The following is a 55,252-nucleotide window of genomic DNA, read 5'->3' as shown; positions in this document are numbered from 1 at the left end:
TCATGTCGCGTGTGCGGACGATGGGTATCGGCGATGGGCATCAGATCGTTGTCTATGACGGGATGGGCCTGTTTTCCGCGGCGCGCGTGTGGTGGATGTTCCGACTGATGGGTCACAAGGACATCGCGGTGCTGGATGGCGGTTTTCCGAAATGGCAGGCCGAAGGGCACCCTGTCGAAGACCTGCCCCCGGTTGTGCGTGACCGGCATATGACCGTCGCAAGGCAGGCGCATATGGTCAAGGATGTCACGCAGGTCGCGGCGGCATCGAAGCTGGGCGATCACCAGATCATCGACGCCCGATCGGCTGAGCGGTTTCGCGGTGAAGCCCCCGAACCGCGCGAAGGTCTGCGTGCAGGGCACATCCCCAATTCGAAGAACGTGCCCTTTGCCACCCTGCTGAACGATGACGGTACGATGAAATCGACGGACGAGTTGCGCACCATCTTTGAAAGCAGCAGGGTGGACCTTCGCAAACCCGCGATCCTGACCTGCGGATCAGGCGTCACCGCCGCGATCCTGGCCTTGGCGCTTGAACGGCTTGGCCATGATCGCCACGCCGTCTATGACGGAAGCTGGGCCGAGTGGGGCATGTATAACGACCTGAAAGTCGAAACCGGAGAATAACGATGTTCACGAACCTCAAAGAACAGCCCAAAGACAAGATCATGGCGCTGATGAGCCAGTATCGCGAAGACCCGCGCGAGGGGAAGATCGACCTGGGTGTTGGTGTTTACAAGAACCCGCAAGGCGTGACCCCTGTGATGCGCGCCGTGAAAGCGGCGGAAAAGGTGCTGTGGGATCTTGAAAGCACAAAGTCCTATACCGGGCTGGCGGGCGATCCGGCCTTCGGGCGCGCCCTGTCCGACCTTGTTCTGGCTGACAGCGTTCCGGCTGACCGCCTGTCGATGGCGGCCCAACCGGGTGGCACCGGCGCGATCCACCAGGCGGTCGAGTTGATCAAGATGGCCTCGCCCGACGCCACGATCTGGCTGTCGGCACCGACATGGCCCAACCACCCCTCGATCATCAAGCATCTTGGCATGAAAATGGCCGAGTACCGCTATTTCGACAATGAAAGCCGCGCGGTTGATTTCGACGGGATGATGGAAGACCTGAAAGGCATCAAGGCGGGCGATGCGGTGCTCTTGCACGGCTGCTGCCACAACCCGACTGGCGCGAACCTGACCCTGCCCCAGTGGAAAGAGGTTGCGGACCTGATCGTCGAGAAGGGTGCAACACCCCTGATCGACATCGCCTATCAGGGCTTTGGCGACGGTCTGGAGGAAGACGCCGCCGGCGTGCGCCTGATCGCGCAAACCGTGCCGGAAGCGTTGATCGCAGCAAGCTGTTCGAAAAACTTCGGCATCTACCGTGAGCGCACCGGGCTTCTGGTGGGCATCTCGGACAACGCCCAGCAGGCCGGGATCACCCAGCAGAACCTGACCCATTTGAACCGCCAGAACTTCAGCTTCCCCCCCGATCACGGCGCCCGTCTGGTGACCATGATCCTTGAAGATGAGGGGTTGAAGGCGGACTGGATGGCCGAGTTGGAAGAAGTCCGCACAGGTATGCTGGCCCTGCGCGAGCAACTGGCAGGCGAACTGCGCGCCCGGACCGGGTCAGACCGCTTCGGCTTCATCGCCGACCACCGCGGCATGTTCTCGCGCCTCGGCGCCACGCCCGAACAGGTCGAGGCGCTGCGCGTGGATCACGGGATCTATATGGTGGGCGACTCTCGGATGAATATCGCGGGGCTGAATGAGGAAACCGTGCCGATCTTGGCAGAAGCGATTGTTAAGGTTGGGGTTTAGGCCCCAGCCTTATCCCTCTGTGTGCCTGTAAGTCTGCTATGCGGACTTTTCTGCCTTTCAACTGTTCACCTCTAAGGTCTGCTTGATCAAACAACAACACTAGCCCACGAAAGCAGGTTCGTACCAGCCGTTGACTATCAAAGGAGCTTTAGAGCTATGGTGGCGACTAGCGCATTTGTTCAGGTTGAAAAGTGCAAATCAATGGAATCGTCGAGGAGGTGTTGCAGCCAGTGGTGATCGAGTTTTTAAGTTGGGCAAGCGCACTCATTGTTAACCATTTCTAAAACACTGAACGGCACAATCATGCGCTGAACAAAAAAGCCTGGTGTGCGATATGACGCTGATTGATCCTCAAGAATATCGAGAAGCCTTCGTGCAATATCTGCGCAAGGGCACGCCAATCCGTGTTGAGACGAAGTACACCAAGCCTACCACCCATTACATCTGGCGGACGCGGCGCGACGGCAAGGTTCGATCATCACATGCCGAACGCGAAGGCCAAGTTTTTTCATGGGACGATCCACCAGAAGGTGGCCACCCCGGGGAAGACTATGGGTGCCGCTGCACGGCAGAACCATACCTCCCACAGACCTCGGAATTCATGGAAATCTCCTTGCAGGGTGTCTCAGGCGGCGGTGCCGCTTGGAGTAGCAGGGATTTTCTGAACCACTACTACCGTGGAAACGGTAGAGGCGTCACCGTACGCGAGACCGGCCATCTTTCCGCAATCGTTGAGGAGTACATGGCTCAGGTGGAGAGCAAGCTGAAGGACCAAGTTGCCAGAGAAGCTCGAAAGAAACGAGATGGCAGTTTCACTGACACGTTTTACAACACCTATGGCATGACCGGTGTCGTTTTCAGTATCAGTGATACGGTGATCGGCGGCGAATTTTCAGGGAACGTAGAAGAACAGCATGGTGTCCTGAGCGTGGAAGGCTCGTTTGATTTCTATTTGAGGGACGAATTTGCCGACCCTGCCGACATAGGCATTGAGATCATTGATCCGGGCGAGAAAATCTTTGAGAACATCCACAGACCCATCGATAATTATCTCAGGGGCCGTACCGGCCTGCCACCGCGTGGCCCCCAACGGCTTGGGGTTCAAACCGGTGAACCGTATTCGATAACTGACGATTGGTCAGGGACGCTGAGCGGCCAAATCTACTTGGACCCTGCGCGCAGTACATATGGATAGACTCGGCTCCCTTTTGGTAATCGGAGCGCTCTCTGCGGTTCTTACATTGGTATTCTTATGGGGAGTTCCGACGCACTGCGTGCAACTTCCCAATGGTTTGAACATCGGCAAACAAGCTCTGATTGATCTGAACCGACCATATTTCAGACCAGATATCGTTCCCAAGTTTGACAACGGTCAATCGCTGCTACCCGGAGACGCATGGCCGTTCTACGCCACAGAAACAACAGTTCACGGGCTCGCGCTAGAAGCCGATCCTGAAGATGATTTCTGGTTCGCATGGCGCGAAGACACAGGTTTGGTTCTCAAAGCTGAAGATCCTGCACTTTACGAGAAACTCGTTTCAGAAGCTGGTGCACCGATGGGAAACAAAGGCATCAATGTCGTAGGCTCTCATGTCGTCATGATGGAGCTGCAAAGACGACCTGAATATGCCAATCAAACCTGTCGGACGCGGTGGATCGTAATTGGCACCGGTGGTCTTTAGTTTCCGGGAAGTCCAACTCAGTCGTTTGCTGTTAGAATTTACCGCACGGTAGTCGCCTGCCATTTACCTCCGAGCAGTTTTGAAGCCCTGTACATTCAATTTTTGCTGCGATTTGGCGAAAAGACGCGACAAAGCCGACCATCGAGCGTCACTCAGCATCCGTCACTCTGGGCTCAGAGCGGTCATCGAAACCTCGAAGGAACCACAAAAAAGAAAAGGGGACCTTCCAGCCCCCTTCCCACCCTGTTGGCCTTGGCATTTGCGCGGCCAGCGTGTGCCGGGGGTTTGTCCCCCGGCGTTTATGTCTTACCCGTTGGTGAATTCCGGGTAGGCTTCCATGCCCAGTTCGGCCATGTCCAGCCCGTTGACTTCTTCCTCTTCGCTGACCCGCAGGCCCATGGTGGCCTTGATGACCCCGAAGAAGACGTAGCTGACAACGAAGACGAAGATGCCGATGGCTCCGAACCCCATGATCTGGGTGCCAAAGCTGGCGTCCGTGTTGGTCCAGGCCACGATGAACGTCCCCCAGAAGCCTGCCACCAGGTGAACCGGGATGGCACCAACCACGTCGTCAATCTGCAAGCGATCCAAGAGCGGGACCACGAAGATCACGATCGCGCCACCCACGCCGCCGATGATCAGGGACTGGAACAGCGTGGGCGCCAGCGGCTCGGCGGTGATCGAGACAAGACCAGCCAGTGCGCCGTTCAGGGTCATCGTCAGGTCGACCTTCCTGAACATCACCTGTGTCAGGACCATGGCGACAATGGCACCTGACGCCGCCGCCATGTTGGTGTTTGCGAAGATACGTGCCACGTCCGACACGTCGCTGATCGTGCCCATGGCCAGTTGCGACCCACCATTGAAGCCGAACCAACCAAGCCACAGGATAAACGTGCCCAATGTGGCCAGCGTCAGGTTGGACCCCGGCATCGGCACGGTGCGGCCGTCTTTGTATTTACCAATACGCGGGCCGAGGATCAGGGCACCAGCCAGCGCGGCGAACCCACCGGCGGCATGCACCAGGGTCGAGCCTGCGAAATCCGAGAAGCCAGCTTCCGACAACCAGCCGCCGCCCCACTGCCAGCTTGCCTCAATGGGATAGATGAAGCCGGTCAACACGACGACGAAGGCCAGAAAGGGCCACAGCTTGACGCGTTCCGCCAGCGTGCCCGACACGATCGACGCCGTGGTGGCGCAGAACATCAGCTGAAAGAAGAAGTCCGATGCACCCGAGGCATAGCCGACGTCCACGGCCTCGGCCGCGACGCCCACCGGGTCCAGCGAAGTCACGGCAAAGAACGGGCCCAACCAGCCTTCGATCATCCAGTCGCCCGGATACATGATGCCGTAGCCCGACAGCCAGTACATGATCGCCGCGATGGAAAAGAGCGCGATGTTCTTGGTCAGCTGCATGGTGACGTTCTTGGACCGGACCAGACCGGCCTCGAGCATGGCGAAACCTGCCGCCATCCAGAACACCAGGACGCCACCCAGAAGAAACAGAACCGAGGTCAGGATGAATTGCGTGTGCACCGCAGCCTCACCGTTGGCAGCGTCTTGCGCGATGGCCAATCCCGGCAGGACCGTCAATAAGGCCGATGAGATTATTAGTTTACGTGTCATTATCTTTCCTTTCGCGCGTTCAAATCGCATCCAAGCCGGTCTCGCCGGTGCGCACGCGCATCGCGTCGCTCACATCAAGGGTGAAAATCTTGCCGTCGCCGATCTTGCCGGTATGGGCGGATGTCGCGATGGTCTCGACGACATCTGACGCCAGATCATCATCCACGACGATTTCGAGTTTCACTTTCGGCAGAAAATTCACGGCGTATTCCGCGCCGCGATAGATCTCGGTATGACCCGACTGTGCGCCGAACCCCTTGATTTCCGTTACCATCATGCCCGACACCCCGGCCGAGGTCAGCGCCTCGCGCACCTCTTCCAGTTTGAACGGCTTGATCGCTGCTATGATCAGTTTCACGTTCGTTTCCTTTCGTTCCCACATCCCCATTCAATGGGACTGAACGGGCCGAAGGACAGCATTGGCGTGGCTCCGCCGACCCGCAAAACGGCTGTTGCGCAAAATTTGCTGCGCATGCACAATGATGTGCTTAATTTTTGGACAATGCGAAAAGTCGCAGGGGCCGGATGAACCGGCTACACTCTTCGAAACCGATTCGTTACTTTGGATCGACCGAGCAGACGCGGAACCAGTATCATGAGCCCAACCGGACCAAAGCGCCCCAAACTGGTGGCAGACAAGCGGTATTCCAAAACAAAGCCCGCGGCGAAAAAGCCTGCGCGGCGCAAATCCCGCAAACCCACCACCAAACACACGACGCGCCGCACGAGCCCCAATCGACCCAAGGGCATCCTGGGCTGGCCGATCTTCCTGATCGGCTGGGTGTTTCGCCTGATCTGGCGACTGACCTGGAAAAGCGCGGTGGTGGTCACGCTGCTTGTGGCGGGTGCGGTGTTCTATTTCGCATCGACAATCCCGGATCTGAATGCGCTGCTGGACGGGCGGGCCAAGGGGTCTGTCACGATTCTGGACCGTTACGGCGCGGTCTATGCCTGGCGCGGGGATCAGCGCGGGCGCACGATCACCACCGAAACCGCCAGCCCCCACTTGGCCAATGCCATCATTGCCAGTGAGGACAAGCGGTTCTATGGGCATCTGGGACTAAGCCCGCGCGGCATTGCAAGCGCCATCCGCATCAACCTGAGCGAAGGGCGCGGACCTTTGTCCGGCCACGGCGGGTCGACCCTGACCCAACAGGTGGCAAAGCTCTTGTGCCTTGGTGTGCCGTTCGACCCGAACGAGTGGAAGAACGAAGCGGCTTACGAGGCTGATTGCCGCCAAGGCTCGCTGCGGCGCAAGATCAAGGAAGCGGTCTATGCTCTGGCGCTGGAAACCAAGTTCTCGAAAGATGAAATTCTGACCATCTATCTGAACCGTGCCTATCTTGGCGCCGGGTCGCACGGGTTTGACGCCGCAGCGCAGCGATATTTCTCGATCCCGGCGTCCGAGCTGAACCCGGCACAGGCGGCGATGCTGGCGGGCATGTTGCCCAAGCCGTCGGTCTATGCCCCCACCGCCAACCTGAAACGGTCTCAGGACCGGGCGGCAACGGTTTTGCGCCTGATGAATGAACAGGGCTATCTGAGTGACGAGGAAACCGCGCAGTTCCAGGCCAATCCCGCGACATTGTCCACCGCCGCCAAGGCGCAGGCCGGTGGATATTTCGCCGACTGGATCATGGGCGACCTGCCCGCGTTCCTGACGCGCAAGACCACCGAGGACGTGATCATCAAGACCACGCTGGACCCGCGCATTCAAACCGCGGCAGAAGACGCGATGACCAAGATTTTCGAAACCAAGGTCTCACCAGGGTCCGAAGCCGAAGCCGCGATCGTGGTGATGAGCTCGGACGGCGCCGTGCGCGGCATGGTCGGCGGGCGCGAAACCAAGGTGACGGGCGCCTTCAACCGGGCCACGCAGGCGAAACGCCAGACCGGGTCGGCGTTCAAGCCATTCGTCTATGCGGCAGCGCTGGACATGGGATATCGCTGGGATGATTTCATTCTGGATGAACCCTATTGCGTGAATGTCCCCGGATCGGGTGAATGGTGCCCCAAAAACTATACCCGCAAACATTACGGCAATGTCAGCCTGACCGAAGCACTGGCCCGGTCGCTGAACATCCCCGCCGTCAAGGTGGCCGAGGATGTCGGGCTTGAGGCCGTGCGCAGCGTTGCCTCGATGTTCGGGATCGAAAGCGATCTGGCCGCTGGTCCTGCGCTGGCACTGGGCGCATCGGAAAGCACCTTGCTGGAAACCACCGGTGCCTTTGCGGGCATCCTGAACGGCGGTTCGGCAGTGATCCCCTATGGCCTGACGGAACTGAGCCTCGTCGGTGAAAGCGATCCTCTGATGACGCAAACAGGCGGGATCGGCGAGCGTGTGATCTCGCAACAGGCCGCGCAGCAACTGGTCTATATGATGAGCCGCGTGGTCGAAGCCGGTACGGGCAGCCGGGCCAAGATCGACGGCTTGGAAATTGCGGGCAAAACCGGCACCACCAACTCATCCCGCGACGCCTGGTTCATCGGGTTCACTGCGGAATATGTCATGGGTGTCTGGATGGGGTATGACGACAATACACCCCTTAAAGGCGTCACCGGTGGCGGTCTGCCTGCCGAGATGTGGCGTGAAGCCATGGTGCGCATCCAGTCAGAGCTGGTCCCCACGCCACTTCCGATGATCCGGCCGGGCAGTGCACCGCAGTTTGATGGGCGGCTCATCACCTCGGACGGACGAGTCATTCAGGGTCAGGGTCAAGGCCGTCGCCCGCAAGGGGGGCAGAATGTCGGCCAGGCTGTCGAGGACGCGTTGATCGGTGTGCTCCGGTCGATATTCGGCAAGAACTGACACGGCATCACGCCACGACAGCGGGTCAATCCGTCAGGGACAATACCCGCTGCAGCATGTTGATCAGCGCCGTGCGCTCGTCACCAGACAGCACGTTCAGAAAGCTGTCATTCAACCCGTGAATCAGCGGCGGCAGCTTTTGCGCCACGGCGCGCCCCTTGTCGGTCAGAAACACCCGAGTGGTGCGACGGCTGGACGGGTCCGCGCGGCGTTCGATCAAGCCATCCCGGGCCATCGCATCCAGATTTCGGCTGACCTGATACTCTGGCAAGGTTAACTTGGCCCCCAATTCTCGCTGGCTTTGGCCGTCTTGCGCCAGCAGCTGCATCAGGGTCATGAAGAACCGAAAATCCAGATCCAGATCGGCCAGACGCTGCTTCATCGCTTCGTCCATCCGACGCGCCAACACCTGTGACAGGAAGCCAAAACTTTCCTTGTGTGTCCCTTCGGGCCAATTCGCGCTTGTCATAGCCTGCTTTCCTTTGTCGACCCTTTCTGGATACTTGCGGATGCAACCTTTCGCAACCCGAAGGGCAGTGACCTGACCATCAAAAAACGCCCCTGCGCGGGAGCAAGGGCGTTTGAAATCATGGCGGGTGGCAGGGTTCAGACGGGTCAACCGGCTTTCAGGTCGGCGATCAACTTGTTCAGGTCACCGCCACGACGGTCCAGCATGGCGCCGATTTCCTTGCGTTCGGATTTCACGATGGAAATGCCTTCAACAACCATGTCGATGAACTTGCCGTCACGCTTGGCCACGATGAAAATGACATCAAAGGGCGATTTGCCCTTCAGGGTGGTCTGGGTCAGAACCTCATAGACGTTCTTGCCTTCCGACGTGCCGACCACATCAATGCGCCCCCCCTGAAACTCGCGAAAGCGGCTTCCGTAGCGTTGCGCGATATAGCCCTGAAAGGCCTTGGTGAATTCACGCTTCTGCGCGGCGCTGGCCGACCGGCCATCGACCCCCAGTGCACTTTGCGCGATATAGCTAACCGCAGCATATTTGGCGAACACGCCTTCGAAACGCTTGATCATCGCGGACTCTGAGGCACCGGAATTGATGATCCCGTTGATGTCGCTGACCACCTGCCCGATCAGGCTTTCCGCCTTCGACGCAGAAATGGCCGCCCACGCCCGACCCGGCAGCAACGCCACAAGGCCCAGCCCGGCCAGACCGCCCAAGACTGCGCGGCGTGTCAGTGTGGTATCGTTACCCATCATACGCATCATATATATCCTCAAGTTCGTTGTCCTCGACTTCGATGCCAAGCTCGTATCGCCGCGAATCAAGATAATAGAGCCGCATCAGCTCGTACCCGTCTTCACTAGTATAGAACTCTTCAATCGTATCGCCGAATGTGTAGCGATCACCGAATTTTGACAGAACCCATGTGGCTTTGGGAAGGTGTTTTACCTCGGTCGGCAAAGCCAAGCTTAGTGGGTTCAGAACAAAGTCGACCAGAATGCCGAACCCGTCCCGCTCGGTCGATGGGCCAAAGAAGGGCAGCACCACGTAATCGCCTTCTGGGGCGCCCCAGACATGCAGCGTTTCGCCAAAATCGCTGTCGCGCTCTTCCAGCCCGATATCCGTTGCCACATCAAACAGGCCCAGCAATCCGAAGGTCGAGTTGAACAGGAACCGTACCGTATTGTGCACCGCGTCTTCGACATTGCCCTGCAGGATGTTGTTCGCCACGACGCCCGGCAGCCCGGCATTGTCCGAGAACACCGAGATCGTGTCGCGCACCTCGCGCGGCAAAACCTCGCCATACGCGGTGGATGCGGGCGAGACCAACGCGCGGTCCAGGTCGATATTCGCCCCGTGCGTGCGACGGTTCTGGACCTCGTGCGGGTCGTCATAGCCCGTCGGGGCCGGCGCCTGCGCACAGGCGCCCAGCGCAACTAACACAAGCCCAGCCAGTGCCGGAGAAATCTTCGAAATCGGTTTGGTCACATTGATATCTTTGTCTTGGCAGCAATCATACATGTCGGGGCCACACATAATGTGCGGTGTTTCATTGCAAAGCCGTTAAGGGATTTGCAGCTTTTTATGTGTCTATTTGGCGACAGTTTACAAGCCGAATCCCGCTGATGCCAGTGCGCCAAGCCTGTGCCGTATCCTGTTGGGTTTCGTCAGTTCAGGTCAGGTCGGTTCGGATCACATGGGACAGCACGAAAACAGCTTTGGCCGGGAACATCTGCGCCATGTCCGTCACCGGATGCGGGGGCTGCTGGTCAATGCGGCCATATTCTCGGTGTTCGTGAACCTGCTGCTGCTCACCGCTCCGATCTATATGCTTCAGATATATGATCGCGTGCTCAGCAGCGGGTCCGTGGCAACGCTCGTCACCCTGTCACTGCTGATGGCGTTTCTGTTTCTCATGATGGGGTGCCTGGACTATGCCCGTGGGCGGCTTCTGGCACGCGCAGGTGCCCGGTTTCAAGCTGAACTGGACGAACGCGCTTTCCAACTCGATCTGGCCGTGGACCCACCGCAACCGCAGCAACAACCGTCCGCACCCAAAGGCACGATCCAGAACATTGACTCGATCCGGCGACTACTGGCCAGCCCGGTCATGAGCGCCATGTTCGACCTGCCCTGGACTCCGGTATTCCTGCTGGCCATCACGCTGTTTCATCCGTGGCTGGGGGCGCTGGCCCTATCCGGCGGAGCAGTTCTGATTGGCGCCGCACTGCTGAATCAATGGCTGACCCGAGGTCCGGTGGCAGTGTCACTGGCCCATTCCCGCAAGGCCGATCTGTTGGCGGGTCGCTTGCAGACCGAAGGGCAAATGATCCGCGCGCTCGGGTTTTCGGCGGGCACGGGGTGGCACTGGCAAAAACTGCGACAGGTGGCACTTGGCGCCGCGCTGTGCGTGTCCGATCAACAAAGCCTGTTCGCCGTGATGACCAAGACATTCCGGCAGTTTCTGCAGTCGGCCATGTTGGGGCTTGGGGCCTATCTGGCACTGCAGGGTGAGATGTCGCCAGGGGCAATGATTGCCGGGTCGATCCTGTTGTCCCGCGCGCTTGGCCCCGTTGACGTGATCGTCGGACAGTGGCCCATTGCCCAGCGCGCGCAGGCCGCATGGCGCGCCTTGGCCGCCGATCTGTCAAACACACAGCCAACGGCTGCAAAAACGACCCTGCCCCGTCCCGCTGCCAATGTGCAGCTTGCGCATGTCACCGTGATCCCGGCGGGGCAGAGTTTCGCCGTCCTGCAGAATATCTCGTTCTCACTTCATCCCGGCACGGCACTGGGGGTGATCGGTCCCTCAGGTGCGGGCAAATCGACGCTGGCGCGGGTGCTGACGGGCGCGCTGCACCCCACCGCCGGATCGGTGCGGCTGGATGGCGCGGCACTTCACCAATACGACCCGGCACAACTTGGCCATGCGATCGGTTACTTGCCGCAACGAGTAGTGTTCTTTGACGGGACCGTCGCCGAGAACATCGCCGGGTTTCGTCCGGAAACTGACGATGCCGATATCGTGGCCGCCGCGCGTGCCGCTGGCGCACATGAAGTCATCCTGTCCCTGCCCGACGGCTATGACACCATGGTCACACCGGGAATGGCGCCGATCTCGGGCGGCCAGTTGCAGCGCATCAGCCTGGCGCGCGCGCTGTTTAGCGACCCGCCCCTGGTGGTTTTGGACGAGCCGAACTCCAACCTCGACCATGATGGTTCACATGCCCTGAGCCTCGCAATCCAGGCCGTCAAAAACCGTGGCGGCGCGGTGGTGATCATGGCGCACCGTCCCTCGGTCATACAGCATTGCGACCAGCTGATGGTGCTGGAGCGAGGCCGGATCACCGACTTCGGGCCGCGCGAGGAGATCTTGCGCAAAACGGTACGCAGCGCCCCGCAGCGCCACGCCCTGCACAGTATCGAACACGGTGGGGATGGCCATGCCTGATCTGTCCGCCCGCAGCTTCACGATTTTCGGCTTCCTGGTGTTGACCGTCCTGCTTGCCGGCCTTGGCCTTTGGGCCGTCACCGCGCAGATCGCCGGGGCCGTGGTGGCCCAAGGTATGCTTCGGCCCGCGCATGCGCTGCATGTGCTGCGTCATCCGGACGGGGGCGTCGTCGAATGGATTGGGGTCGAAGAGGGTGACAAGGTACAAGCAGGTGACAGGCTTCTGACGCTGGACGCAACGCGACATCTTTCAAGGCGGGCGGTTCTGGAAACCCAACTGGCCGAAGTGCTGGCCCGCATTGCCCGTCTGAAAGCGGAACGCGATGGGGCCGCCGACATCACCTTTCCCGTCCGATTACACGAAACCGTGCGGGCGCACCCGAACCTTGCCGATGTCATGCAAGGGCAAATCCGCCTGTTTCAGTCGCGCCGCGAGCTGACAACCACCCGAGCCGCACAACTGGACAAGCGTGCATCGCAGATCGGCCAGCGGAGGAGTGGGCTGACCGCACAAACCACAGCCCTTGCGCGGCAATTGGACCTGCTGCGCGAGGATCTGAACCGGCAACGCGACCTGTTGATGCAAGGGCTGGCCCAATATCCGCGGATCGCGACCCTGGAACGCGAGGAAGCCGTTCTGACGGGCCGTCTGGCCGAACTCTCTGCTTCCATGGCCGAGGCAGAGTTGCGGCTGACCGAGACGCAGTTGCAGCAATCGTCACTTGAGGCCGAACAGCGTGAACAGGTGATCGCAGAGCTGCGTGACCTACAGTCGAAATCGGCCGAGCTGTCTGAAACGCTGCAAGGAATTGACTATGACATCCGACAGTTAACCCTGCGCGCGCCGGTTTCGGGCCGGGTGCACCAACTGACGATCCACACGCCGCAATCCGTGCTGAAACCCGGTCAACCTGTGCTGAACATCGTCCCACAGGACGGACCTCTGCGTGTCGCGGCGCGCATCCAGCCTCGTGATATTGATCAGCTTTTCATCGGTCAGCCTGTCACACTGACGTTTCCATCGGTCGCACAACGGCAAGGGGCAGATGTGATCGCCCAGATCGGCAAGATTTCGGCCGATGCCGTGACAAGCGAACAAACCGGGCAAAGCTATTTTGAGGTCGAAATCACCATCGACCCCAAAGAGCACACGCGACTGCCGCCGGAAGTCGTTCTGGTTCCCGGCATGCCGGTCACGGCGTTCATCAAGACAGGGTATCGCAGCCCGATGTCGTATCTGTTGCACCCGCTGTCCGGCTTTTTTCGCACCGCGATGCGCGAAAAGTAACGCACATCGTTTATTGCGCAGGTCGCTCAGCGCGCTTTCACCCTTTTCACCATACAGATAGCAAGTTAGCGTCCCCGCACTTGCCCGCGCCGGATCAGTTGAAAAGGATGTAAGATGAGCAAATTTGAAACCCGACTTGCCGAACTGGGCGTCACCTTGCCCGATGCACCGGCACCCGCCGCGAATTATGTGCCCTATGTCAAGATTGGCGATCTGGTGCATGTGTCGGGGCAGATCTCGATGAAGAACGGGGCATTTCTGACTGGGAAGCTCGGTCAGACGATGACCGCCGAAGAGGGGGCCGAAGCCGCGCGCAGTTGCGCCATCAGCCTGCTGGCGCAGGTCAAAGCGGCCTGTCAGGGGGATCTGGACCGCCTTCAGCGGGTGGTCAAGCTGGTCGGATTCGTCAATTCGACCGCAGACTTTGGCGATCAGCCCAAGGTGATCAACGGGGCGTCGGACTTCATGGTCGAAGCTCTGGGCGATGCCGGGCGGCATGCGCGTTCCGCCGTGTCCGCCGCCAGCCTGCCCTTTGGCGTTGCGGTTGAAATCGAAGGCGTTTTCCAGGTCAAATGACCCGCCCGCCCGTCCCGCTGCCAACAGGGTTTCTGACCCGCCCGATCGCCCATCGCGCGCTGCATGACATAACGGCAGGACGCCCCGAAAACTCGCGCGCGGCGATCCGGGCGGCCATCGCGGCGGGCTACGGGATCGAGATTGACCTGCAATTGTCGAAAGATGCGCAGGCCATGGTTTTTCACGACTATGACCTCAACCGGTTGACGGGCCAAAAGGGGCCGATCCAGCAACGCAATTGCGATGAACTGCGCGACATCCCTCTGCTGCATGGCAACGAGGGCATCCCGACCCTGGATGAGGTGCTTGATCTGGTGGCGGGACAGGTGCCTTTGCTGATCGAGATGAAGGACCAGGATGGCGCCATGGGGCCGCGCACCGGGCCGCTGGAACAGGCGGTTGCCAAGACGCTGTCCGGATACCAGGGCGACGTGGCGGTGATGTCGTTCAACCCGCATTCGGTCGCCACACTGGGTGCCCTTGAACCCGGCTGCGCCCTTGGCCTGACCACCGAAGCCTTCCTGCAAAAAGACAACCCGCTGCTTCCCGCAGCCACCCGCCAATACCTGCGTGACATCCCCGATTTCGACCGCGTGAACGCCAGCTTCATCAGCCACGACATTCACGACCTGAACAACCCCGCCGTTGCCAGGCTGAAAGCCAGGGGCGTGCCTGTTCTGTGCTGGACGGTCAAATTGAAAACTGCCGAGGCCGAGGCACGCAAGATCGCCGACAACATCACCTTTGAAGGCTATGCGGCTTGACCACGGGGATGCGGTTTGGCCCAATGTTGCCGTGACAGATACTCAGATCGAAATCCGAACACACCAAAGCCTTGCCAGCATCGCGGCAAAGGACTGGGATGCTTGCGCCTGTCCCGAGGTGACTGATGGCGGCCGACCTGTCGATCCGTTCACGACCCATCGTTTTCTGTCGGCACTGGAAATGTCACGCAGCGTGGGCGACGGCACCGGCTGGCAGCCGCATTACCTGAGCGTCAGGACTGGCGGGCAGATCATCGCCGTCGCCCCCGCCTATGCCAAGACCCACAGCCAGGGCGAATATGTGTTCGACCACAGTTGGGCTGACGCCTACGCGCGTGCAGGCGGGCGGTATTATCCTAAGCTGCAAGTCGCGGTGCCCTTCACCCCGGTGACGGGCCGACGTCTGTTGACCCGCCCCGGATACGAAACCATCGGGCGGGCGGGATTGGTGCAGGGGCTTGTGCAGATCGCGGCGGATAATGGCCTCAGTTCGGCGCATGTCACTTTCTGCACGGGCGACGAAGCGCAGGCAGGCGCGCAGATGGGCCTTCTGCACCGGATCGGGCAACAATTTCATTGGGAAAACGACGGTTATCCGACCTTCGATGCGTTTCTGGGCAGTCTGAGTTCGCGCAAGCGCAAGCAGATCAGGAAGGAACGGCGCCAGGCGCAGGGGTTTGGCGGCATGATCGTCGCGCGGACAGGCGATGCGATCCAGCCACAGCATTGGGATACATTCTGGCAGTTCTATCAGGACACCGGCGCGCGAAAATGGGGTCGCCCCTATCTGACCCGCGCCTTCTTTGACGAGATCCACCAGACGATGCGCGATGATCTGCTTCTCGTGATGGCCGAGGTGGACAACCGCGCAGTGGCCGGCGCGCTGAACGTGATCGGGCGCGACACGCTGTTTGGGCGCTATTGGGGCGCGCTGGAACACCACCCCTGCCTGCATTTCGAGCTGTGTTATTATCAGGCGATTGACTACGCGATTACCCACGGACTGCTTCGGGTCGAGGCCGGGGCGCAAGGCGAACACAAACTGGCGCGCGGGTATCTGCCCGTGGCGACCCATTCACTGCACTGGATCGCCGAACCGGGCTTTCGTGACGCCGTTCAACAGTTCCTGACCGCCGAGAAGGAAGCCGTGGAGGAAGATATCGAGATCCTGACCTCCTACGGCCCCTTTCGGAAATCGGCCAAGGGCGAAGGCGGCTAGGCCGGCAGATCGGCCAGCAACGCCTCGCCGCCCGAGGATTCGCAGACGCCGGGGTTTTCTTCAGCATTCAAGACCTTGACCACGCCGTCTTCAGCATAAAGCGCATAACGACGCGAGCGGTTGATCAACCCGGCAGGCGGGGCATCAAACGTCATGCCAACGGCGCGCGTAAACGCACCCTCGGCATCGCCCAGCATGGTGATCCCGGCCTTTGTGGCGCCCGTGCTTTTGCCCCAAGCGTCCAGTACGAAGGGGTCGTTTACAGCAATACAGATTACCGCATCCACGCCTTTCTTGTCGAAATCGGGTTTCGTCCGCATGAAACTGGGGACATGCGCTGTTGTGCAGGTGCCGGTATATGCCCCCGGCAGCGCGAAGATCACGACCTTCTTTCCCTTCGTGAAAGACGAAAGCTCGACCGGTTCCGGCCCGTCAGCGCCCAACCGCAACAAGGTCGCATCGGGCAGTTTGTCACCTACTGAAAGAGTCATTTTCTACATCCCTGATTGTGTTTCCGACCCCTCTAGTCATAGTCTGCAATCCGCGTCAGGTCAGTAGGAATGGAAAGCCCGCATGTCTCACATTGTTGTCATTGGCGCCGGTCAGGCCGGTGCGTCCTTGGTTGCAAAGCTGCGAAACACCGGGTTTGACGGAGACATCACGCTGATCGGGGCGGAACCGCAGCCGCCTTACCAACGCCCGCCACTGTCCAAGGCCTATCTGCTGGGCGAGATGGAGGAAGAGCGCCTGTATCTGCGTCCCGAGCATTTCTATGCCGACAACGACATCACCTTGCGACTGAACACCCATGTGGATGCGATTGATGCCAAAACGCGCGAGGTGGTGATCGGGGACGAGCGACTGCCCTATGACCAACTGGCCCTGACCACCGGATCGGTGCCGCGCCGTTTGCCCGCCGCAATCGGTGGCGCGCTGGATGGCGTTCACGTGGTGCGCAGCCTTGCCGATGTGGACGGCATGGCCGCCGAGTTTGCCGCAGACCGCCGCGTTCTGATCATCGGGGGCGGGTATATCGGGCTCGAGGCCGCCGCCGTGGCCTCCAAGAAGGGTTTGCGAGTCACTTTGGTGGAAATGGCCGACCGCATCCTGCAACGGGTCGCCGCGCCTGAGACCTCGGATTACTTCCGCGCGCTGCACCACGCCCATCGGGTCGACATTCGTGAAGGCGTCGGGCTGGAACGCCTGACGGGCGACACCCGCATCACCAGCGCCGTCTTGTCGGACGGCACCACGCTTGAGGTGGATTTTGCCGTGGTCGGCGTGGGGATCGCCCCCGACACTGCGCTGGCCGAAACCGCCGGGCTTGAAATCGACAACGGCATCAAGACAGACGCCCTTGGCCGCACCTCGGACCCGGCGATCTGGGCGGCGGGCGATTGCACGTCCTTCCCGTATCGCGGCACCCGAATCCGCTTGGAAAGCGTGCCGAACGCGATTGATCAGGCCGAAATCGTCGCGCGCAACATGATGGGTGAAAAGGTCGAGTACATCGCAAAACCGTGGTTCTGGTCGGATCAATATGACGTAAAACTGCAAATCGCAGGCCTGAACGCAGGCTATGACAACGTTGTGGCACGGACGGGCGAGCATGAAGGCAGCATGAGCTTCTGGTACTATCAGGGCGACACGCTTCTGGCGGTGGATGCAATGAACGACCCCCGCGCCTATATGATCGGAAAGCGCCTGATCGAGGCAGGCAAGACCGCTGACAAGGCGATCATTGCCGACCCGTCGGCGGATCTGAAGCCGTTGTTGAAATGAGGATCATCGCCGGTCGGTATCGCGGGTTGGGTCTGGCAAATGTCGGCAAGGGCGACGCGGGCGCGCATCTGCGTCCCACCACGGACCGGGTGCGGGAAAGCCTGTTTTCGATGCTGACCGGAGGCCGATTTGGCGATCCGATCTCCGACGCGCGGGTGCTTGACCTGTTTGCGGGCACCGGGGCATTGGGGTTGGAGGCGCTGTCACGCGGGGCAGCGCATGTCACATTCGTCGATGACGGTCGCAAGGCCCTGTCCCTGATCCGCGAAAACATCGCCAAATGCCGCTGCTCTGATGAAACCTCTGTCATCAAGCGCGACGCCACGCGACTGGGGGACGGCCAGCCACATGATCTTGTCTTTCTTGATCCCCCTTACGGCAAAGGGCTAGGCGAAAAAGCCCTGACCACCGCCATCACCGGCGGCTGGCTCGCGCCAGACGCGCTGATTGTGTGGGAGGAGGATACGGCAATCACCCCGCCCAACGGCATCACCGTGTTGGAAACGCGGCGGTATGGCGACACCACGATCTCAATTTGCGCGTTTCAGCCGGATCATTACCAGGTCGGGTGAAACTTGCCTGCCGGTGACAGTGTGAAAATCTCGCACCCGTCCGCCGTCACCCCGACCGAATGCTCAAACTGCGCCGACAGCGACTTGTCGCGGGTGATTGCGGTCCAGTCATCGGACAGGATCTTGGTCTCGGGCCGGCCCAGATTGACCATCGGTTCGATGGTAAAAAACATGCCTTCTTCCAGAACCGGGCCGGATCCGGGGCGGCCGTAATGCAGCACATTGGGCGGCGCATGAAACACCTGTCCCAATCCGTGCCCGCAGAAATCGCGCACCACCGACATGCGGTGGCTTTCGACATGGGACTGGATCGCGTGACCGATGTCACCGAAGGTGTTGCCGGGGCGCACGGCCTCGATCCCTTTCATCAGCGCATCATGCGTCACCTGGATCAAGCGGTCGGCAAAGGGCTTGATTGTCCCGGCCTTGTACATGCGGCTAGTGTCGCCATACCAGCCGTCCACAATCACCGTGACATCGACATTCAGAATGTCGCCGTCGATCAGTTCGTCATGTTTGCGCGCCGATTTCTCGTTCTTGCCTTTGGGGGTCTTGGACCCCGGAATGCCATGACAGACAACATGATTCAGCGAAATGCAGGACGCGTGTTTGTATCCCTTGTAGCCGATCGTCGCGGACACTGCGCCAGCCTCGTCCACCATCGCTTCGATTGCGGCATCGATTTCGGCGGTGGTGACGCCCGGCTTCACCATCGGCGCGATCCGGTCCAGAATGTCGGCGGCCAGACGGCCCGCCGCATGCATCCCGGCAAAATCGGAGGGGTCATACAGGCGGATGCCTTCTTTTGTCACGCGCATGGTGTCGTCCATGGTTTAGTCCTTTTGCTTCGCCCCTAAATAGGGTGTTTAGGCCAAAGACGCCAGAGGGGCCGCGATTTCAATGCCCTCGGGACTGATCCGGGTGCCAAGCACGATGGTGTCCACCCCGGCGGCGCGGGCCGCATCGAAGGCCGCGCCATAGGCCGGGTCGATATCGCGCGCCAGGTCGAAGCGGTCACAATCGGTGCGCTGCACAAGGTAAAGCATCACCGCACGATGACCCTGCGCCACCATGTCCGCCAACTCTCGCAGATGCTTGGTGCCGCGGGCGGTCACGCTGTCCGGAAACTCGGCCAACCCGGGCTGACGACTCAGCGTCACGGATTTCACCTCGAGATAGGTTTGCCCCGCGCCCTCCAGCAAGAAGTCGATGCGGCTGCCTTTCCCATATTTCACTTCGCGCCGGACGGTGTGGTAGCCTTGCAGGTCCGGGATCTGACGCGCCTCAAGCGCCGCCCAAAGCGCCCGGTTCGGCACCGAGGTGTCGACGCCCGTAAAATGCCCGTTCTCGTGATCGACAAGCCGCCAGCCGAAGTTCAGCTTTTTGAGGGGGTCGTCATTCGGCTCCAGCCAGATCTTCATGCCCGGTTCCGCCAGCCCCATCATCGAGCCGGGATTGGCGCAATGGGCCACCACCTCGCGCCCGTCCTCCAACAGGCAATCGGCCAGGAACCGTTTGTAGCGTCGAATGAGTCTGGCGGGCACAAGAGGGCTGGGAAATTGCATGGACCGGGCCTATACCGGAAGAAGGAAAGGAGCAAGCAATGCCAAACCCAACCGCCGCCATGCTGGTCATCGGAGACGAGATTCTGTCAGGCCGGACAAAAGATGCGAACATGCATCATCTTGCGGGGAAACTGACCGAACACGGCATTGACCTGAAAGAGGTGCGCGTCGTATCCGATGATGCCCCCGCGATCGAGGCTGCGGTAAAGTCCCTTTCCGACACCTATGACCATGTGTTCACATCAGGTGGGATCGGCCCCACCCATGACGACATCACCGCCGACTGCATTGCGCGCGCCTTTGGCGACCGTATCGACATCCGTGACGACGCGCGCGACCTCTTGGCCGCCCATTACGCGCGGCAGGGACAGGATTTCAACGCCGCACGCCAGCGCATGGCGCGCATCCCGGACCGGGCCACACTGATCGACAATCCGATTTCCGTCGCACCGGGCTTCACGTTGGAAAACGTGCATGTGATGGCTGGCGTTCCGTCCGTCTTCAAAGCCATGGTCGACAGCGTGTTGCCCCGCCTGACCGGCGGCGCTCCACTGCATTCACGCTCTATCCGGATCGAGCGCGGCGAGGGTGAAATCGCCGGTCCGCTGGGGCAATTGGCAAGTCAGAATGCAGACCTGAGTTTCGGATCCTATCCATTCATTCAAAACGGAATTTTCGGCGCCAACATCGTGATTCGCGGCACAGATCCCGCCCGGATTGATGCGGCAGCCAAATCCCTGTCCCAGTTGTTTTCGGAGGGCACATGAAACATACGCTTCCCAGTGTTGATCAGATAATCGAGGCCTGCGAGGTCACATGGCCCCCGGCCAAAACCGAGCGCATCGGTGCCTGGGTCATTCGTGATGGTGCAGGCGGGGGCAAGCGTGTTTCGGCGGCAACGGAAAGCTGGCCCACCACCGAAGCCGATTTGCCGGTGGCGGAAAAGGCGATGCGCGCGCTTGGAATGGACCCGCTGTTTCAGATCCGCCATGGCGACGAGCATCTGGACGATATGCTGGAAAAGCACGGGTATCACATTGTTGATCCAGTCAATTTCTGGGTGATCGAGGTCGAGGAGCTGACCCGCACCGCACCGCCTCCGGTCTCGGCCTTCTCGATCTGGCCCCGCCTCAAAATCATGAACGAATTGTGGGAAGCCGGCGGCATCGGAGAAGAACGGCGCGCGGTGATGGACCGGGCAGATTGCCCCAAGACAGGCTTGTTGGCGCGCACCGACGATGCACCGGCGGGGGTCGGTTTTGTCGGCCTGCATGGCGACATCGCGATGGTGCATGCCTTGCATGTCGACAAGAACATGCGCCGCATGGGCACCGGGTTGAATCTGCTGAAACAGGCGGCGGTTTGGGCCAAATCGAAGGGGGCCAAATATGTTGCGCTGATCGTGACGCAGGGCAACCACGCCGCCAATCCGCTTTATGCCAATATCGGGATGCATCTGATTGGGCATTACCATTACCGCACCAAGTCGCAGTAAGGGGACGAGTGATGGCGCATAAAAACAACGGTGTGACGGCGCTTGACCTGCCGATGGTCGATCCGCTGCCCGAAGATATTCAGAAGTATTTCGACATCTGTGACGAGAAGCTGGGAATGGTTCCGAATGTGCTGAAGGCCTATGCCTTCGACATGGAAAAGCTGCGCGCGTTCTCGGCGATGTATAACGAGCTGATGCTGGGTGAGAGCGGCTTGTCAAAGCTGGAACGCGAGATGATCGCGGTGGTCGTCAGTTCGATCAATCGCTGCTGGTATTGCCAGGTCGCCCATGGTGCCGCTGTGCGCACTCTGTCAGGCAACCCGCAACTGGGCGAAGCGATGGTGATGAACTGGCGGATGGCCGATCTGAATGACCGCCAGCACGCGATGCTGCAGTTTGTCGAACAGGTCACCAAGTCCTCTGCGGAGACCACCGAAGCGGACCGGGACGCGCTGCGCGCGGTCGGATTTTCTGATCGGGACATCTGGGATATTGCGGCGACGGTCGGGTTCTTTTCGATGTCGAACCGCATGGCCTCGGCGGTCGGAATGCAGCCAAATGACGACTATCACGCCCAGGGCCGATGACATTTCGATTCTGGCATCTGCTGTCGGGCACGGGAATGGTGCTTCTGACCGGCCTCGCCCTGCCCGCACGCGCCATTGATCTGCCCGCCGGGGCGAAGTTGCGCGCAGAAGAACGTGAAGTCGCCGCCCGCGCGACCCTTGCGACAGGGCGGTATGACGGACAACAGGTGCCGGTGATCGCCGCCGAAGGCCAGGTCATACGGCAGGCGTGGCGGGTGGACGGCACCAGCCAGACCAGTTTCCAGATCCTGACCGGGTTGCGTGATCAATTGGATCAAGACGGGTTCGACATTCTGTTTCAATGCCAATCCGTTTCCTGTGGCGGTTATGATTTCCGGTTTGGCATCGGCCATTTCAAGGCGCCGGATATGTTCGTTGATCTGGGTGGTTACCATTATCTAAGCGCCCGCAAGGGTGATCATCTTACCAGCGTTCTGGTCAGTCGCTCGAAGGAAGCAGCGTTCATCGAACTGCTTCAGGTGACGCCGCCCGGCAGCACCGGGACGGAGATATCAGCACCTGACGCGCCTGCCACACCCATACGACCCGCACCGTCGGATCGGCCGCTGGAGACGCAGTTGGAAACGCTGGGTCGCGCCGTTCTTCACGGGTTGAGCTTTGCGACGGGATCCTCTGAACTCGATGATGGGAATGTGCCGGTCCTGACCGAACTTGCGCAGTATCTGAATCAGAACCCCGGACGGCAGATTGTGCTGGTGGGCCATACGGATGCTGAAGGCGGCCTTTCCGGAAACGTCGCGTTGTCACGCAAACGGGCTGCGGCCGTGATGGAAAACCTGATCCGGCTTCACGACGTGAACCCCGCGCAGGTGTCTGCCGAGGGGGTTGGTTATCTGATGCCGCTGGCACCAAACCTGACGCCTGAGGGGCGCGAGGCGAACCGGCGTGTGGAAGCGGTGCTGATCAGTACCGATTAAGCCACCTGGGCCTTACCAGTTGTCCGGCCCCTTTTCGGCAAAGGCATGGACAAGGAAATCAATGAAGGCGCGCACTTTCGGCTGGGTAAAACGCCCCGGCGGATAGACCGCATAGATGCCCTGCACATCCTGCGGCAGGTCGGGGATCGCGTCGATGACCAGCCCCTGCTCCAGCGCGTCTGCATAGAGGAAGCTGGGCAGATAGGCGATGCCAAGGCCCGAAATCGCGGCGTTCAGCAAGGATTGTCCGTCATTCACGCTCAGCCATCCGGCGGACCGGACCTGCCGCACTTCGCCCGAGGGGGCGGGCACTTTCCAGACATTGCCCGAGCTTTGGTTCGAGTAGTGCAAAAGTTTGTGTTCGTTCAGATCGTCGATGCGCGTGGGGCGGCCATATTGCTTGAAATAATCCGGGCTGCCGACCATGCGGCGCGTCGTGGTCGAGATTTTGCGAGCCCGCAGCGAACTGTCTTCCAACTCGCCCACGCGGATCGCCATATCAAACCCTTCCGAGATCAGCTCGACATAGCGGTTGGCCAGATCCATGTTCACATGCACCTCGGGGAAGTCATGCAGAAACTGGCCCAACACCGGGCTCAGGTGATTGACGCCAAAATCGGTGGCGACAGAAATGCGCAGGATGCCGGAGGGGGCGGATTGCATCGACGTGACCAGCGCATCCGCTTCACCCGCATCGTTCAGCACGCGCCGGGCGCGATCGTAATAGGCAAGGCCGATTTCCGTCGGACTGACCCGCCGCGTCGTGCGGTTGAGAAGCCGCGCGCCCAATCGTGCCTCAAGGCTTGAAACATGCTTGGACACCGCAGATTTCGAGATTCCCATCTTCTTGGCAGCATCCGTGAAACCACCCTGATCCACGACAGTGGCAAAGGCTTCCATTTCGGTCAATCGATCCATTTCACTCTTTCCACAAGTTCACCCCAGTGCCCCGTTTATCCGGGCCAATTGGGGCAAGACTGTGAAGAACACCCGACAATACGGGGGTAATTGCAGGGATCGTTATGACCTTGGAAACGACGCAGGTGCGCTAGCGCGTTGAAAAGACTAGTTCTGCCACGCTGATCCAGATGGGCAGGGTCAGGGCCGCCAACAAAGTGGTCTGTGCGATCAGGGTGGCGACAAGGTTTCGGTCAGCGCCAAAGCCTGAGGCCAGCACATGCGCAGCCGACGCCGTTGGCAGCGCGGCAAAGACCACCAGAACCGAGGCGATCGCCGGATCAAGGCCCAGCAAAAGCCCGATGGTCAGCGCGAAAAGCGGCAGGGCCACCAGCTTGATCGTGCAGATCGCGCCGCTGAACCGATCCAGCCGCGCCAGCGCGCCCCAGTTCATCGTCGCACCGATCGACAGAAGCGCGATGGGAATGGCAGCGCGCGCCAGCATTTCGATGGGCGCCATGATGGGGGCAGGCAAGCGCCACCCCATCAGCCCGAACACCACACCACCCAGACTGGCCAGCAGAAACGGGTTCAGCGCCACTCGGGCCACCGTCGCGCCGACACCCAGCGCCCCACCACGTGACAAGGCCGACACGGCAAACAGGTTGGCAACCGGAACCCCCATGCCGACCGCCACGGCCATTTCACCCGCCCCGCCATGGGTCAGAAGCTCGACCGCGACCAGCCCAAGCGCCGTATTGAACCGCCAGCAGACCTGCCATGCCCCGGCGAAGTCCAGGAACCGGTCTGGTCCGACACGACGGGCCAGCCAGCCCAGCACCAGCCCGACCGACAGGATAGCCCAGACAATCGGCGCCATGACGAACAGCTTTTCAGGGTCGATGGGGCGGCTGGCGGCGGCGACGAACAGCAGCGCGGGGAACAGAATCTCGAAATTCAGGCGGTCCAGGCCCTGCCATGCGTTTTCCGACAGCCGTTTGCGCAGCAGCCCGCCCAGCCCCACCAAAAGGAAGCTGGGCATGAGACCGGTAAAGACGGCGAAGAAAACCATGTGACCTCCGGGGGCATACCCCGTGGTCAGTTCAAAGCGAGGCCGCCAGGCGCGATCCTTGGTCGATTGCGCGCTTTGCGTCAAGTTCGGCGGCCACATCTGCGCCGCCAATCACATGCGGCGCCTTTCCACGCGCTTCAAGCGCATCGGCCAGGCTGCGGTCGCTGACTTGTCCGGCACACAGGACGATGTTGTCGACCTTAATCATACGCGGATCTTCCCGTGCCTCGCCGGTCGAAACCATCAACCCCTCATCGGTGATGCGCTCGTAATTCACACCGCCCACCATCTCGACCCCTTTCATCTTCAGGGTCGCGCGGTGGATCCAGCCTGTCGTCTTGCCCAATCCCTTGCCCAGCGCCTTGGCCTTGCGCTGCATCAAGGTGACGTGGCGCGCCGGAGTTTCGGGTTTCGGTCCCTCTGGAGCCAGCCCGCCTCGCGCCTGCGCCGGGTCGGCCACACCCCATTCGGCCAGCCATTCTTCAAGGTTCTCGGTCGGGCTGTCCCCGGCCTGGGTCAGATACTCGGCCACATCAAAGCCAATACCACCGGCACCGATAATGGCCACGCGGTCGCCCACCGGGACCTCGTGCCGCAAGACATCAATATAAGACAGCACCTTGTCAGTTCCCTGCCCCTCGATGCCCGGATCGCGGGGAATGACGCCGGTCGCGATGATCACCTCGTCAAAGCCGTCCAGATCATCCACCGAGACATCCTTGCCCAGTTGCAGGTCAATACCCGACGCCGCAACTTGCCGGTCATACCAATCGACCAGCCCAATAAATTCTTCCTTGCCCGGGATTTTCTTGGCCATGTTCAATTGACCGCCGATCTGGTCGGCGCGATCAAACAAAGTGACCTTGTGGCCCCGCTCGTCCGCCACCAACGCCGAGGACAAGCCCGCTGGCCCGGCCCCGACAACCGCGATGGTTTTGGGGCTGTCGGTCTTGTCATAGCGCAGCTCGGTCTCGTAACAGGCGCGGGGGTTCACAAGACAAGTGGAAATCTTGCCGCTGAACGTGTGGTCCAGACAGGCCTGATTGCAGGCGATGCACGGCGCAATGTCGCCCGCGCGACCCGCCGCAGCTTTGGCGACGAAATCAGGATCGGCAAGGAAGGGACGCGCCATCGACACCATGTCCGCCGCGCCCCCCGCCAGAACCTCTTCTGCCACGTCAGGGTGGTTGATCCGGTTTGATGTGATGATCGGCAGTGACACCTGCCCCATCAGCTTTTTCGTGACCCACGTAAACGCGGCGCGGGGAACCGAGGTCGCGATGGTCGGGATGCGCGCCTCGTGCCAGCCGATGCCGGTGTTGATGATGGTGGCGCCTGCTTTCTCGATCTCTTTCGCCAGTTGGACGACTTCATCGAAGATTGATCCGTTGGGCACAAGGTCGATCATCGACAGGCGGTAAATGATGATGAAATCCGGCCCCACGGCGGCGCGCACGGCTTTCACCACTTCGATGGGTAGGCGCATCCGGTTCTCATAAGATCCGCCCCAACGATCTTCGCGCTTGTTGGTGTGAGTCACAAGGAACTGGTTCAGGAAGTAGCCTTCGGACCCCATCACCTCGACCCCGTCATACCCCGCCTCACGCGCGCGGGCGGCGGCAGTGGCGAAATCGGCGATCTGCTTCTGGATGCCATCCTCGTCCAGCTCTTTCGGCGGGAAGGGCGAAATCGGCGATTTGATCGGGCTGGCCGAGACACAATCCGGCCCATAGGCATAGCGTCCGGCGTGTAAGATCTGCATCGCAATCTTGCCGCCTTCGGCATGGACGCGGTCGGTTACGATCCGATGGTTGGCAATGTCCTGTTCGGTGTAAAGGCCAGCCGCGCCGGGATACACACCGCCTTCGGGGTTCGGCGCCATGCCGCCGGTCACGATCAACCCCACCCCGCCGCGGGCGCGTTCGGCATAGAACTCGGCCACGCGCGGCCAGTCGCCACGTTCTTCAAGCCCGGTATGCATCGACCCCATCAGCACGCGGTTCTTCAGCGTCGTGAAGCCAAGATCGAGGGGCGAAAGAAGGGTCGGATAGCTGGTCATGCGGGCGGTCTCCTGTCAGTTGCGGCAAATCTGGACGACCTGCCGCGCGCTGTCATTCAAAACGCTGCGTAACCGGGCAGGTTTACCAAGCGCAATCCGCGGCCAGCGCGTCGATCTGGTCCGGCGCATAGACGGCGATGCCTGCCGCACGCAATGCGGCGGTGGTGACGCCAAAGCCGGGCCGCTGCCGTCCATCGTGATGCCCACTGTATAACAAGCGCGACCCGCAGGAAGGGCTGGCCTCGGTCAGCAGGGCATGGGTGCACCCGTGCGACAAGGCGCAGCTGACCGCTTGATGCGCGCCGTCAATGAACGGGGCCGTCACGTCGACCCCGGCGCTGTCCAGAACCCGCGCCCGGCCCGCCAGCACGTCTTCCCCGTTTGCCCCCGGCTCAATCTCGGCAGGCAGGCGAGGCACGGGCAGACCCCCGGCCAGTTCCGGGCAGAAGGGCACGATACGGTCATCGGCGTCCCATCGGGTCAGGCGGTCGTGCAGCAAGGTCTTGGCACGTCCATCATATCGCACCTTCTGCCCCATCAGGCAGGCGCTGACCAACAGCCGCGACATGGGTCAGCCGGTTTCCGTGCAATGGCGCCGGAACGCGCGTTTGAGCATGTCCAGCTCTTCACGCAGCAGATCGACCTCGGCCCGGATGTCGGTTTCCAGCGGCTGGCCGGTCACGATCGAGAGCGCGTTGAGCGTCTCGCCGCTGTCCCTGTCGGCAATCAGAAAGGTCTGGACCCCATCGGTCAGCAACTCTGCCGGAATGGGCACGGAGACGTTGAAAGCCCCCGGCTGATCCGGGCGTGGCGTGACGGTGATGCCGTCAATGTTCTGTGACAGATGTGTCACCTGAAGGTCGGCCGGCGCCGCAGTTCCGTCCGGCATGGTCAATACACCTTCCCAAACGCCGGCCTGAATGCGCGCCTTTACCAGTTGAGGTTTCGTCACGGCTTGCTCCTTCTCAGACCTCAGCGCGCGGGCGACGGCTGAATGTCACGTCGCGCAGGATCATCTGGCTCATCTCGGGGTTTTCAAAGACCAGATCGACCCACATCCGGTCGACCCGTTTTTCATTCAGGTTGGTATAGGCAAGGTCGAACTCGACAATCGCCTCGTCCTCATCCACGGGCACGGCGCGGACGATCTGTTCGGTGTTCGGGCCATGTTGGATATTCAAACGGGCGAACAGTTCAAGCGGCTTCTCCATCTCGACCTGGGTTGTCAGGCGCACAAGGTGATTGCGCTTCAACCCCTCAACGGCACTTGGTGGAAGTTCGATCACCAGCGACAGGAAGGATCCGTCAAATCCGAAGACGTCCATCCGGACGCCAAAAGGGGCAAGATCGCTTTCGCGCGTGTTGCGCACCTGGCGCACCGTCAGTTCCGAGACACGGCAGTCGTGAAACACCGTTACCTCGCTTCCAAAGGCCGATTTGCTTTCGACCGCGGACCGGCCTGGCGGCGATAGCGGGCCGCGCCACAATTCCGGGCGATAGGCCCAATCGCAGTGCAGGGGTTTCTGAATGGCGTCCGATCCGATCAGTGGCAGGGTCAGTCGCCCATCTGCCACGTGCAACACGCGATCCAAAGCCTGACGCAACGCGCGCGCACGGGCGCGCGCACCGCGCAGCGCCGCAAGGTCCAGGGTTTCAGCGTCGCGCAGCACCGACTGCCACCGCTGCAACGACCGCCGTTGAAGCCAGTGATCCAGAATGCCGTTCACGCGTCGCACCATGATGAGCTGCCGTCCCGCCTAGATTCGTCTGCCTGCCCGCACCAGTTCTTAGACCAGATACGTTACCATTGCGCAAACCACCCTTCCAGCGTTGCGCGTCGTCGGCTCCGCCATGTTACCGGTTCGCCTTGCGAATTTGCGACACGAAATCACGCAGAAGTGCAAGGCCCTTGCCCTGCCCAAACGGCTGGTCGGCGAAGGCGGTTGCGCTGGCGGTGACGAGCCTGCCGTTCACTTCAAGAAACGCCCGCCATGTGGTGTCGGACAGTGATTCAGGCAGGCCGCCCGACGTGTCCCGGATGCGGACATACAGCACCCCCGAGGCTGATTTCGTGTCCAGCAAGGTGACGGTTTCGGCGCGCCCGTCGCGGCTGAGCGCCGCACGACCTGCGTCGCTCTGGACGAAATCGCGGGCTTCACGCAAGCGCGCATCGGGATCTGTGGGCAACCCCACCGCCTGCACGGGCATGGGAAGAACCGTCGCCGTCAGAAAGGCCGGTTTTTCGGGTTTGGGATCGGCAGCATTCTTGGTCAGGGCAGCGCAGGCGCCGATTGGAATGAAGGCGCCGGCCTCGGTATCCTGATGGGACGTCGTGTCGATGCAGAACCCTTTGGGTGTCGCGATCGTCACGGCCCCACCCATGACCGTCTTGGCACGAACCAGATCCCCGCGCGGTGTCGCCCGCTGGGCCGAGAATATGGGACTGTCCGACAGGTTGAGCCCTGATGCACCGTCCCCCCCAAAACAACCCGCCAGCATAAAGGCGATCCCCGTCGTCACTGCTGCGCGCCACGCGCCCCAACCGCGCCACCTGAACTTCCTACACATAACTCCCCCTACCCGAGGCAACACATTCCGGGCCACAACTGACCGCCCGTGAATGTCCACCAACTGTTCCCGGTTGTCCATCCGTCAGAACGCCGCCATCATACCAAACAAGCATTCTCATCGTCAGGACTTCTTGTGACGCTTACACCCGACCCCGCCACCCAGGTTTCCCACGCGGCTTTCTGGTCACCGGCTTATCCCCGCATTCAGCTATGGCGCACATTCCTTGGCATCCTCGTGATTCATGCGGCGTTTTTTGCCGTCACCTTCGCCCTGTTCATGATCGGCGCGCAGCTGCTTGACACCGATCCGGGCCACATGCTGGGGGCGTCCACCCCGGCCGAGGCATCGGTGTTCTTCCTGACCTTCCTTGGCTACCACCTGGGACTTTGGATCACGGTCAGAACATTGCACAAACGCGGGTTTCGCAGCCTGTTTGGCCCCGCCCTGCGCGTTGACTGGCGCCATTTCCGGCGCGGTCTTCTGGTCGCCATCGGCATCAGCGTCGCCGCCATACTGGTTCAGTTTCTGCATCCCCTGTTCCTTCCCCCGGCCCCCGAAGCCGCTGCAGAACAATCCATGCCCGTCACCACATGGGCGCTGTTGATCGTGCCCGCGCTGACCTTGGTGTTGATCCAGATCTTCGCGGAAGAGCTGGTGTTTCGGGGATACCTTCTGCAACAGCTTCGCGCCCGGTTCCGGTCGATCTGGATCTGGGCCATCCTGCCATCCTTTGCGTTCGGAATGCTGCATTTCGACCCTGCCACATATGGCATCAACGGCATTTTCTATGTCACCCATACAACCGTGATCGGGATCCTTCTGGCAATCGTCACCTTGCGCACCGGCAATATCGGGGCCGCCGCAGGATTGCACTTTGGCAACAACGCCATGCTGATCTTTTCCGGTACCAAAGGCACACTGGACGGGTTTTCGCTGTTCCTGACCGAGATGGAGCTGACCAGCGTCCAGATGACCTGGTCGATCCTGACCCAGACTGCGGTTGTCGTGGTGGCTTTCGCAGTTTGGTGGCGGCACTCCGGCCGTAACCAGCCAATTGCAAAAACCGCCAAGGCGGACTAGGTAAAACGAAACGACCAAGGAAGACAGGCGATGAACTGGATCTCGAACTACGTCCGCCCCCGCATCAACTCGCTGTTCTCGCGCCGCGAGGTGCCCGAGAACTTGTGGACCAAGTGCTCGGAATGCGGAACGATGCTGTTTCACCGCGAATTTGCCGAGAACCTGAACGTCTGCACGAACTGCGACCATCACATGGCGATCACGCCACGCGAACGGTTTGCCGCGCTGTTTGACGGGGGCGTGTTTGCCGAGGTCGACGTGCCCGCCCCGGTCGAAGACCCGCTGCATTTCAAGGATCAGAAGAAATATCCCGAACGGATGAAAGCCGCCCGCAAGGACACCGGCGAGCGTGAGGCGATGCTGGTGGCCGAGGGTGAGATCGGGCGCACGCCCATAGTGGCCGCGGCGCAGGATTTCAGCTTCATGGGTGGCTCCATGGGCATGTATGTCGGCAACGCGATCATCGCCGCTGCCGAACGCGCTGTCGCCTCCAAACGCCCACTCGTCCTGTTCTCTGCCGCAGGTGGTGCACGGATGCAGGAAGGCATCCTGAGCCTGATGCAAATGCCGCGCACCACGGTTGCGGTGCAGATGCTGAAAGAAGCCGGGCTGCCCTATATCGTCGTCCTGACCCACCCGACCACCGGCGGCGTCACCGCGTCCTATGCCATGCTGGGCGACGTTCACATCGCCGAACCCAATGCGCTGATCTGCTTTGCCGGGCCGCGTGTGATTGAACAAACCATTCGCGAAAAGCTGCCCGACGGCTTCCAGCGCGCCGAATACCTGCTGGATCACGGGATGCTGGACCGCGTCACCCACCGCAAGGACATGAAAGACGAGCTTGTCACGATCCTGCGTATGCTGACCGGCCAGGGCCCCGCCGTGAAGGGCGACCTGCCCAAGCCCGAGGATGTGCCGACCCCGGCAAAAGGGGACACCCCAGATCCCGCAAAGCCCAAGGCCGAGGCAAAGAAAGCGTGAGCGTGGCAGATTCGGACGTCATCCTTGACCGGATGATGTCCCTTCACCCGAAGATCATTGATCTGACCTTGGACCGTGTCTGGCGCCTTTTGCACGCCGTTGACGACCCGCAGGACAAGCTGCCGCCGGTGATTCATCTGGCGGGCACCAATGGCAAGGGCTCGACCCTTGCGATGCTGCGGGCGGGGCTTGAGGGCGCGGGAAACCGGGTCCATGCCTATACCTCGCCGCATCTGGCGCGGTTTCATGAACGGATCCGGCTGGCAGGCGAGCTGATCAGCGAAGAGGCCCTGACCGAAGTGCTGGACCGCGCCTATGCCGCCAATGGCGGCGACACGATCACCTATTTCGAGATTACGACCGTTGCCGCGCTGATGGCATTTGTGGAAACGCCCGCCGATTATACGCTGCTGGAAACAGGGCTGGGTGGGCGGCTGGATGCGACCAATGTGGTCAGCAAGCCCGCATTGACCATCATCACCCCCATCTCGATCGACCACACGCAGTTTCTGGGTGATACGCTGGCCGCCATTGCGGGTGAGAAGGCGGGCATCCTGAAACGTGGCGTGCCCTGCATCGTCGGCCCGCAACCCGACGAGGCGCTCGAGGTGATCGAGGCGAAGGCCGCACGGCTGGGCTGCCCGCTGTTCGCCCACGGTCAGCACTGGCATATGGCCGAAGAACGCGGGCGGTTCATCTTTCAGGACGAAACCGGGTTGTTGGACCTTCCGATGCCTGCCCTGATCGGTCCACATCAGCTGGAAAACGCGGGCGCTGCGGTTGCCGCCCTGCGCCAGTTGGGGTTTGGCGAGGCGGCCTGTGAAGCTGCGATGCGTAACGTGAGCTGGCCTGCGCGGATGCAACGGCTGCGCTACGGCCCGCTGGTGGAAGCCGCCGGGGATGCTGAGCTTTGGCTGGACGGGGGCCACAACCCCGCCGCGGGGGAAACGCTGGCCAAGGTGCTGGCTGATCTGCCTGATCGCCCGACCCACCTGATCTGCGGCATGCTGAACACCAAGGACATCGCAGGCTATCTGCGCCCACTGTCGCGCGTGGCGGACAGCCTGACGGCGATCTCCATCCCTGATGAGCCAAACACCCTACCTTCGGATGTCACAGCGCGCGAAGCCCGCGGAGTGGGATTTGACGCAGGTGAAGCGGCCAGCGTGGCTGATGCGATCGCCGATATTCGGGCGAAAGACCCTGACAGCCGCATCCTGATCTGCGGGTCACTATACCTGGCAGGATCGGTCTTGAAGCGGAACGGATAGCCGGTCAGACGCCGAAAATCCGCCGTGATCACAAAATAAATCTCGGAAATTCGGCACGCGAGGATTCACTTCGCCCACCAACCCCCCGAAAAGAATCAGTTTTTCGGGATCAGGCGAATCGACATATGATTCGGCACAATATGTTGACAGATTAAGTGGTTAGCCACTACTAATGGGGTATTCTTCAGGTAAAGTTCACAACAAGTGAACGGCTTGTCGAGCAGTACTTTGACCAGGGGGCCTTATGTTTCGGTTGATGTGGAAACGGACAGTACAGTTTGTGATCACAAACTTGCGTCCGTCTTTGCGCGAAACAAGGGCCTCGCTTGCCAGCCCCGTCATCGGCACAGGATCATCGCATCCGGCATGAGCATCATGCCAGGTTGCCCTGTCCCTGAACGCGGGTTGTCCGGTTCGGGCGTGGTCACGATGGTCGGACACGATGCGCGTAAGTTAGACGGGCAGGACAAGACCTTGGGGTCGCCAGTGGCGGCCCCGTTTCATTCGCTACCCCAATTCTTGTCCTGCATCTCGCGCAAACGGCTGGCGGTGCGCTCAAACTCGAACGAACCCTCGCCTTCGACATACAGCATCTCGGGTTGCGCAGCGGCAGACGCGATCAATCGCACCTTTGCCTCATAGAGCGCGTCAATCAGCGTGACGAACCGCTTGGCCTCGTTGAAGTTCGACCGGCTGAGGCGTGGAATGTTCTCCAACACCAGCAGCTTCACGTTCTTGGCGATCGTCAGGTAATCGCCCGGCCCCAGCATCGCCCCGCACAGGTCGTGAAACCCTGCTCGCGCCGCCCCATTGCGATAGGCCGGCAGCACCACATCGCGGCCCTTGACGGTCAGGGTCAAGGGCGCGGCCTCGCCCCCCGTCAGATCGCGCCAGATCGCGTCGATTGCGATGCGAGCGTCGGCATTGGCCGGGGTGAAATACACCTGCTCGCCCGCCAGACGGTCCTGGCGATAATCGTTGGGGCTGACCAGTTCATGCACCACCATCTGCTGTTTGATCAGCTCGACAAAGGGTAAAAACAACTGCCGGTTCAGCCCATCCTTATACAAATCGTCCGGGTGCCGGTTCGAGGTCGTGACCACCACCACGCCCGCATCAAACAGCTTTTCAAACAGGCGCCCCACCAGCATAGCATCGGTGATGTCAGTGATCTGCATTTCGTCAAAGGCAAACAGGCGTACATCGGCCGCGATCTTTTGCGCAACGGGACCAAGCGGATCGTCCACTCCGCTTTTGCGCGCAGCGGCCATGCCTTCGTGCACTTCCTGCATGAAGGCGTGGAAGTGGACCCGACGTTTGGCCGAGGTCTCAAGGCTGTCCACGAACAGGTCCATCAGCATGGATTTCCCGCGCCCGACCCCGCCCCAAAGATAAATGCCTTGCGGCACATCTTCGGGTTTAGAATGAAACAACCCACCCAGAATGCCGCGTTTTCGGGCAGGCGCCGAATCAAGATGGGCGCGAATATCCTCAAGCGCGGGCAGCGCCGCGACTTGCGCGGGGTCTCGGGTGATCTCGCCGCTTTGGGCAAGGGTTTCGTAGATCTCGATCAGGTTTGCCATGGCCGAGGAATAGATCGGTTCCAAACATAAGAAAAGGTGAAGCGACAGATCAGAAACGAAGAATTGACCGGATGGTCGATTTCGCGGAACGTGCGCGGATGAACGAGACTCGCGCGCCCCTGATCACCCCCGTCCTAGTGGCCGGTTGCCTGATCATCCTTGTCAGCTTCGCCATACGGGCGAGCTTTGGCGTGTTCCAGATCCCCATCGCGGCCGAATTCAACTGGCCCCGCGCCGAATTTTCGCTGGCGATTGCCATTCAGAACCTGGCCTGGGGAATCGGTCAGCCGATCTTTGGGGCCATCGCCGAAAAGATCGGGGATCGCAAAGCCATCATCATGGGCGCTTTGACCTATGCCGTGGGGCTTGTCGCGTCTTCCTACGCCGTGACACCGGGAGCGCATCAGCTTCTGGAAATCGCCGTTGGCTTCGGCATCGCAGGGACGGGTTTTGGTGTGATCCTGGCCGTTGTCGGACGCGCGGCGAGCGACGAAAACCGCTCCATGTCGCTGGCCATTGCGACCGCCGCCGGGTCGGCGGGGCAGGTGTTCGGCGCGCCGCTGGCGGAATACTTGCTGGGCTTCATGTCCTGGCAAAACGTGTTCATCATTTTTGCCGCCGCGATCCTTGCGACGCTGGCGCTGCTGCCGCTCATGAAAACGCAGCCCATGGCCGCACGCTCCGAGCTTGAGGACAGCATGGGGCAGATCCTGATCAAGGCCTTTCGCGACCCCAGCTATTCGCTGATCTTTCTGGGCTTCTTTTCCTGCGGCTATCAGCTGGCCTTCATCACCGCCCACTTCCCCGCCTTCGTGACCGAGATGTGCGGCGCGATCGACCCTTCGGGCACATTGGCGACCATCGGTGTTTCGACAACCTCGGCGCTGGGGGCGGTCTCGATCTCGTTGATCGGGATGGCAAATATCGCGGGTACGCTTTTGGCCGGCTATCTGGGCAAGAGCTACTCCAGGAAATACCTGTTGGCCGGTATCTACGCGGCGCGCACGGTGGTGGCCGCCGTGTTCATCCTGATGCCGATCACGCCAACATCGGTCATTGTCTTTTCCATTGCCATGGGGTCGCTGTGGCTGGCGACGGTGCCGCTGACCTCGGGTCTTGTCGCGCATATCTATGGGCTGCGCTATATGGGAACGCTTTATGGGATCGTCTTTTTCTCGCACCAGCTGGGCAGCTTTCTGGGCGTCTGGCTGGGCGGGCGGATGTATGACGCGTTTGGCGATTACACCATGGTATGGTGGATCGGTGTCGGCGTCGGCGCGTTCTCGGCCATCGTGCATCTGCCGGTCAAAGAACAGCCCCTGCCCGCACGCTTGGCCTAGACAGGCAGCGCCGTTGTCTTGAACACCGTGCGCAGTGCGAACGAACTTTGCATCCCCTGCACCCCTGGCAGACGCGACAGGTATTGGCGGTGGATGCGGGCGAAATCTTCGGTATCCGCCGCGACGACCTTCAGGATGTAATCCGCCGTTCCCGCCATCAAGTGACATTCCAGCACATCGGGGATCAGGGCGACCTCACGCTCGAACGCATCCAGCAATTCGTCGGCCTGCCCGGACAGAGTGATTTCCACGAAAATGGTCGATGGGCAGCCCATCTTGCGGGCGTCCAGAAGGGCGACATAGTCGCGAATATAACCTTCCGCCTCCAACCGCTGCACCCGCCGGTGACAGGCTGAAGGAGACAAGTTGATCTTTTCGGACAGGTCCGAATTGGAGATGCGCCCGGTGCGCTGAAGAACCGCAAGTATGCGACGGTCTATGCTGTCCAGTTCCATATTCCCACAAATATCTTGCGCATCTTGACTTCACTGCGATGCAATCTTCGACAATACCTATCGGATGCGCCACATCTTTTCAAAGCAATTGCGCGCGAAATCCTGCAGAATTGCCTCCTGTTACAAGAAATGAACCGACAACAGGGAATGAGGAGGATACCCAATGCTGATCGGATGCCCGAAAGAAATCAAACCGCAGGAGTTCCGCGTTGGTCTGACGCCTGCTGCGGCAGGCGAGGCGATTGCACGCGGACACAGCGTCATCGTCGAGACCAACGCTGGCATTGGTGCCGGGTTCACGGATGAGGACTATGTTGCCATTGGCGCCACCGTTCTGGACACCGCAGAAGAGGTTTTCGCCAAGGCGGACATGATCGTAAAGGTGAAGGAACCCCAAGCGGTCGAGCGCAAGATGCTGCGCGAAGGCCAGCTTTTGTTCACCTATCTGCACCTGGCCCCGGACCCCGAACAAACCAGGGACCTGCTGGACAGCGGTTGCACCGCGATTGCCTATGAAACCGTAACCGACCGCCATGGCGGCCTGCCGCTGCTGGCCCCGATGTCCGAAGTTGCCGGTCGTCTGGCCCCGCAAAGCGGCTCCTGGGCGCTGCAGAAGGCCAATGGGGGCAGCGGTGTGCTGATGGGGGGCGTTCCCGGCGTCCGTCCGGCCAATGTGGCCATCATTGGTGGCGGTGTCGTCGGCGCGGCCGCTGCGCGTGTCGCCGTTGGCATGGGCGCGAATGTCACTGTGCTGGATCGTTCGGTGCCGCGCCTGTCTTATCTGGACGACGTATTCATGGGGCGGCTGACCACGCAGTATTCTGACATGGCAGGGATCGCCGAGTTGCTTCCCCGCATGGATATGGTCATCGGTGCGGTACTGATCCCCGGTGCAGCCGCGCCCAAGCTGATCAGCCGCGAGCAATTGTCGCTGATGAAGCCCGGTTCGGTTCTGGTGGATGTTGCCATCGACCAAGGCGGATGCTTTGAAACGTCAAAAGCCACCACCCATGCTGAACCGATCTACGACGTGGACGGCATTGTGCATTACTGCGTGGCCAACATGCCGGGTGCAGTTGCCCGCACCTCGACCATCGCGCTTGGCAACGCGACTATGCCCTTCATGCTGGCGCTGGCAGGCAAGGGCTGGAAGCAAGCCTGCGCGGATGACGAGCATTTGCTGAACGGGCTTAATGTGCATGCGGGCAAGCTGACCTATGCCGCCGTGGGCGAGGCGCTTGGGCTGGACTACATCTCGGGCGCGGATGCGCTGAAGATCTGACCGTCGACAATACGCAAGAGAAGCCTCGCCACCTGGCGGGGCTTTTTCTTTGACAGGGCGGGTGGGCTGAAGCACCCTTGCGCCATGACCGATCTTTCACACGTCTTTCAAAGCACTGCCGTGGCAGATACCTTTGCTGGCTTTCCTGTGGACACACGCACGGGCCTGATGGCGCTGCGCAATCTGATATTCTCAACCGCGCGCGAAACGCCGGAAGTTGGCCGTATCGAAGAGACGCTGAAATGGGGCCAACCCGCCTATCTGACGCCCGACAGCAAGTCCGGCACCACGATCCGGCTGGGCGTGCCCAAGACAGGCGGTTATGCGCTTTACGTCCATTGCCAGACAACCTTGATTCCGGAGTTCCGCAGCCTGTTCGCTGACGAATTCACCTTCGACGGAAACCGTGCGATCCTGTTTCAGACGGGGCAGAATTTGCCGACCGAACCGTTGCGATTGTTCATCAGGAACGCGCTGACCTATCATCTGAAATGACCCCGGAAACGAAAGAAGCCCCGCACATGGCAGGGCTTTTCTTCAGGGTCATTCGTGACCGTCTGGATGTGGTAGCGTGGGGCGGACTTGAACCGCCGACCCCAGCATTATGAGTGCTGTGCTCTAACCAGCTGAGCTACCACGCCATCTCACATCGGGGGTCCGAATATTCCGGCGCGCCCCCGGTGTCAAACGAAAAACACCGAAATCGGGCAGCCGCGCGGGAAAAAGATCACGCAAAAAAGGGCGCCCGCATCCGGACGCCCCTCTGCATCTTCTGCCGGTGTGGTTACTTTTTCAAAGCGTCACGGATTTCGGCCAGAAGCTCGACCTCGGTCGGGCCTTCGGGGGCGACCTCGGGGGCGTCTTCCTCTTTGGCGACGGATTCCTTGGCCTTGTTGACGTAACGCACCAGCATGAACACCACCCAAGCGATGATCAGGAAATTGATAATCGCCATGATGAACGAGCCATAAGCAAACACCGCAGCACCGCTGTCGCGCGCGGCTTCAAGCGACGCACCTTCAGGCACGCTACCTGACAGCACAGCGTACATGTTTGTGAAATCAATCCCACCCATGAACAGCCCGATGATCGGGTTAATCAGGTCAGCCACCAGAGAGCTGACAATCGCCGTAAACGCGGCACCGATGATGATACCGACGGCCATGTCCATGACATTGCCCTTGGCGATAAAATCCTTGAATTCTTGAAGCATACTGTCCTCACTACACGCTTGCGCCGGCATGTTTCCACCGGCCTGACCAAAGCGTAGCGCAAAACATATCCCTTTGCATATTGTTTCGCGGGGAAAAACAGTGCGTCCGTACCCGTTGATTGTTGCCCGCGACCTAGCTGCTCAGGCCGCCTGTCAGGACATACCGCAGAATCTCGACCACCTGATGGGGTTCGCGCGCGACGGCAAGCGCTGCGGCGTCGACTTCTTTCAAGGGGTGGTCATGTTCGGGTTGCTGCAACACGATCAGGGATTTGCCTTTCGCAGCGGCATATCCGGCATCGAAGGCGGCGTTCCACTGGCGGTATTTCTCGCCAAATCGCACGACAACCACGTCGGCATCTTCGATCGCCTTGCGGGTGCGGATCGCGTTGATCATCGCGCCCTTGTGGTCGTGCCAATACTTGTTGTCCTCGGCCCCCAGAATGGCAACGCCGCAATCGTCCGAGGCGTCGTGGTCCGTCACCGGGGCCGAAAAGGTCACATCCAACCCTTTTGCTCCGTCGATGATCTGTTTGCGCCAATCGGTGTGAATCTCGCCGGACAGGTATACGTTCAGGGTCATGTCATTCCTCCAGTTTGGGCGCGGCCCCAAAAGGCCGCGCATGTCAGATTATCCGCGCAGCGTGCCGCCGGTGGCCTTGCCGACCTTCTCGACGATCCTGGCGCTGACGGCCTCGATCTCTTTCTCGGTCAGGGTGGCGTCGCGCGGTTGCAGGCGCACGGTGATGGCAAGCGATTTCTTGCCTTCGCCCAAGCTGCCGCCGATGAATTCGTCAAAGACATTCACATCGGCAATCAGCGCCTTGTCGGCCCCGGCGGCGGCGTTCACCAGATTTATGGCCTCTACATCGGCATCCACCACGAACGCGAAATCACGTTCGACGGGTTGAAGATCGCTGGCCCCCAGTGCGCCGCGCCCCGTGCCCTTGGCTTTGGGGAACGGCACTTTTGCCAGATGCACGGCGAAGGCCACGACCGGGCCTTTCACATCCATCTCGGCAATAGCTTTCGGGTGCAGTTCACCAAACGCGCCAAGGATATTCTTCGGCCCCAGCCCCAACTTGGCCGAGCGTCCCGGATGCCACCACGCGTTCATATCACGCACATAGGTCAGCTTGGCGGGTGCGCCGATCGCGTTCAGAACCGCCTCGACATCCGCTTTGGCGTCATAGGTATCGACCGGGCGGCGCGCGCCGAAACGGTCACGCGGGCCGGTGTGGCCGACCAGAATGCCGGTGACCATCTGTTCGTATTCTTCCGGCTCGCCGCCGTGGAACACGGGGCCAACCTCGAACAGCGCCAGATCCATGAAGCCGCGCGCCTGATTGCGGGCGGCAGCTTGCAGCAGACCGGGCAGAAGGGACGGGCGCATATGGCTCATCTCGGACGAGATCGGGTTTTGCAGGCGCGTGACATCCGCGCCACCGCCAAACCGCTTGGCGCTGCCTTCATCAATGAAGCTGTAGGTCACGCATTCATTGTAGCCCAGCGCAGCAACCGTGCGCCGCGCCATGCCTTCGCGTTTCTGCAGCGGCGTCAGGATCGCCTTGGGCACACCCACATGGGCGCGGGGCAAGGGTTTGCCCACCAGTTTGGTCAGGGAAGCCACCCGCGCGACCTCTTCCACCAGATCAGCTGAGCCTTGCACGTCCGGGCGCCAGCTTGGCACATGGGCCATACCGTCCTTGATGGTGAAGCCTAGCGCGGTCAGCGTCTTGCGCTGTTCGTCCGCCGGAATATCCATGCCGACCAGCGATTGCACCCGGTCGGTGTCCAGCTTATAGGCGCGGCTTGTGTCCGGCACTTCGCCCGCCGTCACCACGTCCGACGGCTCGCCCCCGCAAAGGTCGATGATCATCTGCGTCGCGGCCTCGATCGCCTGCGCGTTGTATTCCGGGTCGATGCCGCGTTCGTTGCGGTACCGCGCGTCGGAATTGATCTTCAGCGCACGCCCGGTGCGGGCGATCTGAGTGGTTTCCCAGAAGGCGGCTTCAAGGAACACATTGGTGGTTTCTTCCGTGCAGCCGGTGGGCAGACCGCCCATGATGCCGCCGATGGACTCGACACCTTCGTCATCCGAGATCACGACCATGCCGGGTTCGAAGGTATATTCCTTCTCGTCCAGCCCCATCAGCGTCTCGCCGCCCTTGGCGCGATGCACACGTAGGTCGCCTTTAACCTTGTCGGCGTCAAACACGTGCAGCGGGCGGTTCATGTCATAGGTGAAGAAGTTGGTGATATCGACGAGGGCCGAGATCGGGCGCAGCCCAATCGTGCGCAGCCGCGCTTGCAGCCACGCGGGGGACGGCCCGTTCTTCACGCCCTTGATCAGACGACCCATGAACAGTGGGTTTGCGTCCTTAGTGTCATCATCAATCGTCACGTTGATCGGGCTGGGGAAGCTGCCATTGACCTTATGCTCTTTCAGAGGTTTCAGCGTGCCCAGACCACGGGCGGCCAAGTCACGCGCAACGCCGCGCACGCCCAGCGCGTCGGGGCGGTTGGGGGTGATCGCAATCTCGATCACCGGATCGACCTTGGTCGGGTCATTGGCGGCCAGCCAGTCGACGAACCGCTCGCCCACCTCGCCCGAGGGGAGTTCAATAATGCCGTCATGCTCGTCCGACAGCTCCAGCTCACGCTCGGACGCCATCATGCCGTGGCTTTCAACGCCCCGGATCTTGCCGACGGACAGCGTCACGTCGATGCCGGGCACATAGTCGCCGGGCTTGGCAAGGACCACGGTGATCCCTTCGCGCGCATTCGGCGCCCCGCAGACGATGGTCTTGTCACCTTCGTTGGTTTCGACCGTGCAGACGCGCAGACGGTCGGCGTCGGGGTGTTTTTCGGCAGACTTGACCTTGGCGAGCGTGAACGCGCCCAGACGGTCGAGGGGGTTGAAGATGCCCTCAACCTCCAGCCCCAGATCGGTGCAGGCCTCGGCGATGTCATCGACGCTCGCGTCGGTGTCGAGGTGGTCTTTCAGCCAGGAGATGGTGAATTTCATTTTGTTTCTCCTATTCCCAAATTGGCACAGGGAGCGAGCCAATCTGAAACTACAATTGGGAGCTTCGGACAGTAGCTTTGAGGCGCAAGCACTTGTGACAACACTATCCAAATGAATGCCAAAATTGCGCTCAAACCGGCTAGTAGTTTCTTCCAGTTAACTAGCATTTGGCTGATAAAGCTTGGCGAAGGCGGCACGGGAACAACGGGCAATTCTTCCTCTAGTGAAGGATGCCCGAAGATCGTCTTTCCTTTGTCCGTCATGCTAACTTCTGGATGAACGAAATCCACGATTTCTTGCCGAGAAAGCTCATTCACGGCACTCATAAGTGCCGATCCACTATGAAATAAATGGATCAGTTCGCTTGTGTTAATCGTGGCACTTGGTTGATTGAGAAGTGCATCGACTATCTTTTTAGCTTCTGCCGAGACATTCACCTACTCAACCCCCCACGCATCGTCGGCACGTCCAGCGCAGCAAACCCGTAATGCCTTAGCCAGCGCAGGTCTGAATCAAAGAACGCGCGCAGGTCGGGGATGCCGTATTTCAGCATCGCCAGACGGTCGATGCCCATGCCGAAGGCGAAGCCTTGCCATTCGTCCGGGTCCACGCCTGCTGATTTCAGCACGTGCGGGTGCACCATGCCGGAGCCGAGGATTTCCATCCAGTCGTCGCCCTCGCCCAGTTTCAAGGTGCCACCTTCCCATGAACAGCGGATGTCGACCTCGGCGGACGGTTCGGTGAAGGGAAAGTGCGAGGCGCGGAAGCGCAGTTCGATCCCGTCGATTTCAAAAAACGCGCGGCAGAATTCTTCCAGCACCCATTTCAGGTTCGCCATCGAGATATCTTTGTCGATCGCCAGCCCTTCAACCTGATGGAACATGGGCGTGTGGGTCTGGTCGTAATCGGCGCGGTACACGCGGCCCGGTGCGATCACGCGGATGGGGGCGCCCTGATCCATCATCGCGCGGATCTGCACGGGGCTGGTATGGGTGCGCAGCACGTGCGGCGGGCGGTTGTCGCCCTCGGGCATGGTCATATAGAACGTGTCCATCTCGGTCCGGGTCGGGTGTTCGGCCGGGATGTTCAGCGCGTCGAAATTATACCAGTCGCTTTCGACCTGCGGGCCCTCGGCAACGGCGAAGCCCATGTCGCCGAAGATGGCGCTGATTTCTTCCGTGACCTGTGAAATCGGGTGGATGGACCCCTGACGCTGCGGGCGGCCCGGCAGGGTCACGTCCAGCCATTCGGTGCGCAGGCGTTCGTCAAGGGCTGCATCGGCCAGCGCGGATTTCTTGGCGGAAATGGCCGAGTTGATCTCGTCCTTCAGCGCATTCAGCTTGGGGCCAGCGACCTGCCGCTCCTCGGGCGTCATCTTACCCAGTTCGCGCATCTTCAGGGCCACTTCGCCCTTCTTGCCGACCGCCTGCACGCGGATGTCTTCCAATGCGGCTTCGTCCGCAGCATTGGCCACGGCGTCGATATATTTTTGCCTCAGATCGTCCATCCCGGACCCCTTTATTTACGTCATGCCCCTGCTACGAAACGGGGCGTCAGAAAGCAAGAAGCCGCGAGACCTGAAAAGGTCCGCGGCTTCCTAAATTGTCTCTCCGATGTGTCGGAGTTACGCGAGCGCGGCCTTCGCCTTTTCGACGATGGCACCAAAAGCGTCAGGCTCGTGCACGGCCAGATCGGCCAGAACCTTACGGTCCACTTCCACACCGGCCAGGTTCAGGCCGTTGATGAAGCGCGAATAGGTCAGGGCTTCGTCATGCGAACGGACGGCAGCGTTGATCCGCTGGATCCACAGCGCGCGGAAATTGCGCTTGCGGTTCTTGCGGTCGCGGGTTGCGTATTGGTTCGCCTTGTCGACGGCCTGACGCGCCACCTTGAAGGTGTTTTTGCGGCGACCGTAATAGCCTTTTGCGGCCTTGACGACTTTCTTGTGACGGGCGTGGGTTGTGGTTCCACCTTTAACGCGGGACATATCTGTATCTCCTCTTAGCGGTCGTAGGGCATGAAGCCCTTGACGATCTTGGCGTCGGGGGCGGACAGGGTCGTGGTGCCACGGGCGTCACGAATAAACTTGTTGCTGCGTTTGATCATGCCGTGGCGTTTGCCGGCCTGACCTGCCAGGACCTTCCCGGTCGCAGTCACCTTAAAGCGCTTCTTGGCGCTCGATTTGGTCTTCATCTTGGGCATTTCCGTCTCCTTCATGGGTTCGGTTTACGCGCGACTCGGCATGCCACTTGGCCGGTCACGCATGAAGTGCGGCGTATAGGCGGAATCGGTCAGGCTGGCAAGTGGTTTTTGCCCTTCCGGGCCATCACGCGGATCAGGCGGCCAGCATCACCTTCAGTCGCCCGAAAACCGTTCGGAAGGCGGTGAAAATATCCTCGATCTGATAGCCGCCAGGACGGTTCATCATTGCCATCGCAATCAGCACACCCCCGATCATGAACATGATCGCCGGCACGCGCGGGGCGCGGCCGTCACGGATTGCCGACAGGAATGACGGGATCGACAGCGCAAGCACAATGATCCCGACAACAATAAACGTGTCTTCCCTCATTACTCTCTCCTCCGCACCCACCGTGGTGCGACACTAACAGGTTACTCCTGATCTGTGGCAAAAATTTGCCGTTCATCGCAGGGGGCGACGCGAAGGATGTTCGTTGTGCCTGGCACATTGAAAGGCACACCGGCAGTGACGACAATTTGATCGGCCTCAGTGGCGAAACCGGCACTGCGCGCAGCCCGCGCGGCCGAGACCACGGCGGCCTTGAAGCGAAACACCTCGTCCGGGGTGACGAAGCAGTTGGTGCCCCAGGTCAGACATAGCCGCCGCGCGGTGCCGCGCAAGGGGGTCAGGGCAAGGATCGGGACGCGCGGGCGTTCGCGCGCGGTCAAAAGCGCGGTTGTGCCCGATTGCGTGAAACAACAGATTGCCTTGATGTCGGTGGTCTCTGCGATTTCGCGGGCGGCGGCGACGATCCCGTCCGCCACGCCGCTGCGGGTGGCAACGCGGTGGGCGTCGACCTGATCCAGATAAGTCTGATCGTGCTCCACCTCGATCGCGACGGCGTTCATGGTCGACACGGCCTCGACCGGATACTGTCCGGCGGCGCTTTCCGCCGACAGCATCACCGCATCGGTGCCATCATAAATGGCATTGGCGACGTCCGAGACTTCGGCCCGCGTCGGCATCGGGCTTTCGATCATGCTTTCCAGCATCTGGGTCGCCACGATCACCGGCTTGCCCGCGCGGCGGCACAATTGGATCAGCCGCTTCTGGATCGGGGGAACGGCGTGAACGGGCAGTTCAACGCCCAGATCACCGCGCGCCACCATGATCCCATCGGACGCCGCAAGGATCGCGTCAAACGCGTCCACGGCGGCAGGCTTTTCGATCTTCGACAGGATTGCCGCGCGCCCATGTGCCAGTTCGCGCGCTTCTTCAACATCGGCGGCGCGCTGCACGAAGCTCAGCGCCAGCCAGTCGACGCCCAGTTGGCAGGCGAACTCCAGATCGGCGCGGTCCTTGTCCGACAGTGCGGCCAAAGGCAGCACCACATCCGGCACATTCACCCCCTTGCGGTCCGAGATCGTGCCTCCGACCTCGACCACGCAGTTTGCGAAGTCTTTGCCGCAGTCCTTGACCTTCAGGCGCAGCTTGCCGTCATTGACCAACAGGGTCGAACCGGGCTTGAGCGCGGCAAAAATCTCGGGATGTGGCAGGCAGACCCGGTGGCTTTCACCCGGCGTTTCATTCAGGTCAAAGCGGAACTCCTGGCCTTCCTCGATATCCGCTGCCCCGGCCGAGAACACCCCACAGCGCAGCTTTGGCCCCTGCAAATCCGCCAGGATCGCAATCGGACGCTCCATATCCTTCTCAACACGCCGCACAAGCGCATGACGCTCGCGTTGTTCATCATGGGTGCCATGCGACATGTTCATACGGAAGACGTCCGCACCAGCCTCGAACAGCGCCCGAATCGTGTCGTAGTCGCTGGATGCCGGGCCAAGTGTGGCAACGATCTTTACGTTTCGGTGGCGTCTCACGGGGAACCTCTCGTTGTTATTGCTCTTTTTCGCGGGTTAATGGCTCTATGCCCGAAAATGTTAGCGCCGACAACTGGCGCTTGCCAAACGGCTCGCATAAACGGGTCTGGCAAACATGAATGACATACGCATGACATACCATCCCTATCATATCCTTGGCGAAGATCGACCCTCGCGATGGTTGATCACTTGCGACCACGCGACCAATACCGTACCGCCCTGTGTGGGCAACGGCGATCTGGGTGTCAGCCCCGAAGACATGGCCCGACACATTGCCTATGACGTTGGCGCGGCGGGCGTTTCGCGTCACTTGTCCGATCTTCTGGATGCCCCGGCGATCCTGTCCAACTTCTCGCGCCTGGTGATCGACCCCAACCGGGGCGAGGATGATCCGACGCTTGTGATGAAGCTGTATGACGGCACCGTCGTCCCGGCCAACCGCCACGTCGATCAGGCCGAACGCGACCGAAGGCTGAACGCGTTCCACCGCCCTTATCACCGCGCCATCGCGCAACTCGCCGCGCGGCAGGCCAACACAGTCATACTGGCCATGCATTCCTATACGCCGCAGCTTCAGGGGCGCGAAAAACGCCCGTGGCATATCGCCATCCTGCATGATCGCGACAGCCGGCTGGCCACCCCGTTGATTGCGCGGCTCAGGCAGGAAGCCGACCTGTGCGTGGGCGAGAACGAGCCCTATGGCGGGCATCTGGATGGGGACAGCATTGACCGCCACGCGGTGCTGACAGGGCGGGTCAACGCCCTTATCGAGATCCGTAACGACCTGATCGAAACCGAAGATCAGCAACGTGGCTGGGCCGAACGTCTGGCGCCGATCCTGACCGAAACACTGGCAAAAACCGGGTTGTGACCGCCACGATCCCAAAAGCGCGGCGCGGCGCTTGACCTTGCAAGGCGTGCCCCCACCTGTTGAAATGCCAACAACGACCGAAAGGACAGGCCATGGACAACCAAACCCGCATTGAAATCGAAGCCGCCGCGTTTCGTCGGCTGCAAAAGCACCTGATGGAAGACCGGCCCGAGGTTCAGAATATCGACATGATGAATCTGGCCGGGTTTTGCCGCAACTGCCTGTCGCGTTGGTATCAGGAGGCCGCGAACGCGCGCGGTATCGAGATGACGAAAGCCGAAGGGCGCGAGGCTTTCTACGGGATGCCCTATGACGACTGGAAAGAGAAATTCCAGACCGACGCCAGCGCCGAAAAGCAGGCCGCATTTGACGTGGCGTTCAAGGAAAATGTGCTGGGCGAGAAGGGCTGATGCGCCCATCCGACCAGTTGGCCGAGTTCACCCGCGAGGCCCTGGCCGCCGGCCGAAGCCGCGACGACATCCGCGCGGCGTTGGCACAGTCCGGCTGGGCAAAGAACGAGGTCGCCGAGGCGTTGGACGCCTGGGCCGACATCGACTTTCCCATACCCGTTCCCCGCCCGCGCCCCTATGTCTCGGCGCGCGAGGCGTTCTTCTATGGCATCATGTTCGTGGCACTGGCGATGACCGCGTGGCATCTGGTGGCACTGCTGCACAACCTGATCGATCATTGGATCACCGACCCGCTGGAAGAAAATGCGGGCCGCTATGTGCTGTCGTCGACCCGATGGTCGATTGCAGCACTGATCGTGTTTGCGCCGACCTTTCTGGTGCTGAACCGGCGGACCGTGAAGGCGACCAAGGTTGATCCGGGCAAACGCCGGTCGGGCGTGCGCAAATGGTTTGGCTATGTCACGCTGTTTCTGGCCTCGATCTCGCTTTTGGGCGATCTGATGGCGGTGATCTATGCGCTGCTCAGCGGCGAGCTGACCTTGCGGTTCATCCTGAAAGCCGTGGTGGTGGCCGGGGTTGCCGGTGCGATCTTCGCCTATTTCCGGCAGGAAGCGGACGAGGCGCGTGATGCAGCGTGACGCCATCACGCCTTTGCTGATCGGGACGGTCGTTCTTGCCGCGATCGCCGCGGGTCTGGCCATTACCGGCGGCCCCGGCAGCGCACGCGCCGAAAAGCGCGACATGGCCCGATTGGCCGACTTGCGCACCCTTGCGGCATTTGTCAGATGCGTGGCCCAGACCACGGGCCAAGTTCCCGAAACACTGACCCCGACCGAAGACTGCGGCACCGACCTGCCCCTGACCGACCGCACCAGCCAGTCGCCTTATCGCTATGAGGCGCTGTCCGAGACCTCGTTTCGACTGTGCGCCGCGTTCGAGCGCCCGGAGCTGATAACGGAATACGACATGGCCGGGGCCAGTTGGCAACCCGAACGGGGCTGCTTTGCCCTGTCCGAGCCATAGCCAAACCCCCATTCGGATGGGTTGGGCGCATTCAATGATGCAGAGCCAGTGCGATCAGACCGCCACTTTCCGGCTTTCGTCCAAATAGATTTCGCGCAGGCGCAAGGCCACCCGGCCCGGTTTGCCATCGCCCAGCACCTTGTCGTCGATCTGCACCACCGGCATTACGAAGGCCGAGGCCGAGGTAAAGAACGCCTCGTCCGCGTTCTGGGCTTCTTCGATGGTGAAACTGCGTTCCTCAACCTCCATCTGCGCCTCTTCGGCACAGCGCAGCACGGCGGCGCGGGTGATCCCGTGCAGGATGTCGTTTGACAGCGCACGGGTGATAATCTTGCCGTCCTTCACGATATAAACGTTGTTCGACGTGCCTTCGGTCACATAACCGTCTTCGACCATCCAGGCATCGTCAGCCCCCGCCGCCTTGGCCATCATCTTGCCCATCGAGGGATAAAGCAGTTGCACCGTCTTGATGTCGCGCCGCCCCCAGCGGATATCGTCGATGGAAATCACCTTCATCGGCTTCACAGTGTCCGCCAGACCCGGCTTTGACTGGGTGAACAACACAACAGTCGGCTTCACCTCGTCCGGATCAGGAAAGGCGAAATCCCGATCCGACGCGGCGCCACGCGAGATTTGCAGATAGATCAACCCCTCGTCGATGTCGTTCAAACGCACCAGTTCACGGTGAACTTCTAGCAGGTCATCCGTCGAGATCGGGTTTTCCATGCCCAGCTCGTCCAGCGACCGTTTCAACCGCTCGGCATGGCCGTCAAAGGCAATCAGCTTGCCATTCAAGACACTCGTCACCTCGTACACGGCATCGGCAAACAGGAAACCACGGTCAAAGATCGAGATTTTCGCCTCGGTCTCGGGCAAATACTCTCCGTTCACGTAAACGGTGCGGGTCATGTCGTCTCTCCTTGGTGTGACGCTGCGGGTGCGTTGACCCGCGCGACGTTTCCTGTTCTGGCTGTTGATACTCGGGTCCGTGAAAGATGCAAAAGGGAAATCAGATGCCGACTGCGACACAATCAGCCCTGATCATGCTGGCCGCGGGGATTGGTATCCCTGTGCTGGCGGCTTTGAATGCAGCCTTGGGGCAGCGGATGGGGTCGCCGGTTGCCGCCGGAGTGATCCTGTTTCTGGTGGCGCTGTTGACGACGTTGGTTGTGTTCCTTTTCTCTGGTGGCTCTGTGAAAGGTGCCATCGGGTCGCCGCCGCATTTGTTCTTTGCAGGCTGTCTGGTTGCCTTCTATGTCCTCACCATCACATGGGTTGCGCCCAGTTTCGGGGTTGGCAATGCGGTGTTCTTCGTCCTTCTGGGGCAACTCATCTCTGCCGCTGCCATCGACCATTTTGGCCTGTTCGGCGCGCAACCCAGCCCCTTGTCGTTCTGGCGTAGCGCCGGGATTGCGGTGATGGGGCTGGGCGTGTTCCTGACGCAAATTGCAGGGCGCACCTGACCCCTACCCCCATAAAGCCGCATCCGGCGGGTGAATGCCTTTTTTGTCATAAAACATGGGTGTTGGCCGATCTTCGGCCAGCAAAAGCGGGCCGTCCAGATCCGTGACCATGGCCCCTTGCGCAACAAGCGTGGCCGGCGCCATCGCAAGCGACGATCCCACCATGCAGCCCACCATGACCTTATAGCCTTCGGCCAGGGCCGCATCACGCAAGGCCAAGGCCTCGGTCAACCCGCCGGTCTTGTCGAGCTTGATGTTCACCACATCATATTTCCCGGTCAGCTTGGACAGGCTGGCGCGATCATGGCAGCTTTCATCGGCACACACCGGCACCGGGCGATCCATCCCGATCAGCGCCTCGTCTTCGCCAGCGGGCAAGGGCTGCTCCACCAAACTCACACCCAGACGCACCAGGTGCGGGGCAAGGTCGGCATAAACCTCAGCCGACCAGCCTTCGTTGGCGTCGATGATGATCCGGGCATCGGGGGCTCCCGCGCGCACGGCTTCAAGCCGCGGCATGTCGTCGGGCGTGCCCAGCTTGATTTTCAGAAGCGGGCGATGGGCATGTTTTGCCGCCTGTGCCTGCATCTGGGCGGGTTCCGCCAGTGACAAGGTGTAAGCGGTGACCTCTGGTCCGGGGGCGGGCAATCCGGCCATCTCCCACACCCGTTTGCCCAAACGCTTTGCGTCCAGATCCCAAAGGGCGCAATCCACCGCGTTGCGCGCAGCCCCGGCGGGCAACAGGTCATACAGCGCCTGCCGGATCAGATCAGCGGGCAGGCCCATGATCTGATCCGTAACGCTGTCCAGCGTTTCACCATAGCGCGCATAGGGCACGCATTCGCCCCACCCTTGATGGTCGCCATCCTGCACGCGCACTGTCAGCACCTTCGCTTCGGTCCGTGATCCGCGCGAGATGGTGAACACCTCGGCCAGTTTGAAAACGTCCGCTGTGACTGAGATTTTCATACCCGCCCCCTTTTCGTATTGGTTCAGAAGCCTAGACCGCCGCCAGCGCATCAACCAGCTTTTCCGCGCCGAAGCGGAACGGATCAGTGGCGGGAAGGTTCATCTTTCCCTCAAGTTCAGCCAGATAGGCGGCGGCGTCAGCCTCGCTCATATGCTGCGTGTTGACCGAGATGCCGACGACCTGACAGGCGGGGTTCACCACCCGGGCCATGGTCAGGGCAACGTCGCGCAATTCTTCCAAAGTCGGCAGTTTGTAATCCGGCAAACCGCGCATATGCTCGCGCGTCGGTTCGTGACACAGGATCAGCGCATCGGGCTGACCGCCATGGATCAGTGCCATGGTCACCCCGGAATACGAGGCGTGGAACAGCGATCCCTGCCCCTCGATCAGATCCCAGTGATCCGGGTCGTTGTCAGGCGAGATATATTCGACGGACCCGGCCATGAAATCCGCAACCACCGCATCCAGCGGCGCGCCGTCGCCGGTGATCAGGATGCCGGTCTGCCCTGTTGCGCGAAACGAGCAGTTCATGCCGCGTGCGCGCATTTCCTTGTCCATGGCCAGCGCCGTGTACATCTTGCCGACCGAACAATCGGTGCCGACCGCCAGACACCGTTTGCCGGTGCGCTTCACGCCGTTGGCGATGGGATATTTGACTTCGGGCAGGCGCACATCGTGCAACGCGCGACCGGTGGCTTCGGCGACGGCGGCCAGGTCGGGTTCGTCGCGCAGAAGATTGTGCAGACCCGAAGCTAGATCAAACCCTTCTTCCAGCGCCATGACCAAAACCTTCTTCCACGCCTGCGAAATCACACCGCCACGGTTTGCGACACCGATCACCAGCGTCTTGGCCCCCGCCGCCCTGGCTTCGCGCAGGGTCATATCCGTCAGGCCCAGATCGGCCTTGCAACCCTCCATCCGGTATTGGCCCACAGCGTTTTCCGGACGCCAGTCCTTGATGCCTTGTGCAACTTTCACCGCCAGCTGGTCGGGCGCATCGCCCAGAAACAGAAGATATGGTGTCTTGATCATGATCGCGCCCTCAACAAGATTCAACGATGGGATAATCGACGAGGATCACTTCAAATTTCTTGCAAAATTGGCGAGGTAGAATTCAATTTTCGAATATTCTTCTTTCTCTTACACTATCCATAGGAATTTCTTTCCCGCGATGCAGCCAATCCTTCACCTTCTTGCATTGCTGCACCGCAGGGCGCGTTGATTCTGCAACTGCAAAATGACCTTGCGAAGCGCGCGGTAATTTAATAACGGTTGCGGTCAAGAAATCGCAACTTCATTACCGAAAGGCGACCTATGTCCTTCCGCATCCAACCTGCCGCCCCTGCACGTCCCAACCGCTGCCAGTTGTTCGGCCCGGCCTCGAATACCAAATTGTTTGCAAAAATGGCCACATCTGCCGCTGATGTGATCAATATCGACCTTGAAGACAGCGTGGCTCCCTCGGACAAGGACACGGCGCGTGCCAACGCGATCGAGGCGATCAACACCGTCGACTGGGGCAACAAGTATCTGTCTGTGCGGATCAACGGGCTGGACACGCCCTATTGGTATCGCGATGTGGTGGACCTGCTGGAGCAGGCAGGCGACCGTTTGGACCAGATCATGATCCCGAAAGTGGGCTGCGCCGAAGACATCTACGCCGTGGATGCACTGGTCACGGCCATCGAACGCGCGAAAGGCCGCAGCAAGCCCATCAGCTTCGAGGTCATCATCGAAAGCGCCGCCGGCATCGCGCATGTGGAAGCCATCGCAGCCGCATCACCCCGCCTGCAAGCCATGTCGCTGGGCGCGGCTGATTTTGCGGCCTCGATGGGGATGCAGACCACCGGGATCGGTGGCACGCAGGAAAATTATTATATGCTGCGCGAGGGTGAAAAGCACTGGTCCGACCCTTGGCATTGGGCACAAGCCGCCATCGTCGCCGCCTGCCGAACCCATGGCATTCTGCCGGTCGATGGTCCGTTCGGTGACTTTTCGGATGACGAGGGATACATCGCGCAGGCCAAACGCTCGGCCACATTGGGGATGGTTGGCAAATGGGCCATCCATCCGAAACAAATCGCATTGGCGAACGAGGTGTTCACACCTTCAGCCGAAGCCGTGTCCGAAGCGCGCGAGATTCTGGCCGCGATGGAAGACGCCAAGGCCAAAGGCGAAGGGGCGACAGTGTACAAAGGCCGCTTGGTGGACATCGCGTCCATCAAACAGGCCGAAGTCATCGTGGCACAGGCTGAACTGATCGCGAACAGCTAGGCGCAAGCAGCCCATCAAGCCAGCGGCATACACAGATCAGTCAGCAGATCCTCGGGCGGTGTGTCTCGCGGGTCGTTCAGATAAACTTCGTAACAGGGGGCGTCGGCGGGAGTTTCCCCGGATGTGGGCAACCACCCGCCATACAGCGCGTCATAGCCGGATTTCAGCGTCGCATAGGGCCCTTTGTAGGTCATCACGGCAGTCCGCCCGCCTTTGATCTCGACGCTGTTAAACCCTTCGGGGATGTCGTCCCCCCGCCATTCCGCCCCGGCGAAGCTGCGCAGGTCTTCCTCGGCCACCGCTTCTGCATCGTCATAGTAAACGCCGATCATCGGGCCACATTTTCCCCAAAGATCGCGCGACCCGATCATGGCAGCGGCCGTTTCGAACTTTTCGCCGATCAACATATAGGCTACCTTTGTGCGGCAAGCCGATCACGCGGCGGGCAGGGTTGTCGCGAATTTCAACGGGATGCATCTTCAATCCTCCTCTTCGTTGCAAAAGCGCCGGGGCATCCAGCCGACCGGCTTGACGAAACGCCATCGGGGTCATGCCATAAGAGGCGCGAAAGGCCTGCACAAAGCTGCGGGGATTGGGATAGCCGCATTCCTGCGCGATCTCATCCACCGACGTGTCCTCTCGCACCAATCGTCCCGCCGCGCGATGCAGTCGCATCCGGCGAACCACCTGCGCGCAGGTCTCGCCTGTCATCGCGTGAAAGACCCGGTGCCAGTGAAACCGTGACATGGCAGCAACTTCGGCCAACCGATCCAGCGACAGATCCCCATCGGGATTGTCGTGAACATAGGTCAGCACGCGCAGCAGCCGATCTTCGTAACGCATGACTTGTCCTTCCAGTTTCGTCTGAAATCTGCTTAATCCGAACCACACGCATAAATCTTGCCGATTTGCACGCCTGTTGAAACGGGCAACAGTTGTATTGCCGCCCCGCAAGCGGCATATAGTCAGGAACATTGTGCAACCGGGCTGATCCATGACCAACTATCTTGAGTTCGAAAAACCGCTGGCAGAAATCGAAGGCAAGGCCGAGGAACTGCGCGCCCTTGCCCGCTCAAACGAAGAGATGGATGTGGAAGGCGAAGCCAAGGCCCTGGACGCCAAAGCCGTGACTCTTTTGAAAGACCTGTACAAAGACCTTACGCCCTGGCGCAAATGTCTGGTTGCGCGCCACCCCGACCGGCCCCATTGCAAGGACTATATCGAGGCGCTGTTTACCGAATACACGCCACTTGCCGGCGACCGGAATTTCGCCGATGACCACGCCGTGATGGGCGGCCTGGCGCGACTGGGCGACATCCCCGTCGTCGTCATGGGGCAGGAAAAGGGCAATGACACGAAATCGCGGATCGAACGCAATTTCGGCATGGCGCGGCCCGAAGGCTATCGAAAGGCGATCCGGCTGATGGACCTGGCCGACCGGTTCGGCCTGCCGATTGTGATGCTTGTGGACACGCCCGGTGCTTATCCCGGCAAAGGGGCGGAAGAACGCGGCCAGTCCGAGGCCATTGCCCGGTCGACTGAACGCAGCCTGAATGTCAAATCGCCCGTAATCTCGGTGATCATCGGCGAAGGCGGATCAGGCGGGGCCGTGGCGCTGGCCACTGCCAACACGGTGATGATGCTGGAACATTCGATCTATTCGGTGATCAGCCCGGAAGGCTGTGCCTCGATCCTGTGGAAAGATGCCGAAAAGATGCGCGAGGCCGCCGAGGCTCTGCGCCTGACGGCCCAGGATCTGAAGCAGTTGGGCGTGATCGACCAGATCATCCCCGAACCTTTGGGCGGCGCCCAACGCGGACGCCGCGAGGCGATTGCCGCCGTCGGCAAAGCCATCGAAGCCGAACTGAAGGCGCTCAAGAAACGTCACAAGGGCGACGCCCTGATGAAGGAACGCCGCGAGAAATTCCTGAAAATGGGCTCCAAAGGTCTGGCGGCCTAAACCACAAAGGGGTCTCTGTTGGACTGGATAGCGTTCCTGGCCGAAGTCGAAGGCAACACCAATCATCTGGCTAGGGATATTCCTGAAACGATGAAAGGCTTTGCCCGGATGGGCGCGGCTGCCAAAACCAATGGGGCGCTCAGCGAAAAGACCAAGGAATTCATCGCACTAGGCATCGCCATCTCGACCCGCTGCGACAGTTGCATCGGCTTTCACGTGCGATCTCTGGTTCGTCTGGGTGCAACATTGGACGAATTGAACGAGGCGCTCGCGATGGCGTCCTATATGGGCGGTGGCCCGGCGATCGCTTACAGCGCCAAGGCACGCGAAGCGTTCGAGCAGTTCAGCGCGGGCTGAACATGGCACACCAGCGCATCCCGAAGGATAAAATGTATCCAGATTTTCCAAATGCTCGCGCCCCATAATCTATGGACTGAACGACCTGATCCGACAGAACGGACAATCGAAAAGGGTTACTCCATATCGTTTGGGCATTCTAATTCAGTGCGGTTTGATAGAGAGATCCAACCGTTGGAGGCGCCATACGTTGTTCATCGGATCCATGTCCGCAATCTGGCAAACGCACACATCATAACATTCCGCAGACATTTTGATCTTTGTTTGGGGGAGTGGGTTGTTTTTTTGAGTATTTGAACGCAGAACCGCCGCCGGCATTTCTGCTCGGCGGCGGTTTTTTTAATTTTAATCGTATTGAGAGAATTGAGCTGCTTACTAGGTTTGGCGGTGA

At 60.5% G+C, this 55,252-nt stretch carries 61 protein-coding genes and 1 tRNA gene (1 of these 62 cut by a window edge); 30 read left to right on the top strand and 32 right to left on the bottom strand.

Annotation, left to right across the window (positions count from 1 at the left end):
• The 4 genes from sseA to MUY21_RS04875 form a co-directional block, all read left to right on the top strand.
• A protein-coding gene (gene sseA, locus MUY21_RS04890; protein ID WP_248409248.1) for a 3-mercaptopyruvate sulfurtransferase crosses the window boundary here: on the top strand, positions 1 to 626 show its 3' portion. The gene continues 229 nt to the left of window position 1, outside the view; the window shows 626 of its 855 coding nt (coding positions 230-855); its start codon lies beyond the left edge, outside the window; the stop codon is at positions 624 to 626.
• Between the two features lie 2 nt (positions 627 to 628).
• Positions 629 to 1,813, top strand: coding sequence for an amino acid aminotransferase (locus tag MUY21_RS04885; protein ID WP_248409247.1), 1,185 nt, complete (start codon positions 629 to 631; stop codon positions 1,811 to 1,813).
• Positions 1,814 to 2,147: 334 nt separating this feature from the next.
• A complete protein-coding gene (locus tag MUY21_RS04880; RefSeq protein ID WP_248409246.1) occupies positions 2,148 to 3,008 on the top strand; it encodes a phage minor head protein in 861 nt (286 codons plus the stop codon).
• Positions 3,001 to 3,495, top strand: a complete 495-nt coding sequence (locus MUY21_RS04875; protein ID WP_248409245.1) for a hypothetical protein — start codon at positions 3,001 to 3,003, stop codon at positions 3,493 to 3,495. Before MUY21_RS04880 ends, MUY21_RS04875 begins: the two co-directional genes overlap by 8 nt.
• Positions 3,496 to 3,801: 306 nt before the next feature.
• Here MUY21_RS04875 and amt read toward each other — a convergent pair whose 3' ends face one another.
• Positions 3,802 to 5,121, bottom strand: a complete 1,320-nt coding sequence (gene amt, locus MUY21_RS04870) for an ammonium transporter (protein WP_248409244.1) — start codon at positions 5,119 to 5,121, stop codon at positions 3,802 to 3,804.
• A 19-nt stretch (positions 5,122 to 5,140) separates the two neighbouring features.
• The gene (locus MUY21_RS04865) at positions 5,141 to 5,479 is read right to left on the bottom strand and encodes a P-II family nitrogen regulator (RefSeq protein WP_191287553.1); all 339 of its coding nucleotides are present in this window, start codon (positions 5,477 to 5,479) and stop codon (positions 5,141 to 5,143) included.
• 237 nt (positions 5,480 to 5,716) lie between these two features.
• On the opposite strand from MUY21_RS04865, the gene MUY21_RS04860 reads away from it, so the two are divergent.
• Complete coding sequence (locus MUY21_RS04860) at positions 5,717 to 7,930, top strand: transglycosylase domain-containing protein (RefSeq protein WP_248409243.1); 2,214 nt, start codon at positions 5,717 to 5,719, stop codon at positions 7,928 to 7,930.
• Positions 7,931 to 7,955: 25 nt separating this feature from the next.
• Here the strand turns inward: MUY21_RS04860 and MUY21_RS04855 are convergent, their stop codons facing one another.
• From MUY21_RS04855 to MUY21_RS04845, 3 genes are all read right to left on the bottom strand, one after another.
• Positions 7,956 to 8,399: a MarR family winged helix-turn-helix transcriptional regulator gene (locus MUY21_RS04855; RefSeq protein WP_248409242.1), complete on the bottom strand. Its 444-nt coding sequence runs from the start codon at positions 8,397 to 8,399 to the stop codon at positions 7,956 to 7,958.
• Between the two features lie 146 nt (positions 8,400 to 8,545).
• The gene (locus MUY21_RS04850; RefSeq protein WP_248409241.1) at positions 8,546 to 9,151 is read right to left on the bottom strand and encodes an ABC transporter substrate-binding protein; all 606 of its coding nucleotides are present in this window, start codon (positions 9,149 to 9,151) and stop codon (positions 8,546 to 8,548) included.
• Positions 9,144 to 9,887, bottom strand: coding sequence for a VacJ family lipoprotein (locus MUY21_RS04845; protein WP_248409240.1), 744 nt, complete (start codon positions 9,885 to 9,887; stop codon positions 9,144 to 9,146). Before MUY21_RS04845 ends, MUY21_RS04850 begins: the two co-directional genes overlap by 8 nt.
• Before the next feature lie 208 nt (positions 9,888 to 10,095).
• Here MUY21_RS04845 and MUY21_RS04840 point away from each other — a divergent pair, with 208 nt between their 5' ends.
• The 5 genes from MUY21_RS04840 (at position 10,096) to MUY21_RS04820 (ending at position 15,697) form a co-directional block, all read left to right on the top strand.
• Positions 10,096 to 11,850 carry a type I secretion system permease/ATPase gene (locus tag MUY21_RS04840; RefSeq protein ID WP_248409239.1) on the top strand — a complete coding sequence of 585 codons (1,755 nt, stop codon included), beginning with the start codon at positions 10,096 to 10,098 and terminating at the stop codon, positions 11,848 to 11,850.
• Positions 11,843 to 13,138, top strand: a complete 1,296-nt coding sequence (locus tag MUY21_RS04835) for an HlyD family type I secretion periplasmic adaptor subunit (RefSeq protein ID WP_248409238.1) — start codon at positions 11,843 to 11,845, stop codon at positions 13,136 to 13,138. The genes MUY21_RS04840 and MUY21_RS04835 overlap by 8 nt, the downstream gene beginning before the upstream one ends.
• A 114-nt stretch (positions 13,139 to 13,252) precedes the next feature.
• Positions 13,253 to 13,714 carry a RidA family protein gene (locus tag MUY21_RS04830; protein ID WP_248409237.1) on the top strand — a complete coding sequence of 154 codons (462 nt, stop codon included), beginning with the start codon at positions 13,253 to 13,255 and terminating at the stop codon, positions 13,712 to 13,714.
• The gene (locus MUY21_RS04825; protein ID WP_248409236.1) at positions 13,711 to 14,478 is read left to right on the top strand and encodes a glycerophosphodiester phosphodiesterase family protein; all 768 of its coding nucleotides are present in this window, start codon (positions 13,711 to 13,713) and stop codon (positions 14,476 to 14,478) included. Before MUY21_RS04830 ends, MUY21_RS04825 begins: the two co-directional genes overlap by 4 nt.
• Positions 14,479 to 14,509: 31 nt before the next feature.
• Entirely contained in the window at positions 14,510 to 15,697 is a 1,188-nt protein-coding gene (locus MUY21_RS04820) for a GNAT family N-acetyltransferase (RefSeq protein WP_248409235.1), read from the top strand.
• On the opposite strand, the gene MUY21_RS04815 is transcribed toward MUY21_RS04820, so the two are convergent.
• On the bottom strand, positions 15,694 to 16,188 hold the full coding sequence (locus MUY21_RS04815; RefSeq protein WP_248409234.1) for a peroxiredoxin: 495 nt from the start codon (positions 16,186 to 16,188) through the stop codon (positions 15,694 to 15,696). The genes MUY21_RS04820 and MUY21_RS04815 overlap by 4 nt on opposite strands.
• An 82-nt stretch (positions 16,189 to 16,270) precedes the next feature.
• Here MUY21_RS04815 and MUY21_RS04810 point away from each other — a divergent pair, with 82 nt between their 5' ends.
• Together MUY21_RS04810 and rsmD are read left to right on the top strand one after the other, a co-directional pair.
• Entirely contained in the window at positions 16,271 to 17,479 is a 1,209-nt protein-coding gene (locus tag MUY21_RS04810) for an FAD-dependent oxidoreductase (RefSeq protein WP_248409233.1), read from the top strand.
• Complete coding sequence (gene rsmD / locus MUY21_RS04805; protein ID WP_248409232.1) at positions 17,476 to 18,051, top strand: 16S rRNA (guanine(966)-N(2))-methyltransferase RsmD; 576 nt, start codon at positions 17,476 to 17,478, stop codon at positions 18,049 to 18,051. Before MUY21_RS04810 ends, rsmD begins: the two co-directional genes overlap by 4 nt.
• On the opposite strand, the gene map is transcribed toward rsmD, so the two are convergent.
• Positions 18,036 to 18,881, bottom strand: a complete 846-nt coding sequence (gene map, locus MUY21_RS04800; RefSeq protein WP_248409231.1) for a type I methionyl aminopeptidase — start codon at positions 18,879 to 18,881, stop codon at positions 18,036 to 18,038. The genes rsmD and map overlap by 16 nt on opposite strands.
• A 36-nt stretch (positions 18,882 to 18,917) precedes the next feature.
• Positions 18,918 to 19,616 (bottom strand): DNA/RNA nuclease SfsA, encoded by a 699-nt coding sequence (sfsA, locus tag MUY21_RS04795; protein ID WP_248409230.1) that lies wholly within the window; start codon positions 19,614 to 19,616, stop codon positions 18,918 to 18,920.
• A 38-nt stretch (positions 19,617 to 19,654) separates the two neighbouring features.
• Here sfsA and MUY21_RS04790 point away from each other — a divergent pair, with 38 nt between their 5' ends.
• Genes MUY21_RS04790 through MUY21_RS04775 form a run of 4 tightly spaced genes read left to right on the top strand, consistent with a single transcriptional unit; the run spans position 19,655 to position 22,636 of the window.
• Positions 19,655 to 20,383 carry a molybdopterin-binding protein gene (locus tag MUY21_RS04790; RefSeq protein ID WP_248409229.1) on the top strand — a complete coding sequence of 243 codons (729 nt, stop codon included), beginning with the start codon at positions 19,655 to 19,657 and terminating at the stop codon, positions 20,381 to 20,383.
• Positions 20,380 to 21,111: a GNAT family N-acetyltransferase gene (locus MUY21_RS04785; RefSeq protein WP_248409228.1), complete on the top strand. Its 732-nt coding sequence runs from the start codon at positions 20,380 to 20,382 to the stop codon at positions 21,109 to 21,111. The genes MUY21_RS04790 and MUY21_RS04785 overlap by 4 nt, the downstream gene beginning before the upstream one ends.
• An 11-nt stretch (positions 21,112 to 21,122) precedes the next feature.
• Positions 21,123 to 21,698, top strand: a complete 576-nt coding sequence (locus tag MUY21_RS04780; protein WP_248409227.1) for a peroxidase-related enzyme — start codon at positions 21,123 to 21,125, stop codon at positions 21,696 to 21,698.
• On the top strand, positions 21,695 to 22,636 hold the full coding sequence (locus MUY21_RS04775) for an OmpA family protein (RefSeq protein WP_248409226.1): 942 nt from the start codon (positions 21,695 to 21,697) through the stop codon (positions 22,634 to 22,636). Before MUY21_RS04780 ends, MUY21_RS04775 begins: the two co-directional genes overlap by 4 nt.
• 12 nt (positions 22,637 to 22,648) lie before the next feature.
• Here the strand turns inward: MUY21_RS04775 and MUY21_RS04770 are convergent, their stop codons facing one another.
• The 7 genes from MUY21_RS04770 to MUY21_RS04740 all read right to left on the bottom strand — a co-directional run bounded on the left by MUY21_RS04770 (position 22,649) and on the right by MUY21_RS04740 (position 29,232).
• Positions 22,649 to 23,554 (bottom strand): LysR family transcriptional regulator, encoded by a 906-nt coding sequence (locus tag MUY21_RS04770; RefSeq protein WP_191287572.1) that lies wholly within the window; start codon positions 23,552 to 23,554, stop codon positions 22,649 to 22,651.
• Positions 23,555 to 23,684: 130 nt separating this feature from the next.
• Positions 23,685 to 24,605 carry an AEC family transporter gene (locus MUY21_RS04765; protein ID WP_248409225.1) on the bottom strand — a complete coding sequence of 307 codons (921 nt, stop codon included), beginning with the start codon at positions 24,603 to 24,605 and terminating at the stop codon, positions 23,685 to 23,687.
• A gap of 31 nt (positions 24,606 to 24,636) precedes the next feature.
• Complete coding sequence (locus MUY21_RS04760) at positions 24,637 to 26,664, bottom strand: NADPH-dependent 2,4-dienoyl-CoA reductase (RefSeq protein ID WP_248409224.1); 2,028 nt, start codon at positions 26,662 to 26,664, stop codon at positions 24,637 to 24,639.
• A gap of 82 nt (positions 26,665 to 26,746) precedes the next feature.
• On the bottom strand, positions 26,747 to 27,232 hold the full coding sequence (locus tag MUY21_RS04755) for a DUF523 domain-containing protein (RefSeq protein ID WP_248409223.1): 486 nt from the start codon (positions 27,230 to 27,232) through the stop codon (positions 26,747 to 26,749).
• A 3-nt stretch (positions 27,233 to 27,235) separates the two neighbouring features.
• A complete protein-coding gene (locus MUY21_RS04750; protein WP_248409222.1) occupies positions 27,236 to 27,616 on the bottom strand; it encodes a hypothetical protein in 381 nt (126 codons plus the stop codon).
• 13 nt (positions 27,617 to 27,629) lie between these two features.
• Complete coding sequence (locus MUY21_RS04745) at positions 27,630 to 28,403, bottom strand: DUF6478 family protein (protein WP_248409221.1); 774 nt, start codon at positions 28,401 to 28,403, stop codon at positions 27,630 to 27,632.
• A gap of 115 nt (positions 28,404 to 28,518) precedes the next feature.
• Positions 28,519 to 29,232 (bottom strand): hypothetical protein, encoded by a 714-nt coding sequence (locus MUY21_RS04740; RefSeq protein ID WP_248409220.1) that lies wholly within the window; start codon positions 29,230 to 29,232, stop codon positions 28,519 to 28,521.
• Positions 29,233 to 29,367: 135 nt separating this feature from the next.
• On the opposite strand from MUY21_RS04740, the gene MUY21_RS16155 reads away from it, so the two are divergent.
• Genes MUY21_RS16155 through MUY21_RS04725 form a run of 3 tightly spaced genes read left to right on the top strand, consistent with a single transcriptional unit; the run spans position 29,368 to position 32,570 of the window.
• Positions 29,368 to 30,315: a type II CAAX endopeptidase family protein gene (locus MUY21_RS16155; RefSeq protein WP_248409219.1), complete on the top strand. Its 948-nt coding sequence runs from the start codon at positions 29,368 to 29,370 to the stop codon at positions 30,313 to 30,315.
• A 30-nt stretch (positions 30,316 to 30,345) separates the two neighbouring features.
• Positions 30,346 to 31,299: an acetyl-CoA carboxylase, carboxyltransferase subunit beta gene (accD, locus tag MUY21_RS04730; protein ID WP_248409218.1), complete on the top strand. Its 954-nt coding sequence runs from the start codon at positions 30,346 to 30,348 to the stop codon at positions 31,297 to 31,299.
• Positions 31,296 to 32,570, top strand: a complete 1,275-nt coding sequence (locus MUY21_RS04725) for a folylpolyglutamate synthase/dihydrofolate synthase family protein (protein WP_248409217.1) — start codon at positions 31,296 to 31,298, stop codon at positions 32,568 to 32,570. Before accD ends, MUY21_RS04725 begins: the two co-directional genes overlap by 4 nt.
• A gap of 500 nt (positions 32,571 to 33,070) precedes the next feature.
• On the opposite strand, the gene zapE is transcribed toward MUY21_RS04725, so the two are convergent.
• A complete protein-coding gene (gene zapE, locus MUY21_RS04720) occupies positions 33,071 to 34,153 on the bottom strand; it encodes a cell division protein ZapE (RefSeq protein WP_248409216.1) in 1,083 nt (360 codons plus the stop codon).
• 98 nt (positions 34,154 to 34,251) lie between these two features.
• Between zapE and MUY21_RS04715 the strand changes: the two genes are divergently transcribed.
• A complete protein-coding gene (locus MUY21_RS04715) occupies positions 34,252 to 35,493 on the top strand; it encodes an MFS transporter (RefSeq protein WP_248409575.1) in 1,242 nt (413 codons plus the stop codon).
• Here MUY21_RS04715 and MUY21_RS04710 read toward each other — a convergent pair.
• Positions 35,490 to 35,948, bottom strand: coding sequence for an Lrp/AsnC family transcriptional regulator (locus MUY21_RS04710; protein ID WP_191287583.1), 459 nt, complete (start codon positions 35,946 to 35,948; stop codon positions 35,490 to 35,492). The two genes, MUY21_RS04715 and MUY21_RS04710, sit on opposite strands and share 4 nt — an antisense overlap.
• A 163-nt stretch (positions 35,949 to 36,111) precedes the next feature.
• Between MUY21_RS04710 and ald the strand changes: the two genes are divergently transcribed.
• Together ald and MUY21_RS04700 are read left to right on the top strand one after the other, a co-directional pair.
• Positions 36,112 to 37,230 (top strand): alanine dehydrogenase, encoded by a 1,119-nt coding sequence (ald, locus tag MUY21_RS04705; protein WP_248409215.1) that lies wholly within the window; start codon positions 36,112 to 36,114, stop codon positions 37,228 to 37,230.
• A gap of 84 nt (positions 37,231 to 37,314) precedes the next feature.
• Entirely contained in the window at positions 37,315 to 37,725 is a 411-nt protein-coding gene (locus MUY21_RS04700) for a DUF1801 domain-containing protein (protein ID WP_248409214.1), read from the top strand.
• Between the two features lie 69 nt (positions 37,726 to 37,794).
• Here MUY21_RS04700 and MUY21_RS04695 read toward each other — a convergent pair.
• From MUY21_RS04695 to pyk, 10 genes are all read right to left on the bottom strand, one after another.
• Positions 37,795 to 37,871 (bottom strand) — tRNA-Met (locus MUY21_RS04695).
• Positions 37,872 to 38,014: 143 nt separating this feature from the next.
• Positions 38,015 to 38,443 carry a large conductance mechanosensitive channel protein MscL gene (gene mscL, locus MUY21_RS04690; RefSeq protein ID WP_248409213.1) on the bottom strand — a complete coding sequence of 143 codons (429 nt, stop codon included), beginning with the start codon at positions 38,441 to 38,443 and terminating at the stop codon, positions 38,015 to 38,017.
• Between the two features lie 133 nt (positions 38,444 to 38,576).
• A complete protein-coding gene (locus MUY21_RS04685) occupies positions 38,577 to 39,026 on the bottom strand; it encodes a YtoQ family protein (RefSeq protein ID WP_248409212.1) in 450 nt (149 codons plus the stop codon).
• Positions 39,027 to 39,074: 48 nt separating this feature from the next.
• Entirely contained in the window at positions 39,075 to 41,471 is a 2,397-nt protein-coding gene (pheT, locus tag MUY21_RS04680) for a phenylalanine--tRNA ligase subunit beta (protein ID WP_248409211.1), read from the bottom strand.
• On the bottom strand, positions 41,468 to 41,908 hold the full coding sequence (locus MUY21_RS04675; RefSeq protein WP_248409210.1) for a hypothetical protein: 441 nt from the start codon (positions 41,906 to 41,908) through the stop codon (positions 41,468 to 41,470). The genes pheT and MUY21_RS04675 overlap by 4 nt, the downstream gene beginning before the upstream one ends.
• Positions 41,905 to 42,978, bottom strand: a complete 1,074-nt coding sequence (gene pheS, locus MUY21_RS04670) for a phenylalanine--tRNA ligase subunit alpha (protein WP_248409209.1) — start codon at positions 42,976 to 42,978, stop codon at positions 41,905 to 41,907. Before pheS ends, MUY21_RS04675 begins: the two co-directional genes overlap by 4 nt.
• 117 nt (positions 42,979 to 43,095) lie before the next feature.
• On the bottom strand, positions 43,096 to 43,458 hold the full coding sequence (rplT, locus tag MUY21_RS04665; protein WP_191287591.1) for a 50S ribosomal protein L20: 363 nt from the start codon (positions 43,456 to 43,458) through the stop codon (positions 43,096 to 43,098).
• 14 nt (positions 43,459 to 43,472) lie between these two features.
• The gene (gene rpmI, locus MUY21_RS04660; protein WP_248409208.1) at positions 43,473 to 43,673 is read right to left on the bottom strand and encodes a 50S ribosomal protein L35; all 201 of its coding nucleotides are present in this window, start codon (positions 43,671 to 43,673) and stop codon (positions 43,473 to 43,475) included.
• Between the two features lie 133 nt (positions 43,674 to 43,806).
• On the bottom strand, positions 43,807 to 44,043 hold the full coding sequence (locus MUY21_RS04655; RefSeq protein WP_248409207.1) for a hypothetical protein: 237 nt from the start codon (positions 44,041 to 44,043) through the stop codon (positions 43,807 to 43,809).
• A 41-nt stretch (positions 44,044 to 44,084) separates the two neighbouring features.
• Positions 44,085 to 45,533 (bottom strand): pyruvate kinase, encoded by a 1,449-nt coding sequence (gene pyk, locus MUY21_RS04650; protein WP_248409206.1) that lies wholly within the window; start codon positions 45,531 to 45,533, stop codon positions 44,085 to 44,087.
• 130 nt (positions 45,534 to 45,663) lie between these two features.
• Here pyk and MUY21_RS04645 point away from each other — a divergent pair, with 130 nt between their 5' ends.
• From MUY21_RS04645 to MUY21_RS04630, 4 genes are all read left to right on the top strand, one after another.
• Positions 45,664 to 46,404 carry an N-formylglutamate amidohydrolase gene (locus MUY21_RS04645; protein WP_248409205.1) on the top strand — a complete coding sequence of 247 codons (741 nt, stop codon included), beginning with the start codon at positions 45,664 to 45,666 and terminating at the stop codon, positions 46,402 to 46,404.
• A 92-nt stretch (positions 46,405 to 46,496) separates the two neighbouring features.
• Positions 46,497 to 46,814, top strand: coding sequence for a DUF1244 domain-containing protein (locus MUY21_RS04640; RefSeq protein ID WP_248409204.1), 318 nt, complete (start codon positions 46,497 to 46,499; stop codon positions 46,812 to 46,814).
• On the top strand, positions 46,814 to 47,452 hold the full coding sequence (locus MUY21_RS04635; RefSeq protein ID WP_248409203.1) for a DUF5671 domain-containing protein: 639 nt from the start codon (positions 46,814 to 46,816) through the stop codon (positions 47,450 to 47,452). The genes MUY21_RS04640 and MUY21_RS04635 overlap by 1 nt, the downstream gene beginning before the upstream one ends.
• Positions 47,442 to 47,837 carry a hypothetical protein gene (locus MUY21_RS04630; protein WP_248409202.1) on the top strand — a complete coding sequence of 132 codons (396 nt, stop codon included), beginning with the start codon at positions 47,442 to 47,444 and terminating at the stop codon, positions 47,835 to 47,837. The genes MUY21_RS04635 and MUY21_RS04630 overlap by 11 nt, the downstream gene beginning before the upstream one ends.
• A gap of 54 nt (positions 47,838 to 47,891) precedes the next feature.
• On the opposite strand, the gene MUY21_RS04625 is transcribed toward MUY21_RS04630, so the two are convergent.
• The gene (locus tag MUY21_RS04625) at positions 47,892 to 48,746 is read right to left on the bottom strand and encodes a D-amino-acid transaminase (RefSeq protein WP_248409201.1); all 855 of its coding nucleotides are present in this window, start codon (positions 48,744 to 48,746) and stop codon (positions 47,892 to 47,894) included.
• A 104-nt stretch (positions 48,747 to 48,850) separates the two neighbouring features.
• Here MUY21_RS04625 and MUY21_RS04620 point away from each other — a divergent pair, with 104 nt between their 5' ends.
• Entirely contained in the window at positions 48,851 to 49,300 is a 450-nt protein-coding gene (locus MUY21_RS04620) for a DMT family transporter (RefSeq protein WP_248409200.1), read from the top strand.
• A 3-nt stretch (positions 49,301 to 49,303) separates the two neighbouring features.
• On the opposite strand, the gene dgcA is transcribed toward MUY21_RS04620, so the two are convergent.
• Positions 49,304 to 50,269, bottom strand: a complete 966-nt coding sequence (dgcA, locus tag MUY21_RS04615) for an N-acetyl-D-Glu racemase DgcA (RefSeq protein ID WP_248409199.1) — start codon at positions 50,267 to 50,269, stop codon at positions 49,304 to 49,306.
• A gap of 31 nt (positions 50,270 to 50,300) precedes the next feature.
• On the bottom strand, positions 50,301 to 51,302 hold the full coding sequence (gene dgcN / locus MUY21_RS04610) for an N-acetyltransferase DgcN (RefSeq protein ID WP_248409198.1): 1,002 nt from the start codon (positions 51,300 to 51,302) through the stop codon (positions 50,301 to 50,303).
• A 282-nt stretch (positions 51,303 to 51,584) separates the two neighbouring features.
• Here dgcN and MUY21_RS04605 point away from each other — a divergent pair, with 282 nt between their 5' ends.
• Positions 51,585 to 52,544, top strand: a complete 960-nt coding sequence (locus MUY21_RS04605) for a CoA ester lyase (RefSeq protein WP_248409197.1) — start codon at positions 51,585 to 51,587, stop codon at positions 52,542 to 52,544.
• A 14-nt stretch (positions 52,545 to 52,558) separates the two neighbouring features.
• Here the strand turns inward: MUY21_RS04605 and MUY21_RS16150 are convergent, their stop codons facing one another.
• Positions 52,559 to 52,915 (bottom strand): GyrI-like domain-containing protein, encoded by a 357-nt coding sequence (locus MUY21_RS16150; RefSeq protein WP_348984577.1) that lies wholly within the window; start codon positions 52,913 to 52,915, stop codon positions 52,559 to 52,561.
• Positions 52,857 to 53,387: an AraC family transcriptional regulator gene (locus tag MUY21_RS16145; RefSeq protein WP_348984576.1), complete on the bottom strand. Its 531-nt coding sequence runs from the start codon at positions 53,385 to 53,387 to the stop codon at positions 52,857 to 52,859. The genes MUY21_RS16150 and MUY21_RS16145 overlap by 59 nt, the downstream gene beginning before the upstream one ends.
• Positions 53,388 to 53,538: 151 nt before the next feature.
• On the opposite strand from MUY21_RS16145, the gene MUY21_RS04595 reads away from it, so the two are divergent.
• Entirely contained in the window at positions 53,539 to 54,504 is a 966-nt protein-coding gene (locus tag MUY21_RS04595) for an acetyl-CoA carboxylase carboxyltransferase subunit alpha (protein WP_248409196.1), read from the top strand.
• An 18-nt stretch (positions 54,505 to 54,522) separates the two neighbouring features.
• Complete coding sequence (locus MUY21_RS04590) at positions 54,523 to 54,861, top strand: carboxymuconolactone decarboxylase family protein (protein ID WP_248409195.1); 339 nt, start codon at positions 54,523 to 54,525, stop codon at positions 54,859 to 54,861.
• Positions 54,862 to 55,252 lie beyond the last annotated feature (391 nt).

The sequence above is a fragment of the Aliiroseovarius sp. S2029 genome, from assembly GCF_023195575.1.
Taxonomy (GTDB): domain Bacteria; phylum Pseudomonadota; class Alphaproteobacteria; order Rhodobacterales; family Rhodobacteraceae; genus Aliiroseovarius; species Aliiroseovarius zhejiangensis.
Note: the sequence above shows the minus strand (reverse complement) of the source record. Positions and strands in the feature narration are given on the sequence as shown.

Coding starts and splice junctions, on each gene's coding strand:
- MUY21_RS04885 (WP_248409247.1), top strand. CDS start 629: ATGTTCACGAACCTCAAAGAACAGCCCAAAGACAAGATCATGGCGCTG.
- MUY21_RS04880 (WP_248409246.1), top strand. CDS start 2,148: ATGACGCTGATTGATCCTCAAGAATATCGAGAAGCCTTCGTGCAATAT.
- MUY21_RS04875 (WP_248409245.1), top strand. CDS start 3,001: ATGGATAGACTCGGCTCCCTTTTGGTAATCGGAGCGCTCTCTGCGGTT.
- amt (WP_248409244.1), bottom strand. CDS start 5,121: ATGACACGTAAACTAATAATCTCATCGGCCTTATTGACGGTCCTGCCG.
- MUY21_RS04860 (WP_248409243.1), top strand. CDS start 5,717: ATGAGCCCAACCGGACCAAAGCGCCCCAAACTGGTGGCAGACAAGCGG.
- MUY21_RS04855 (WP_248409242.1), bottom strand. CDS start 8,399: ATGACAAGCGCGAATTGGCCCGAAGGGACACACAAGGAAAGTTTTGGC.
- MUY21_RS04850 (WP_248409241.1), bottom strand. CDS start 9,151: ATGGGTAACGATACCACACTGACACGCCGCGCAGTCTTGGGCGGTCTG.
- MUY21_RS04840 (WP_248409239.1), top strand. CDS start 10,096: ATGGGACAGCACGAAAACAGCTTTGGCCGGGAACATCTGCGCCATGTC.
- MUY21_RS04835 (WP_248409238.1), top strand. CDS start 11,843: ATGCCTGATCTGTCCGCCCGCAGCTTCACGATTTTCGGCTTCCTGGTG.
- MUY21_RS04830 (WP_248409237.1), top strand. CDS start 13,253: ATGAGCAAATTTGAAACCCGACTTGCCGAACTGGGCGTCACCTTGCCC.
- MUY21_RS04825 (WP_248409236.1), top strand. CDS start 13,711: ATGACCCGCCCGCCCGTCCCGCTGCCAACAGGGTTTCTGACCCGCCCG.
- MUY21_RS04815 (WP_248409234.1), bottom strand. CDS start 16,188: ATGACTCTTTCAGTAGGTGACAAACTGCCCGATGCGACCTTGTTGCGG.
- MUY21_RS04810 (WP_248409233.1), top strand. CDS start 16,271: ATGTCTCACATTGTTGTCATTGGCGCCGGTCAGGCCGGTGCGTCCTTG.
- rsmD (WP_248409232.1), top strand. CDS start 17,476: ATGAGGATCATCGCCGGTCGGTATCGCGGGTTGGGTCTGGCAAATGTC.
- map (WP_248409231.1), bottom strand. CDS start 18,881: ATGGACGACACCATGCGCGTGACAAAAGAAGGCATCCGCCTGTATGAC.
- sfsA (WP_248409230.1), bottom strand. CDS start 19,616: ATGCAATTTCCCAGCCCTCTTGTGCCCGCCAGACTCATTCGACGCTAC.
- MUY21_RS04790 (WP_248409229.1), top strand. CDS start 19,655: ATGCCAAACCCAACCGCCGCCATGCTGGTCATCGGAGACGAGATTCTG.
- MUY21_RS04785 (WP_248409228.1), top strand. CDS start 20,380: ATGAAACATACGCTTCCCAGTGTTGATCAGATAATCGAGGCCTGCGAG.
- MUY21_RS04780 (WP_248409227.1), top strand. CDS start 21,123: ATGGCGCATAAAAACAACGGTGTGACGGCGCTTGACCTGCCGATGGTC.
- MUY21_RS04775 (WP_248409226.1), top strand. CDS start 21,695: ATGACATTTCGATTCTGGCATCTGCTGTCGGGCACGGGAATGGTGCTT.
- MUY21_RS04770 (WP_191287572.1), bottom strand. CDS start 23,554: ATGGATCGATTGACCGAAATGGAAGCCTTTGCCACTGTCGTGGATCAG.
- MUY21_RS04765 (WP_248409225.1), bottom strand. CDS start 24,605: ATGGTTTTCTTCGCCGTCTTTACCGGTCTCATGCCCAGCTTCCTTTTG.
- MUY21_RS04760 (WP_248409224.1), bottom strand. CDS start 26,664: ATGACCAGCTATCCGACCCTTCTTTCGCCCCTCGATCTTGGCTTCACG.
- MUY21_RS04755 (WP_248409223.1), bottom strand. CDS start 27,232: ATGTCGCGGCTGTTGGTCAGCGCCTGCCTGATGGGGCAGAAGGTGCGA.
- MUY21_RS04745 (WP_248409221.1), bottom strand. CDS start 28,403: ATGGTGCGACGCGTGAACGGCATTCTGGATCACTGGCTTCAACGGCGG.
- MUY21_RS04740 (WP_248409220.1), bottom strand. CDS start 29,232: ATGTGTAGGAAGTTCAGGTGGCGCGGTTGGGGCGCGTGGCGCGCAGCA.
- accD (WP_248409218.1), top strand. CDS start 30,346: ATGAACTGGATCTCGAACTACGTCCGCCCCCGCATCAACTCGCTGTTC.
- zapE (WP_248409216.1), bottom strand. CDS start 34,153: ATGGCAAACCTGATCGAGATCTACGAAACCCTTGCCCAAAGCGGCGAG.
- MUY21_RS04715 (WP_248409575.1), top strand. CDS start 34,252: ATGAACGAGACTCGCGCGCCCCTGATCACCCCCGTCCTAGTGGCCGGT.
- MUY21_RS04710 (WP_191287583.1), bottom strand. CDS start 35,948: ATGGAACTGGACAGCATAGACCGTCGCATACTTGCGGTTCTTCAGCGC.
- ald (WP_248409215.1), top strand. CDS start 36,112: ATGCTGATCGGATGCCCGAAAGAAATCAAACCGCAGGAGTTCCGCGTT.
- MUY21_RS04700 (WP_248409214.1), top strand. CDS start 37,315: ATGACCGATCTTTCACACGTCTTTCAAAGCACTGCCGTGGCAGATACC.
- mscL (WP_248409213.1), bottom strand. CDS start 38,443: ATGCTTCAAGAATTCAAGGATTTTATCGCCAAGGGCAATGTCATGGAC.
- MUY21_RS04685 (WP_248409212.1), bottom strand. CDS start 39,026: ATGACCCTGAACGTATACCTGTCCGGCGAGATTCACACCGATTGGCGC.
- pheT (WP_248409211.1), bottom strand. CDS start 41,471: ATGAAATTCACCATCTCCTGGCTGAAAGACCACCTCGACACCGACGCG.
- pheS (WP_248409209.1), bottom strand. CDS start 42,978: ATGGACGATCTGAGGCAAAAATATATCGACGCCGTGGCCAATGCTGCG.
- rplT (WP_191287591.1), bottom strand. CDS start 43,458: ATGTCCCGCGTTAAAGGTGGAACCACAACCCACGCCCGTCACAAGAAA.
- rpmI (WP_248409208.1), bottom strand. CDS start 43,673: ATGCCCAAGATGAAGACCAAATCGAGCGCCAAGAAGCGCTTTAAGGTG.
- MUY21_RS04655 (WP_248409207.1), bottom strand. CDS start 44,043: ATGAGGGAAGACACGTTTATTGTTGTCGGGATCATTGTGCTTGCGCTG.
- MUY21_RS04645 (WP_248409205.1), top strand. CDS start 45,664: ATGACATACCATCCCTATCATATCCTTGGCGAAGATCGACCCTCGCGA.
- MUY21_RS04640 (WP_248409204.1), top strand. CDS start 46,497: ATGGACAACCAAACCCGCATTGAAATCGAAGCCGCCGCGTTTCGTCGG.
- MUY21_RS04635 (WP_248409203.1), top strand. CDS start 46,814: ATGCGCCCATCCGACCAGTTGGCCGAGTTCACCCGCGAGGCCCTGGCC.
- MUY21_RS04630 (WP_248409202.1), top strand. CDS start 47,442: ATGCAGCGTGACGCCATCACGCCTTTGCTGATCGGGACGGTCGTTCTT.
- MUY21_RS04625 (WP_248409201.1), bottom strand. CDS start 48,746: ATGACCCGCACCGTTTACGTGAACGGAGAGTATTTGCCCGAGACCGAG.
- MUY21_RS04620 (WP_248409200.1), top strand. CDS start 48,851: ATGCCGACTGCGACACAATCAGCCCTGATCATGCTGGCCGCGGGGATT.
- dgcA (WP_248409199.1), bottom strand. CDS start 50,269: ATGAAAATCTCAGTCACAGCGGACGTTTTCAAACTGGCCGAGGTGTTC.
- dgcN (WP_248409198.1), bottom strand. CDS start 51,302: ATGATCAAGACACCATATCTTCTGTTTCTGGGCGATGCGCCCGACCAG.
- MUY21_RS04605 (WP_248409197.1), top strand. CDS start 51,585: ATGTCCTTCCGCATCCAACCTGCCGCCCCTGCACGTCCCAACCGCTGC.
- MUY21_RS16150 (WP_348984577.1), bottom strand. CDS start 52,915: ATGATCGGGTCGCGCGATCTTTGGGGAAAATGTGGCCCGATGATCGGC.
- MUY21_RS16145 (WP_348984576.1), bottom strand. CDS start 53,387: ATGCGTTACGAAGATCGGCTGCTGCGCGTGCTGACCTATGTTCACGAC.
- MUY21_RS04595 (WP_248409196.1), top strand. CDS start 53,539: ATGACCAACTATCTTGAGTTCGAAAAACCGCTGGCAGAAATCGAAGGC.